The following is a 57,671-nucleotide window of genomic DNA, read 5'->3' on the forward strand; positions in this document are numbered from 1 at the left end:
TGAAGGAGAGCATCGCGGTGTCAGGCGTCGAGGCGGGCGAGCGAGGCGTCGAGGTACTGCTCGACGCATTTCTGCCTACGGATCTTTCCGCTGGTGGTGATCGGCAGGGAACCTCGCTCGACGAGGACGAGTTCGGTGAGGGTGAGGCCGTGCGTAGTGGCCACGGCGGCCGTCACGTCATCGACGATGTCGCGGTCGCTCTTGGCTTCTGCGACGACGACCAGGTGTTCCGTGCCGTCCTGATCGACGGAGATCGCCGCGCTCCTGCCGCCGGAGATGGCGCTGACGGTGGCCTCGATGTCGTCCGGATAGTGGTTGCGGCCCCGCACGATCAGCAGGTCTTTGAGTCGGCCGACGATGAACAGTTCACCCTCAGAGAGGAACCCGAGATCGCCTGTGCGCAACCACTTCTGGTCGGGCTCACCGTCCAGCGTGGCGCCGAAGGTGGAGGTGGTCTCGTCGGGCTTGTTCCAGTAGCCGTGGCACACGTTGTCGCCGCGGGTCCAGATCTCGCCGATCCTGCCAGGTTCGACCTCGCGCCGGGATTCCGGATCGACGATGCGTACGGCGGGGGAGGCGGGATTCCCGTAGCTGACGAGAGGTGTGCCGACTGAACCGCGCTCGGCAACGCCCTGCGACAACTTCTCGGCGTCGAACGGGACGACCGTCGGCGCAGTGCCCGGCAGGCGGGTGGCCACGTAGAGGGTGGCCTCCGCCAGGCCGTAGGAGGGGCGGATCACGTTGTCCGACAGATTGAATGGGGCGAATCGTTTGGCGAACCGGTCGACGGTCGCCGGCTGCACCCTTTCGGCCCCGCTCATGATCGCCAGGATGTTCCCGAGGTCGGTGCCGGCGATGTCGGCGTCCGCGGTCCGCGCCGCGGTCAGATCGAAGGCGAAGTTGGGGGCGGCGGTCAGACCCCACTCGTGGCTGCCCAGCAGCTGTATCCAGCGGGCCGGTTTCGTCAGGAACGCCATCGGGCTGGTGAAGACGGTTTTCCAGCCGCCCAGGATCGGTGTGCAGATTCCCAGCAGCAGGCCCATGTCGTGGTAGAAGGGCAGCCACGACACCACGGTGGTGCCAGGGGGAGCGACCTTGCCGTGGTCGGCGAAGAAGTTCGCCGTCATCTGTTCGAAGTTCGCCGACAGGTTGCGGTGCGACACCATCACGCCCGCCGGGGTGCGGGTGGAGCCTGAGGTGTACTGCAGGTAGGCCACCTCGGGACGCGCCTCGCGCCTGCGCTGGGGGCGGCGCTGGGCGTCGAGGTCGAGGCGGTCGATTTCGACGATGGCCGGCGGCTGGCGGCGGTCGGCCACACACCGCACCACGTCGTCGACGAGCGCCGATGTGGTGAGGATCACCGAGGGTGCGGCGTCGTGGAGGACTGCCATGATGCGCTCGTCGCCCGAGGGGTGCGTGGGTGCCGCCAACGGCACCGCGATCAGGTTCGCCTCCAGCGACCCCAGATAGCCCACCACATAGTCCATGCCCTGGGGGGCCAGGATCAGCGCCCGGTCGCCGCGGTGCGCGTGGCCCCGCAGTTCGTCGGCGAGGTTGACGACGCGCCGGTGAAGCTCGGACCAGGTCAGAGCTTCATAGCCACCAGCGGCGTCCGCGTCGTAGTCGACATACGTGAACGCGGCATCGTGCGGCTGCAAGCTGGCGCGCTCCCGCAGGATCGCCGGAATGGACGACTCGATCACTTCTGCCTCTCACCACCTAACGTCCGGAGTAGCTTAGGCTAACCTCGCTAAAAATATGCGCCCGCGTTATCGGTTGGCGCCGGGCGGGTGGCGCGCACTAGCCTTTGAGGGCCCAAGCCCACCTTTTCGTCATCGGGAGCATCAGCGTGATCACCGCAACGGACCTCGAGGTCCGCGCTGGAGCGCGCACGCTTCTGTCGATCGAGGGTTCCGCGCTGCGCGTGCAACCCGGCGACCGCATCGGCCTGGTGGGCCGCAACGGAGCGGGCAAGACCACGACGATGCGCATCCTCGCGGGCGAGGGTGAACCCTACGCGGGCACCATCACGCGATCTGGCGAAATCGGTTATCTGCCACAAGATCCCAAAGAGGGCGATCTCGACATGCTCGCTCGCGACCGGGTGCTCTCGGCGCGGGGCCTCGACACGCTGCTCGCCGACCTGGAGAAGCAGCAGGCGCTGATGGCCGAGGTCGCCGACGACGACGCCCGCGACAAGGCCATCCGCCGCTACGGGCAGCTGGAGGAGCGTTTCGCCGCCCTCGGCGGGTACGCCGCCGAGAGCGACGCCGGCCGGATCTGTGCGAGCCTCGGGCTGCCCGACCGCGTCCTGACCCAGCCGTTGCGCACCCTGTCGGGTGGTCAACGTCGCCGCGTGGAGTTGGCCCGGATCCTGTTCGCCGCCAGCGATGCGGGCTCGGGATCGGCGACCACGCTGCTTCTCGACGAGCCCACCAACCACCTCGACGCCGACTCGATCGGCTGGCTGCGCACCTTCCTGCAGAACCACGCCGGGGGGCTCGTCGTCATCAGCCACGACGTAGAGCTGCTCGCCGACGTCGTGAACCGGGTGTGGTTCCTCGATGCGGTGCGCGGTGAGGCCGACATCTACAACATGGGGTGGCAGAAGTACCTCGACGCGCGCGCCACCGACGAGCAGCGCCGCCGCCGCGAGCGCGCCAACGCCGAGAAGAAGGCGGGCGCGTTGCGGGCCCAGGCCGCCAAGATGGGCGCGAAAGCTACGAAAGCTGTTGCCGCACAAAATATGTTGCGACGCGCCGAACGCATGATGGCCGAGCTCGATGCCGAGCGGGTGGCCGACAAGGTCGCACGCATCAAGTTCCCGACGCCGGCGCCATGCGGCAAGACACCGCTGATCGCCAAAGGCCTGACCAAGACCTACGGTTCGCTGGAGATCTTCACCGGCCTGGATCTGGCGATCGACCGGGGTTCGCGCGTCGTCGTGCTCGGACTCAACGGCGCGGGCAAGACAACGCTGCTGCGGTTGCTCGCCGGTGTGGAGTCGGCCGACGCCGGCGGTCTCGAACCGGGCTACGGGCTCAAAATCGGCTACTTCGCCCAGGAGCACGACACCCTCGACAACATGGCGACGGTGTGGGAGAACATCCGCCACGCCGCGCCCGACACCGGGGAGCAGGACCTCCGTGGCCTGCTGGGCGCCTTCATGTTCAGCGGACCGCAGCTCGAACAGCCTGCGGGCACGCTGTCCGGCGGCGAGAAGACCCGACTCGCGCTCGCGGGTCTGGTCGCATCGACGGCCAACGTGCTATTGCTCGACGAGCCCACGAACAACCTCGATCCGGCCTCGCGCGAACAGGTGCTCGACGCTCTGCGCAGTTACGCCGGCGCGGTGGTCCTCGTGACGCACGACCCCGGCGCAGCCGAGGCGCTCGACCCTCAGCGGGTCCTGTTGCTGCCCGACGGCACTGAGGACTTCTGGTCCAACGATTACCGCGATCTGATCGAATTGGCGTAATTGTTTTTTCGCTGAGCGGCTGTGTTAACCCCTCCGCCGTTGGGTATGCGGACGTCTACATCCGTGCAACACCCTGCGGGGAGGCGTCCCATATGAAGAACGACGGCAAGTCGAGAGATCAGTTGCTGACAGAGCTGCGCAGCGCCTACGAGGACGGTGCCAGCATCAGGGCACTGGTCGCGACGACAGGCCACTCGTACGGCTCGATCCACACCATGCTGCGGGAGTCGGGCGCGACGATGCGTAGCCGCGGCGGCCCGAACCACCGCGGCAGACGCTCCGCCTGACTGTTTCCGCCTAGGTGTGCCGCACCGACGCCTCGACGAGGTCCAGTACGGCACTGAGCTTTTCGGGATCGTCGCCCGACGCGAGCCGGGCCACCAAGCCGTCGAGAACGAGTTCCAGATACGTACGCAGCACGTCGTCGTCGACATCGTCGCGCAGCCGCCCCGCCTGTTTCTGACGCCGTAGACGTTCGGAGGTCGCGGCGGACACTTCCGCCGAACGCTCCGCCCAACCACTGCTGAACGCAGGATCGTTGCGCAGCTTGCGGGCGATCTCCAACCTGTTCGCAAGCCAGTCGAACTGGTCGGGCGCGGCGAGCATGTCGCGCATCACCTGGATGAGGCCTTCGCGCGCCGCGACGTCGGCCATGCGCTCGGCGTCCTCGCGAGCGAGTTCGAAGAACAGCGTGTCCTTGTCGCGGAAATGGTGGAAGATCGCGCCGCGCGACAGCCCGATTGTCTGTTCGAGCCGTCGCACGGTCGCGCTCTCGTACCCGTACTGTGCGAAACACCGACGAGCACCGTCGAGGATCTGACGACGGCGCGCCGCCAGATGATCGTCGGTCACCCGGGGCATGTGAAGCGTTACGACTTCAGCATGTTGCGCAGCACGTACTGCAGGATGCCGCCGTTGCGGTAGTAGTCAGCCTCACCGGGGGTGTCGATGCGGACGACCGCGTCGAAGTCGACTTTCGAGCCGTCCTCTTTGGTGGCGGTCACTTTGACCGTCTTCGGTGTCTTGCCCTCGTTGAGTTCCTCGATGCCCGTGATGTCGTAGGTCTCGGTGCCGTCGAGCTTCAGTGACGCCGCCGATTCGCCCTTCGGGAACTGCAGCGGGATGACGCCCATACCGATCAGGTTCGACCGGTGGATGCGCTCGAACGACTCGGTGATCACCGCGCGCACGCCCAGCAGCGTGGTGCCCTTGGCGGCCCAGTCACGCGACGATCCTGAGCCATACTCCTTGCCGCCCAACACAACCAGCGGAATGCCTTCCTTCTGGTAGTTCTGCGACGCGTCGTAGATGAACGCCTGCGGTCCGCCATCCTGGGTGAAGTCGCGGGTGTAGCCGCCCGAGACGTCGTCGAGGAGCTGGTTCTTGAGCCGGATGTTGGCGAACGTGCCGCGGATCATCACCTCGTGGTTGCCGCGCCGCGACCCCAGCGAGTTGAAGTCCTTCGGCTCGACGCCGTGTTCTTCGAGGTACTGCGCTGCCGGGGTGCCCTTCTTGATGCTGCCCGCGGGGGAGATGTGATCGGTGGTGACCGAATCGCCCAAGAGGGCAAGCACTCTGGCGCCCTTGATGTCGAAGACGGGCTCCGGCTCGGCCGGCATGCCATCGAAGTAGGGTGCCTTGCGGACGTAGGTCGAATTCTCGTCCCACTCGAAGGTGTTGCCCTCCGGAGTCGGCAGCGAACGCCACCGATCGTCGCCCTTGAACACGTCGGCATAGGAGTCGGCGAACATCTCGCGGTTGATCGAGCTCGCGATGGTCTCCTGGATCTCCTGCGCGGACGGCCAGATGTCTTTCAGGAACACGTCATTGCCGTCGGTGTCCTGGCCGAGTGGGTCGGACTCGAAGTCGAAGTCCATCGTGCCCGCCAGGCCGTAGGCGATGACCAGCGGCGGGGACGCGAGGTAGTTCATCTTCACGTCGGGGGAGATGCGACCCTCGAAGTTGCGGTTACCCGACAGGACCGCCGTCACCGACAGGTCGTTGTCGTTGATGGCCGCCGAGATCTCGTCGGGCAGTGGGCCGGTGTTGCCGATGCACGTCGTGCATCCGTAACCGCCGAGGAAGTAACCCAGCTTCTCCAGGTAGGGCCACAGGCCGGCCTTGTTGTAGTAGTCGGTCACGACCTGGCTGCCCGGCGCCATGTTGGTCTTGACCCACGGCTTGGTGGTCAGGCCCTTCTCGACGGCCTTCTTGGCGAGCAGCGCCGCGCCGAGCATCACCGACGGGTTGGACGTGTTGGTGCATGACGTGATGCCGGCGACCACGACGGCGCCGTGGTCGAGCACGAACTCGCCGCGCTCCTCCGACTTCACGGTGATGGGCTTGCTCGGCCTGCCCTCGGATCCGTTTGCCGCAGAGGGGCGCATGTCCTCGGCGCCGTCATCGGCGAAGGACAGCGACACCGAATCGCTGGCCGGGAAGGACTCGTCGACGGCCTCGTCGAGCTTGGTCTCCGGCGCCGGATGGTTCTCTTCGACGTAGTTGTGGATGTCCTTGCGGAACGCGGTCTTGGCGTCGGAGAGCTCGATGCGGTCCTGCGGGCGCTTCGGGCCCGAGATCGACGGCACGACGGTCGACAGGTCCAACTCCAGGTATTCGGAGAAGACCGGCTCCTTCTTCGGGTCGTGCCACATGCCCTGTTCCTTGGCGTAGGCCTCGACCAGCGCAAGCTGCTCGTCGGTGCGGCCCGTCAGGCGTAGGTAGTTGATCGTCTCTTCGTCGATCGGGAACATCGCTGCGGTGGAACCGAATTCGGGGCTCATGTTGCCGAGCGTGGCGCGGTTGGCCAGCGGAACCTCGGCGACGCCCTCGCCGTAGAACTCGACGAACTTCCCGACCACGCCGTGCTTGCGCAGCATGTCGGTGACGGTGAGCACGACGTCGGTCGCGGTGACGCCGGGCTTGATCTCGCCGGTCAGCTTGAAGCCGACGACGCGGGGGATGAGCATCGAGACGGGCTGGCCCAGCATGGCCGCCTCGGCCTCGATGCCGCCGACCCCCCAGCCGAGCACGCCGAGGCCGTTCTCCATCGTGGTGTGGCTGTCGGTGCCCACGCAGGTATCGGGGTATGCCACGCCGTCCCGGGTCATCACGACGCGGGCGAGGTACTCGATGTTCACCTGGTGCACGATGCCGGTGCCCGGAGGGACGACCTTGAAGTCGTCGAACGCACCCTGGCCCCAGCGCAGGAACTGGTAGCGCTCGCCGTTGCGCTCGTATTCGAGCTCGACGTTGCGCTCGAACGCGTCGGCTCGGCCGAACACGTCGAGGATCACCGAGTGGTCGATGACCATCTCGGCGGGTGAGAGCGGGTTGACCTTGTCCGGGTCGCCGCCGAGCGAGGCGACGGCTTCACGCATGGTGGCCAGGTCGACGATGCACGGCACGCCGGTGAAGTCCTGCATCAGCACGCGTGCCGGCGTGAACTGGATCTCGATGCTGGGCTCGGCCTCGGGGTCCCAGTTCGCGATCGCCTCGATGTGTTCCTTGGTGATGTTGGCGCCGTCCTCGGTGCGGAGGAGGTTCTCGGCGAGCACTTTGAGGCTGTAGGGAAGTTTCTCGTTACCGGGGACCGCGTCGAGGCGGTAGATCTCGTAGCTGTTGTCTCCGACCTTCAGCGTGTCCTTCGCCCCGAACGAGTTCAGGGATGAATTCTTGCTGCTCACATCAACTCCCGGCTGTAGACCATCGCCGCGACGGGCTGTGTCGACGGCGTTCGTAACTCTAACAGTACGCTTGTCCTGTAAGAACTCCCAGGGTGTCTTCCAGTCTTGTCCCTGGGACGGCGTGCTGCCACCCGTGCCGGGTACCCGTCGCGTACGGTGCTGATGTGTCTGGACTGCAGTTCGTGCCTTTCGTGCCGACCTATATCCCGGTGCAGCTGTGCCAATCCGTCGGTATCGAGGTCAAGCCGGGCGATCCCATCCCCGACTCCTGCATGGACATCGTCCGCGCCAACGTGGCCGATTCCGGGGTGAGCGTGCCCGTCGGCACCCCCTCGGAGGTTCAGACGCAGCTGCGCGAGGTGGTCGAGGAGGCTGCGAGCCAAGGCATCGATCTGAAGATCGTCGTCATCGGCGCCAACCCTCCGATTCACACCCCGCTGCGCGACATCGCGTCAGAGGTGGGCGAGGCCAACCCCGGCGCAACGGTGCTCGCGCTCAGCCCGGGCTACGCGGGCACCTACAGTCCCGAATTCGATCGGGTGACGCTGGAAGCCGGCGAGGATCAGGCCAAGACGGGCGATCCCGTCCTGTCCTCGCAGAATTTCGTCGCCGAGTTGACGACCTCTCATTTCCCATGGACGCCATTCACGGTTGTGCTTGTTTTGGCCGTAGCTCTGGCGGCTGTTGCGACCCGTGTCCTGCAGAAATGGGGCAAACGGGCAACCGATTCGCGGGCAGCGTCGACCAGCGTCGATTAAAGAATTGCCGCGCGCAGCGCAAATACAAACATCACCATTCGATAACGCCGTTCGCAATTACATTCTTGTAATTCGTGACTAAAGTTTCTTTAGCGTCAGATGTGACGTACGGTGCAATCGGTGCCTGATGTTGCAGCTGTGATTTCTGTGACTCTGGGCTCGGGCGCCAGACCCTGTGCCGACACGTTCCGCGTGGAGCCTGAGGAGATTGAGTCGAATGAGACGCACCCCTGGCGGCGCCTCCGCTTCGCGGCTGTGCGCCGCGTCCCTGGCCTTCGGCATGGTGCTCACCACGCCGGCGCTCGCGCAGGCGCAGCCCGCCCGGACGGACGGCATCGCGCAGCTGGTCACGGACGTCGCCAACGTCAACCAACAACTTCAGGACCTCGGCGCTGCGATCCAGATGCAACAGGAGAGCGTGAACAAGGCAATCCTGGACGTCCAGACCGCCCGTGACGACGCCGCGGCCGCCCAACTCGACGTGGATGCCAGCGCACAGCGCGTCAAGGATGCCAATGCCGCGATCGCGGCCGCTCAGGACCGTTTCGACGATTTCGCCGCGGCGATGTACGTCAACGGCCCGTCCAACTCCTATCTGACGGCGACCGACCCGTCCGACATCCTGCACACCGCGGCAGCGGGGCAAACCCTCTCGCTCAGCTCGCAGAAGGTGATGGCCGACCTGCAGCGTGCGCGCACCGAGCAGGTCAACAAGGAGTCGGCGGCGCGGCTGGCCAAGCAGAAAGCCGACGACGCCGTCACCGCGGCCGAGACCAGCCAGCAGGATGCGGTGACCGCGCTGACCAAGGCGCAGGAGACGTTCAAGGCCCAGCAGGTCGAACTCGACCGGTTGACGGCCGAACGGGCCGACGCGCAAGCGAAGTTGGAAGAAGCCCGGACCCAGGCCGCGCCATCCGGCAGCGGTCCAGCGGCGGCGCCGGCCGGGGCCGCGACCTCCCCGGCCGGTGCCGGTGCCGGTGGGAAAGCCGACTGGGACGTCGACCCCGCCACGGGAAATCGCGAAACCGCCTGGGACATGACGCTGCCCCAGATCCCGAGCGCGTTCGTCAGCGGCGATCCCATCCAGATCATCAACGCGGTCCTGAAGATCATCACCACGTCGGTCGAGATCACCCAGAACCTGGGGCGCAAGTTCCTGCAGAGCATCGGTCTGCTGCCCACCCCGACCGGGATCACCAACGGCGCGATCCCGACGGTGGCCGGCCCGCAGGCCACCGAGTTCGTGATCAGGCGCGGAATGTCCCAGATGGGTGTGCCGTACTCGTGGGGCGGCGGCAACGCCGCGGGCCCGAGCCGCGGAATCGACTCCGGCGCAGGCACTGTCGGGTTCGACTGCTCGGGCCTGATGCTCTACATGTTCGCCGGCGTCGGCATCAAACTCGACCACTACTCAGGTTCGCAGTACAACGCCGGACGCAAGATCCCGTCGGCGCAGATGCGCCGCGGCGACATGATCTTCTACGGCCCCAATGCCAGCCAGCACGTCGCCATGTACCTCGGTGACGGGCAGATGCTCGAGGCCCCCTACACGGGCTCGGTCGTCAAGATCTCGCCGGTGCGAACCAGCGGTATGACCCCGTACGTGACCCGAATGATCGAGTGGTGATCCCCCTGCGTCGCTTCATCGTTGCGCTGGCCGCCGCGGCCGTTCTACTGGCCGGGGCCGTCGCGCCCGCGAACGCTCAGCCCGGCGGTGGTCAGTGGGATCCTCTGCTGCCCATGCGCCCGAGCGCCGGGGCACCCGGAGACGCGCTCGCGATCGCGAACGCGTCGTTGGCCGTCACCGCACAGGCCACCCAGGCCACCATGGGGATGGGCCGCAAGTTCCTGCAGAGTCTCGGGCTGGTCCCGCCGGACGCCCCCAGCGTCGCCCCGGGCAGCGTGCGCGGCTCCGCCGCCGTCGAGCACGTCATCAAACGCGGCGCCGCCCGGCTGGGCACCCCGTACTCGTGGGGCGGCGGCAAGCCGACCGGCCCCAGCCTCGGCGTCGAGCGCGGCGCCAACACCGTCGGCTTCGACTGCTCCGGCTTCACCCAGTACTCGTTCGCCGGTGTCGGTGTCCTGATCCCGAAGTACTCCGGCGACCAGTTCAACACCGGCAGGCGGGTCCCGATCCAGCAAGCCAAACGCGGAGACCTCTTGTTCTGGGGCCCCGGGGGCAGCCAGCACGTCGCCATCTATCTGGGCAACGGGCAGATGCTGGAATCCGGCGGCACCGCCGACAAGGTCGTCGTCAGCAAGGTCCGCATGTCAGGCCTGCAGCCGACCGTGCAGCGCATCATCGAATCCTGAGTGTGGCCTGAGTTAAAGCTGAGCAGCCCGGGCGACGTCGACGGATCTCCAACCGCCTGGAATAGTTGACGGCGGGCGCGTGGCCCAGCACGTACGGCGCATGTGGAAGGAACTTTTTGATGACCTCACCGAGTGGACCGCCGCAGGGCGCTGGAGGATATCCCGGACAGGCCCCCGCACCGGGCTACTCCGCCGGAGCCCACGCCGCCCCGTCGTCGAACGGCGGTCTGCAGAACGAGGTGCACACCCTCGAGCGCGCCATCTTCGAGGTGAAACGGATCATCGTCGGCCAGGACCAACTGGTCGAGCGCATGCTCGTCGGCCTGCTGGCCAAGGGCCACGTCCTGCTCGAAGGTGTGCCCGGTGTCGCCAAGACGCTGGCGGTCGAGACCTTCGCCAAGGTGGTCGGCGGCACGTTCGCACGCATCCAGTTCACCCCTGACCTGGTGCCCACCGACATCGTCGGTACCCGTATCTACCGGCAGGGCAAAGAGGAGTTCGACATCGAACTCGGCCCCGTCGTGGTGAACTTCCTTCTCGCCGACGAGATCAACCGCGCGCCCGCCAAGGTGCAGTCCGCACTCCTGGAGGTCATGGCCGAGCGCAAGATCTCCATCGGCGGTAAGACTTTCCCGCTGCCCAGCCCCTTCCTGGTCATGGCCACGCAGAACCCGATCGAGCAGGAGGGCGTCTACCAACTGCCGGAAGCCCAGCGTGACCGCTTCCTGTTCAAGTTGAACGTCGACTACCCCTCGCCCGAAGAAGAGCGCGAGATCATCTACCGGATGGGCGTGAAGCCGCCCGAGCCCAAAGGCATCCTCACCACCGGCGACCTGCTTCGCCTCCAAGACGTCGCCGCGAACAACTTCGTGCACCACGCGCTGGTCGACTATGTGGTGCGCATCGTCACCGCCACGCGCGAGCCCGAGAAGTTCGGCATGCCCGACGCGAAGGCGTGGATCGCCTACGGCGCCTCGCCGCGTGCCTCGCTGGGCATCATCGCCGCCTCGCGCGCGCTGGCCCTGGTGCGTGGCCGCGACTACGTGATCCCGCAGGACGTCGTCGAGATCATCCCCGACGTGCTGCGCCACCGGCTGGTGCTCACCTACGATGCGCTGGCCGACGAGATCTCCGCCGAGACCGTGGTCAACCGGATCCTGCAGACGGTCGCCTTGCCCCAGGTGAATGCGATTCCCCAGCAAGGACATTCGGTGCCGCCCGTCGTCCCGGCTGCCGCAGCCGCGGCGAGCGGTCGCTGACCTTTGACACGGTCAAGCCGCGCTGTCGACCTCCCGTCGATGAAGCGGGGGGAGATCCGTGACCCCGCGCTGACGGCGGCGCTGCGCAAGCTCGAGCTCACGGTGCGCCGCAAGCTCGACGGTGTGTTGCACGGCGATCACCTCGGGCTGCTGCCGGGGCCCGGCTCCGAACCGGGAGAGTCGAGGGTGTACCAACCCGGCGACGACGTGCGGAGGATGGACTGGTCGGTGACCGCGCGGACGACCCATCCGCACGTGCGTCAGATGATCGCCGACCGCGAGTTGGAGACCTGGTTGGTGGTCGACGTGTCGGCCAGCCTGGACTTCGGCACCGCAGGCTGTGAGAAGCGGGACCTCGCGGTGGCCGCGGCGGCGTCGATCGCGTTCCTGAACAGCGGCGGAGGCAACCGGATCGGCGCGATCGTCGCCAACGGCGAGACGGTGCGACGGGTGCCTGCGCTGTCCGGGCGGATGCACGAGCAGGAGCTGCTGCGCACCATCGCCACGATGCCCAAGGCGCCCCCCGGTGTCCGCGGAGACCTCGCCGCCGCCATCGACTCCCTGCGCAGGCCCGAACGGCGGCGCGGGATGGCCGTCATCATCAGCGACTTCCTGGGGCCGATCAACTGGATGCGTCCCCTGCGAGCCATCGCAGGCAGGCACGAGGTGCTCGGTATCGAGATCCTCGATCCGCGTGACGTCGAACTGCCGGTGGTCGGCGATGTCATCCTGCAGGACACCGAGACCGGCCGCACCCGGGAGTTCACGATCGACGAGCGCCTGCGCACCGACTTCGAGCAGGCCGCCGCTGCCCACCGGGCCGATGTCGCGCGCACCCTGCGCCGCTGCGACGCGCCGCTCCTGACACTGAGGACGGATCGTGACTGGATCGCCGATGTGGTGCGGTTCGTGGCGAGCAGACGCCGTGGCGCCCTCGCCCGCTAGAAACGACAACGAAATGGCAAGTAACGCATGACTTTACCGTTGCTCGGACCCATGTCGCTCTCGGGTTTCGAACACCCCTGGTTCTTTCTGTTCTTCCTCGTCGTCATCGGGCTGATCGCGCTCTACGTCATCGTCTCGCTGTCGCGGCACAAGCGGATGCTGCGCTTTGCGAACATGGAGCTGCTGGAAAGCGTCGCGCCGAAGCGGCCCAGCCGGTTGCGCCACCTCCCGGCGGTGCTGCTGATCCTGTCGCTCGTGTCGTTCACGATCGCGATGGCGGGACCCACCCACGACGTGCGCATCCCGCGCAACCGTGCCGTCGTGATGCTCGTGATCGACGTGTCCCAGTCGATGCGTGCCACCGACGTCGCGCCCAACCGCCTCGTCGCGGCGCAAGAAGCCGCCAAGCAGTTCGCCGACCAGCTGACACCGGGAATCAACCTGGGCCTGATCGCCTACGCGGGCACCGCAACGGTGCTCGTCTCGCCGACCACCAATCGCGAGTCCACCAAGACGGCGATCGACAAGCTCCAGCTCGCCGACCGCACCGCGACCGGTGAGGGCATCTTCACCGCGCTGCAGGCCGTCGCCACCGTCGGTGCGGTGATCGGCGGTGGTGACGAGCCCCCGCCCGCGCGCGTCGTGCTGATGTCCGACGGCAAGGAGACGGTGCCGTCCAACCCCGACAACCCGAAGGGCGCCTACACCGCCGCGCGCACGGCCAAGGATCAGGGAGTGCCGATCTCCACGGTGTCGTTCGGCACACCGTACGGCTATGTCGAGATCAACGACCAGCGTCAGCCTGTTCCCGTCGATGACGAGATGCTCAAGAGGATCGCCGACCTCTCCGGCGGCGAGGCCTTCACAGCGTCGAGTCTCGAACAGCTCAAGGAAGTCTTCACCAACCTCCAGGAACAGATCGGCTACGAGACGATCAAGGGCGACGCCAGCGTCGGCTGGCTGCGTCTGGGCGCCCTCGTCCTCGCCGCGGCGGCGCTCGGTGCGCTGTTGATCAACCGCCGACTGCCCAACTGAGCTGTGTAAGGCGATTTCTTAAGAATGAGGCGCACCGACTAAGTTGACGGGCATGACTTCTCCCGCTTTCGTCTCCCGTTCGGTGCTCGTCACCGGCGGCAACAGGGGCATCGGCCTGGCCATCGCGCAGCGGTTGGCCGCCGACGGCCACAAGGTCGCCGTCACCCACCGTGGCTCGGGTGCGCCGGAGGGACTGTTCGGCGTCGTGTGCGACGTCACCGACAAGGAAGCCGTCGATCGCGCCTTCACGGAGGTCGAGGAACACCAGGGCCCTGTCGAGGTGCTGGTGTCCAACGCGGGCATCTCCAAGGACGCGTTTCTGATGCGCATGACCGAAGAGCGCTTCGAAGAGGTCATCGACGCCAACCTCACCGGAGCGTTCCGCGTCGCTCAGCGAGCCTGCCGCAGCATGCAGCGTGCCAGGTTCGGGCGGATCATCTTCATCGGTTCGGTATCCGGCATGTGGGGCATCGGCAACCAGGCCAACTACGCGGCCGCCAAGGCCGGCCTGATCGGCATGGCGCGGTCCATCTCGCGCGAACTGTCCAAGGCCGGAGTCACCGCGAACGTCGTCGCGCCCGGCTACATCGACACCGAGATGACGCGCGCGCTGGACGAGCGGATCCAGGCGGCCGCACTGGAGTTCATCCCGGCCAAGCGCGTCGGCACCGCCGACGAGGTGGCCGGGGCCGTCAGCTTCCTGGCGTCGGAGGACGCGAGCTACATCGCCGGCGCGGTCATCCCCGTCGACGGCGGCATGGGCATGGGCCACTAGAAAGGGCATGGCAAAAGCAATGACTGGATTTCTCGAAGGTAAGCGGATCCTCGTCACGGGGATCATCACCGACAGCTCGATCGCGTTCTACATCGCCAAGGTCGCCCAGGAGGCCGGCGCCGAGGTGATCTGCACGGGCTTCAACCGGATGAGGCTCATCGAGCGCATCCTCGACCGCCTTCCGTCCAAGCCGCCGCTGCTCGAACTCGACGTCCAGGACGACAAGCACCTCGACACCCTGGCCGACCGCATCACCGAGGTGATCGGAGAAGGCAACAAGCTCGACGGCGTCGTGCACTCGATCGGCTTCATGCCGCAGACCGGCATGGGCATCAACCCGTTCTTCGACGCCCCGTACGAGGACGTCGCCAAAGGCATTCACATCTCGGCGTATTCGTATGCCTCGCTGGCCAAGGCGGTGCTGCCGATCATGAATCCTGGCGGTGGCATCGTCGGGATGGACTTCGACCCCACCCGTGCCATGCCTGCCTACAACTGGATGACGGTCGCCAAGAGTGCGCTCGAATCGGTCAACCGCTTCGTCGCCCGTGAGGCAGGCAAGGTCGGCGTGCGTTCCAATCTGGTTGCCGCAGGCCCCATCCGGACGCTGGCGATGAGTGCGATCGTCGGTGGAGCGCTGGGTGACGAGGCGGGCGCGCAGATGCAGTTGCTCGAAGAAGGCTGGGATCAACGTGCCCCGCTGGGCTGGAACATGAAGGACCCGACTCCGGTCGCAAAGACCGTGTGCGCCTTGCTGTCCGACTGGCTTCCGGCGACCACCGGCACCGTCATCTACGCCGACGGCGGCGCCAGCACCCAGCTGCTGTAGATGGAGTTTGACGCGCTGCTGCTCCTGTCCTTCGGAGGCCCCGAGGGACCCGAGCAGGTCATGCCATTCCTGGAGAATGTCACGAGGGGCCGTGGAATTCCCAGGGAGCGCCTGGAATCGGTGGCCGAGCACTATCTGCATTTCGGGGGAGTGTCGCCGATCAACGGCATCAACCGCGAGCTCATCACGTCGATCGAGGCGGAGCTGGCGCGCCGGGGCTGGGAGCTGCCGGTCTACTTCGGCAACCGCAATTGGGAACCCTACGTCGAGGACGCCGTGAAGGCGATGCGCGACAACGGGGTTCGCCGGGCGGCGGTGTTCGCGACGTCGGCATGGGGCGGGTACTCCGGGTGCACTCAGTACCAGGAGGACATCGCGCGCGGGCGCGAAGCGGCCGGCCCCGAAGCGCCCGAACTGGTCAAACTGCGACAGTATTTCGACCACCCGCTGTTGATCCAGATGTTCGCCGACGCGATCGGCGAGGCGGCGGCGACGCTGCCCGAAGAGCTCAGGGCGCAGGCGCGGCTGGTGTTCACCGCGCACTCCATCCCGTTGCGTGCCGCGTCCCGTTGCGGGACAGACCTTTACGAGCGTCAGGTCGGCTATGCCGCGGGATTGGTGGCCGCCGCTGCCGGTTTCGACGACTACGACCAGGTGTGGCAGTCACGTTCGGGTCCGCCGCAGGTGCCGTGGCTGGAACCCGATGTCGGTGACCACCTCGACGTACTTGCGGCCAACGGCACGAAAGCGGTGATCGTCTGCCCTGTCGGCTTCGTCGCCGACCACATCGAGGTCGTCTGGGACCTCGACAACGAACTGGCCGAACAGGCCGCGGCCCGGGGAATCGCGTTCGCGCGCGCCTTCACACCCAACGCACAGCCCCGATTCGCGCAACTCGTCGTCGATCTCATCGACGAACTGCGCCTCGGCCAGGAGCCTGTTCGCGTCGAAACCCCCGCTGCGGTGCCCGGTTACGGCACCAGCGTCAACGGCGCCCCGTGCACGTCAGCGTGTGGTGTCTAGCGCTGCCACGCCGAATGCAGGATCGCGTCGACCGCCGCCAACCGGGCCGAGCGCACCACCGACGTGAGGGGTCGCAGCGCGTCGCTGGCCAGTTGGACCTCCGATGAACTCTGCAAGCCGATCGGGATGAGCCCCGAGCTGACCGTGATGATCGCGTCGACGTGGGCGGCGTTCTCCAGTACCCGCACCGCGCGCGTGGGGGCATGGTCGGGCACCCGGTGGGCCCTGGTGGAATCCAGCACCTGCTCGACGAGCCTGCGCGGATCGCCGACGTCGCCGGCGGATGCGCCTGCCCGCAGCGCGCCGAGCGCATCTGCGGCCGAGCGCACGGCGTCGCGCAGTTGATATTCGGCCTCGCCCAGATCGAAATGGCCCGCGAGGGGTGCCGAGGAGAACGAGTACACCGTCCAGGACAGCCCGGTGAGCTCGGCTTCGTATTCGTAATCGTCGTCGGGATCCAGCGTGTCGGGATAGCTGTCCTGATACTCGAAATCGGGGACGAGACCGATGGCCCCGTTCGTTCCGGTCACGATGACCGCCTCGCCCGCGGCGATGGCGTCGCGGCCGAACTGTGTGCCCGGCGGCAGCCCTCGCACGTCACCCGGGACAGGAAGGGCCAGCGCGATCGCGGGCTGAGATCCCGCGTGGGCGGCGGCGGTGCGCACCGTCTGCAACAACGACACCGATGCCGCGTCGTCGAGGTCCGGCCACGACAAGCCCGTGCGCTCGGCAGCCACCGAATCGTAGGCCGTCACCGAATGCTTTGGCGTCCAGAGGGATAACGCGTCCAGGACATCGTCGGGAGCGGCGGCGCCTGCCAGCCAGGCATTCGTCCACACGGTCAGCGAAACACTCGGGCACCACATGATGGCTGCAGTGTAGTTGTTACCGGCTCATCCAGTCGGCTGCGCGATAGGCTGGCCACATGCCTGTCGCATTGATCTGGCTGATCGCAGCGCTCGCGCTCGCGGGCGCCGAGGCGCTGACCGGGGACCTGTTCCTGCTGATGCTCAGCGGTGGCGCCCTCGCCGCCGCGGGTTCCAGCTTCCTTCTGGACTGGCCCATCTGGGCCGACGGCGTCGTGTTTCTGCTGGTGTCGGTGCTGCTTCTGGTCGGCGTCCGCCCCGCACTGCGCCGCCGGATGCACTCGGGCAAGGGACTTCCCGAGCCGGCGAAAGCCCTTGAGGGGAAGAGCGCGCTGGTTCTCGACCGGGTGGGCCGGCACGCCGGCCAGGTCAAACTCGACGGCGAGGTGTGGACGGCGCGTCCCTACAACGAGAGCGACGTCTACGAAGTCGGCGACCAGGTGACCGTCGTGCACATCGACGGGGCCACCGCGGTCGTATCCAAAGTCATCTAGAGAAGGAGTCCTGTCGTGGATGGTGCCATCGCAGGCTTGATCCTGCTGGCCGTGCTCGTCCTGTTCGCCGTCGTCGTCGTCGCGAAGTCGGTGGCATTGATCCCGCAAGCCGAGGCGGCGGTCATCGAACGCCTCGGCCGCTACAGCAAGACGGTGTCCGGCCAGCTCACACTGCTGCTGCCGTTCGTCGACAAGATCCGCGCGCGCGTCGACCTGCGCGAGCGCGTCGTCTCGTTCCCGCCGCAGCCGGTGATCACCGAGGACAACCTGACGGTCAACATCGACACCGTCGTCTACTTCCAGGTCACCAACCCGCAGGCCGCGGTCTACCAGATCAGCAACTACATCGTAGGCGTCGAACAGCTGACCACCACCACGCTGCGCAACGTCGTCGGCGGCATGACCCTGGAGCAGACCCTGACCTCGCGCGACTCCATCAACGGCCAGCTGCGCGGAGTGCTCGACGAGGCCACCGGCCGCTGGGGGCTGCGCGTCGCCCGCGTCGAGCTCCGCAGCATCGATCCACCTCCGTCGATCCAGGATTCGATGGAGAAGCAGATGCGTGCCGATCGCGAGAAGCGCGCGATGATCCTGACTGCGGAGGGCAACCGCGAGGCGTCGATCAAACAGGCCGAGGGCCAGAAGCAGGCGCAGATCCTGGCGGCCGAGGGCGCCAAGCAGGCCGCGATCCTCGCCGCAGAAGCCGACCGGCAGTCCCGAATGCTGCGGGCACAGGGTGAGCGTGCCGCCGCCTACCTGCAGGCCCAGGGTCAGGCCAAGGCCATCGAGAAGACGTTCGCCGCGATCAAGAACGGCAGGCCGACCCCCGAGATGCTGGCCTACCAGTACCTGCAGACCCTGCCGCAGATGGCCAAGGGCGAAGCGAACAAGGTGTGGCTGGTGCCCAGCGACTTCGGTTCTGCGCTGCAGGGATTCACGAAGCTGCTCGGCGCGCCGGGTGAGGACGGGGTGTTCCGCTACACGCCGTCTCCGGTGGACGACACGCCGCCGAAGGCCGACGCCGACGAGGAAGCCGAGATCGCCGACTGGTTCTCCACCGAGACGGATCCGGCGATTGCGCAGGCCGTCGCCAAGGCCGAGGCTGACGCCCGCACTCCGGTCGACGGACCCGGGCTGCTGCCGCCGTCGGTACCCCCTGCGCCGCGTCACGGGGCGCTGGAGCAGTGAGCGCCCTGACCTCGCCCCGGACCTATTCGGCGCTGGCGGCGCTACAGGCCGCCGACGCGGTCGCGTGTGCGAAGCAGATCCCGCCCATCAAGAAGGCGTTCGACGACGTCGGACTTCCCGAGGACTTGCGGCCGCTGATCCCGATCGTGAAAGCGGCCAGCGCGGTCGGCCTGCTGTCGGTGTTCAGGTTCCCTGCGTTGGCGCGGCTGACGACATTCATGCTGACCATCTATTTCGTGCTGGCGGTCGGTTCGCATGTTCGCGCCAAGGATTGGAGCCCCGGTCTTGTCGCGGCGTCGTCGTTTCTGGCCCTGTTCGGCGCGATGACGGTGAAGGGTCCCCAGCTCACGACGCGGTGACGGGGTCGCGCCGGCGGTGCGACCGGATTTCGACGATGAGTCCCAGCACACCGATCGCGGCGGTGCACAACGACACGACCAGCAGCGCGGGGCTGACCCTGCCGGTCAGCGCATCGCCGAGGATCACGATGGCGGCGGTGCCGGGCAGCACGCCGAAAAAGGTCGCCAGCGTGTAGGGGAGCACCCGCACCGCGGACGCGCCGGCGGCGTAGTTGAGGACCGAGAAGGGCACCGCGGGGATCAGCCGCGTCGCAAGCACCACGGGCCAGCCGCGTTCGCTCATGCGCCGGTCGATCGCGTCGACACGCGGATGGCTCACCAGCCGGCTGACCTGCCAGCCCGCGGTGCGGATCAGCAGCAGTGCGATGAGCGCGCTGACGGTGCTGGCGGCCACCGCGATGGGAATGCCGAGCACCGGCCCGAACAGCAGGCCGGCCGCGAGTGTGAACGCGGTGCGCGGGAAGGGAAGCACCGTCATCACGACGTGCGCGACGAAAAAGGCGAGGGGGAACCACGGTCCCGCCGAGGTGGCCCAGTCGCGAAGCTCGAGTGCCGTCGGCAACGGAACGAGCAGTGCGATTGCGACGAGAATCACAATCGCCGTCAGGACGGCGGCCAGGCGGGTGCGCGGCACCGTCTTCAGCGTGGCGACGACCGCGGCCCTCACGGTACGAAGCGTGCTGACGACGGATTTCACGATTATTCAGAGTACGGGGGAGGCCGGGGCCGTGAGCAAAACCGCCGAGTGCACAGGCTGTGGAATCTGCACACCGGCGCACGCTGATGTGAGCGTCATCATTTAGCCTGATGGCTGTGCAGAAACCCAGCGACGGCGCTGCCGCAGGTGTAGTCGACTCCGATCTGGACCGATGGCGATCCGCCGTGGCGGGCGTTCTGGCGAAGACAACGAAGAAAGACCCCGCCGATCTGGGCTCTGAGCCTGAACGTCTGCTCGACTCGCCCACCTACGACGGGTTCCCGATCCGGCCGCTCTACACCAGTCGGGACGAGCTCACCGAGCCTGCGCTGCCGGGTCGGTGGCCCTTCGTACGCGGTGGCGACGCGCTTCGCGACGTCAAAGCAGGCTGGAAAGTGGCCGACGTCTACCCGGTGGACGGGGCCCCGGCGGCGGAGGCCAACGGCTCGATTCTGCTCGGGCTCACCGAAGGCATCAGCGCGTTGGTGGTGCGCACCGGGGACGGCGGCGTGCCGCCCTCCGATCTGGGCCAGCTGCTCGACGGCGTCTACCTCGACCTGGTGCCCGTCGTGGTGGAGACCGACGGCGCAGCCTACGGCGCGACGGTGCAGGCGCTGGTCGCACTGTTGGACGGCCTGGACGACGACCAACGGTCACGGCTGTCCCTCGACTTCGGGGCCGACCCGCTGAGCGCGCCACTTGCCGGTCGCGCCGCGCCGTGTCTCGACGAGGTCGTCGGCACCGCCGCCCAGGTGGTCGGCTTCGACGGCCACGTGCGGACGATCACCGTCGACGGGCCGACGTTCCACAATCTGGGTGCCAATGCGACGTGGGAGCTGGCCGCCGCCATCGCGGCGGGCGTGGCCTACCTCAGACACCTGGTGGATGCGGGTCTGAGCACCTCCGCGGCGCTCGGCCAGATCAGTTTCCGGTTTGCCGCCGACGACGACCAGTTCCAGTCCATCGCCAAACTGCGTGCCGCGCGCCAACTCTGGGCCCGGGTGGCCGAGGTGGTCGGCGAACCCGAGTCCGGTGCTGCGACCGTCATCGCGACGACGTCGCTGCCGATGATGTCGCAGCGCGATCCCTGGGTGAACATGTTGCGCACGACGGTGGCGGCGTTCGCAGCCGGCGTCGGTGGCGCCGACATCGTTGCGGTGCACCCGTTCGACGTCGCGGTCGACGGCGGATTCCCCGGCACCGCACGCAGTTTCTCGCGACGGATCGCGCGCAACACGCAACTGCTTCTCCTGGAGGAATCCCACATCGGCCGCGTGCTCGACCCGGCAGGCGGTTCGTGGTTCGTCGAGGATCTCACCCGCCAGCTGGCCGAGCAGGCGTGGGCGCACTTCCAGGACATCGAAGCCAGGGGCGGTTTCGAGGCGGCCCACGAGCACATCGGAGCGCAGATCGCCGAGGTCGCACGACGCCGGGCCGACGACATCGCACACCGAAGGACTGCCCTGACCGGTGTCAACGAGTTCCCAAATCTCGCCGAAGTGCCTTTGCCGCAAGGTAATCCGTTGCCGTCAGTGCATCGTTACGGCGCGGACTTCGAAGACCTGCGCAACCGCTCCGACCACTATCTGGAGAAGCGGGGCGCCCGCCCGAAGGCCCTGCTGCTGCCACTCGGGCCTCTCGCCGAGCACAACATCCGCACCACGTTCACCTCGAACCTGTTGGCGTCCGGCGGAATCGAGGCCGTCAACCCGGGCCCCCTGGACGCCTCGGGAATCGCCGCGGCGGTCTCGGAGGCGGGGGTCACCGAGGTGGCCGTCGTGTGCGGTACCGACAAGCGTTACGCCGACGAGGCCTCCGCCGCCGTGGAGGCGGCCAAGGCGGCCGGCGTCGAGTACGTTCTGCTGGCCGGTCCCGAAAAGGCCGTCGCCGAGGCGGCGTCCAAGCCCGACGGCCACGTGACCGCGAAAATCGATGCGGTGCAGACCTTGTCAGACCTGCTGACGCGATTGGGGGCGTGACATGACTGCCACGGAACCGAAGAAGAAGATCGACAGTTTCGCCGGTGTGCCGCTGACCGCTGACGCGGCGACGGCCCCGCCGACGCAGGCCGATGTCACCGAGCAGGTCACAGCGGCCGCGGCCGCCCACGGCTACACCGCAGATCAGCTCGACTGGACCACGCCCGAGGGCATCGACGTCAAGCCTGTGTACATCGCCGCCGACCGCGACGACGTGGTCGCCGCGGGCTACCCGCTAGGCAGCCTTCCGGGCGAGCCGCCGTTCGTGCGCGGCCCGTACCCCACGATGTACGTCAATCAGCCGTGGACCATCCGTCAGTACGCCGGTTTCTCCACCGCCGCGGAATCGAATGCGTTCTACCGCCGCAACCTCGCCGCGGGGCAGAAGGGCCTGTCGGTTGCCTTCGACCTGGCCACCCACCGCGGCTATGACTCCGACCATCCGCGGGTGGCGGGCGACGTCGGCATGGCCGGTGTGGCGATCGACTCGATCCTCGACATGCGCCAGCTCTTCGACGGCATCGACCTGTCCACGGTGTCGGTGTCGATGACGATGAACGGCGCCGTGCTGCCGATCCTGGCGCTCTACGTGGTGGCCGCCGAGGAGCAGGGGGTGCCTCCGGAGAAGCTGGCCGGGACCATCCAGAACGACATCCTCAAAGAGTTCATGGTCCGCAACACCTACATCTATCCGCCGAAGCCGTCCATGCGGATCATCTCCGACATCTTCGGCTACACCAGTGCCAAGATGCCGAAGTTCAACAGCATCTCGATCTCCGGCTACCACATCCAGGAAGCGGGCGCGACCGCCGACCTGGAGCTGGGCTACACGCTGGCCGACGGCGTCGAGTACATCAAGGCGGGCCTGGACGCCGGCCTCGACATCGACAAGTTCGCGCCCCGGCTGTCCTTCTTCTGGGGCATCGGCATGAACTTCTTCATGGAGGTCGCCAAGCTGCGCGCCGGCCGGCTGCTCTGGAGCGAGCTCGTCGCGCAATTCGATCCCAAAAGCCCCAAATCGCTGTCGCTGCGCACACATTCGCAGACCTCGGGCTGGTCGCTGACCGCGCAGGACGCGTTCAACAACGTCGCCCGAACGTGCATCGAGGCGATGGCCGCGACCCAGGGGCACACGCAGTCGTTGCACACGAACGCCCTCGACGAGGCGCTGGCGCTGCCCACCGACTTCTCTGCTCGCATCGCCCGCAACACCCAGCTGCTCCTGCAGCAGGAGTCGGGTACCACCCGGCCGATCGACCCGTGGGGCGGCTCGTACTACGTCGAATGGCTGACCTACCAGCTGGCGGAAAAGGCGCGCGCCCACATCCGCGAGATCGCCGAGCACGGCGGTATGGCTCAGGCCATCAACGAGGGCATCCCGAAGCTTCGCATCGAAGAGGCTGCCGCCCGTACGCAGGCCCGCATCGACTCGGGCGCCCAGACCGTGATCGGCATCAACAAGTACCAGGTCGACGAGGACCACGAGATCGAGGTCCTCAAGGTCGAGAACAGCCGGGTGCGCGCCGAGCAGATCGCCAAGCTCGAACGCTTGCGCGGTGAAAGGGATGAGAACGCCACGCAGGCCGCGCTCGCGGAATTGACCCGTGCCGCGCAGGCATCCGGGCCGGCGGGGGAGGACGGCCTCGGCAACAACCTGCTGGCACTGGCCATCGACGCGGCCCGCGCGAAGGCGACCGTCGGCGAGATCTCCGATGCCCTGGAGAAGGTCTACGGCAGGCATCAAGCCGAGATCCGGACCATCGCCGGCGTGTACCGAGACGAGGTGGGCATGGCGAGCAATGTCAGTGGCGCAACGGAACTGGTCGAGAAGTTCGCCGAGGCAGACGGCCGTCGACCCAGGATCCTGGTCGCGAAGATGGGCCAGGACGGCCACGACCGCGGGCAGAAGGTCATCGCAACGGCGTTCGCCGACATCGGCTTCGACGTCGACGTGGGCTCGCTGTTCTCCACGCCCGAGGAGGTCGCGCGGCAGGCCGCCGACAACGACGTCCATGTGGTCGGGGTGTCGTCGCTGGCTGCCGGGCACCTGACGTTGGTGCCCGCGCTGCGCGATGCGCTCGCCGAGGTGGGCAGGCCCGACATCATGGTCGTCGTCGGCGGTGTCATCCCGCCGGGTGATTTCGACGAGCTCTACGCCGCCGGGGCGACGGCGATCTTCCCGCCGGGCACCGTCATCGCCGACGCCGCGATCGGGCTGCTGAACAAGCTCGCCGAACGACTGGGATATGACCTCACCTGAGCTGGCCGAAGCGATCCGCAGCGGCGACCGCTCTGCGCTCGCGAGGGCGATCACGCTCGTCGAGTCGACGCGTGCAGATCACCGGCAGCAGGCACAGGAGCTGCTCCTGGAGCTCATGCCCGAAGCCGGCTCGGCCATGCATGTCGGCATCACCGGCGTCCCGGGGGTCGGGAAGTCGACGACGATCGAGGCGCTCGGCGTCCATCTGATCGAGCAGGGGCACCGCGTGGCCGTGCTCGCCGTCGACCCGTCGTCGACCAGGACCGGTGGCTCGATCCTCGGCGACAAGACGAGGATGGCGAAGCTGGCCGTCCATCCCGATGCCTACATCCGGCCGTCACCGACCTCGGGAACCCTGGGCGGAGTCGCCAAGGCGACGCGCGAGACCATCGTGTTGCTGGAGGCCGCAGGCTACGACGTGGTCCTGGTGGAGACGGTGGGCGTCGGTCAGTCCGAGGTCACCGTTGCCAACATGGTCGACACCTTCGTTTTTCTGACACTGGCCCGCACCGGTGATCAGCTGCAGGGCATCAAAAAAGGCGTTCTCGAGCTCGCCGACATCGTGGTGGTCAACAAGGCCGACGGCGAGCACGCGGTCGAGGCGAAGTCGGCCGCACGGGAACTGGCCGGCGCCATCCGCTTGCTCTATCCGCGCGAAACGCTTTGGCGTCCACCGGTTCTCACTATGAGTGCGCTCACCGGCGACGGGCTCTCGGAGTTGTGGGACACCGTGTTGAAGCACCGGGGCGTGCTCACCGAAGCCGGTGAGTTCGAAGCGAGGAGACGCACGCAACTGGTGGAGTGGACCTGGTCGATGGTCCGCGACACGGTGCTGGACCGGGTGCTCTCCAGTCCCGGGGTGCGCGCTATCCGTGGCGATGTCGAACGTCAGGTGCGCGAGGGTGAACTCACGCCGGCGCTTGCTGCCCAACGCCTTCTGGACGCCGTCGAGCACCCATCGAAAGCGAGCGGCTAACAAATCGGTAACTCCGGGATTGTTTGCCGTGCCGCGGGGTAAATTCATCTTGTGACGGGTGTCAAAGGTGACCTTCCGCGCGGCGTGCAGGGCGAGGCCGATCCCAACTTCACGTGCGCGGTGCGCACGTTCGCCCAGATGTTTCCTCACCGCCGATTCGGCGGTGGCGCGTTGGCGGTGTACCTCGACGGTGAACCCGTCGTCGACGTGTGGACCGGGTGGTCGGATCGCAGGGGTAAGCGACGGTGGACCGCCGACACCGCCCCGATGGTCTTCTCGGCGACGAAGGGCGTGGCGGCCACCGTCATCCACCGCCTCCACGATCGCGGGCTGATCGACTACGACGCCCCCGTTGCCGAGTACTGGCGCGAGTTCGGCGTCAACGGTAAATCGCAAATCACCGTGCGAGACCTGATGCGGCACCGGGCAGGCCTGTCGCAGCTGAACGGCGTGGCCAAGGTCGACCTGATGAACCACATCGTCATGGAGGAGCGACTCGCCGCGGCTCCCATGAGTTGGCTGCACGGCAAGCCTGCCTACCATGCGTTCACCTTCGGTTGGCTGCTGTCCGGTTTGGCCCGATCGGTCACCGGAATCGGGATGCGCGAACTGATCCGCACCGAAGTCGCCGCGCCACTGAACACCGATGGCATTCACCTCGGCCGTCCGCCCGTGCAGGCGCCGACCCAGCCGGCGCGCATCATCGGTCCGCAGACCCGGCTGCAGAACCCGATCTTCAACGTCGTCGCCCCGCACATCGCTGCGCTGCCGTTCTCGGCGGCGTTCGGCGCGATGTACTTCCCGGGGGTCAAGTCTTTCGTGCAGGGCGACATCCCGCTGCTCGACGGGGAAATCCCGGCGGCCAACGGCGTGGCGACAGCCCGTGCCCTTGCCCGCATGTACGGCGCGATCGCCAACGGCGGCCGGATCGACGGCATGCAGTACCTCTCCGGCGAGACCACCGCAGCGCTCGTGGGGCGCCGCAGCCTGCGCCTGGATCACAGCATGGTCATGCCGCTGTCGTTCCACCTCGGTTATCACGGGCTGCCGATCCCTGGACTGCTTCCCGGCTTCGGGCACGTCGGCCTCGGCGGGTCGCTCGGCTGGGCTGACCCGGAGACCGGACTGGCGTTCGGCTTCGTCCACAACCGTCTGCTGACCCCGATGGTCGTCAGTGACCAGGCCGGCTTCGTCGCCACCGCGGCGCTGATCCGGCGCGGCGCATCGCAGGCCCGTAAGAATGGATACCGGCGGGTCCGCGAGTTCGGCGCGCCCTTCGCCGACACCACCGCGACCGCGGTCTGACTTCCGACATCGCCGTCGCGGAGGTCAGGTGTTCGCGCGGGTGAACCACCTCGTCTTTATGCGCCAGGAGTGGGCGGAGGTGAGCGCGAAACCCGCGCCGCACGCACACGCGAAGATCCACACCAGCGTGCTGCCCTGCACGGTCTGGAAGGCCGGGACGAACGCGGTGATGATGCGCACGATGCACGCGAGAATGCCCATACCGCAGGCGAACAGGTAGACGTTGGCGATCGGCCGCGACCGCGGGTCCGAGCGCAGGATGAGCAGCGCCCGGCCGCCGTAGCCCAGCAGGTAGATGAGCATGCTGCACAGCAGCAGCCAGTACAGATTGAGCCACAGATCGGTCGGCACGTCGAAGAAGTCGGCCCGGTAGATCGAGGCCCCGTTACCGAGCCAGAAGGCGCCGAGCAGAAGCGGGATGCACAGTGTGGCAGGCAGCTCGATGTGCCGTCGGAAGCGTTGCTGCAGCGCGTGGTCCTGCTCCAGCCGCCCCAGCGCGTTGTAGACGACCGCCGATGCCGCGACGATGTAGCAATCGTGGCCGAGGTAGTCCTCGAGGTTCCACTTGCCGGTGAGGGAATACAGGAACGGGCCCAGGGTCTCCGAGGCCAGCGGCGACATCAACAGCACGGCGGCGCCCTGGAGCGCGATGTTGAGGGTGGCGGCCACTTCCCACCGGCACGACCACGTGACGCGACGAATCCACAGGCTCCACGCGATACACGAAAGTGTGATCACGATGAGGGATGCGAGAGCCATGGGATATCGCTTTCGGGCGGAACGGGTTCAGCAAATTGTATCCGCTAATCCCACTAAAGGGGAGGCGCATCCAGTCTGGGTGTCAGATCCGAGAGCTTCGTACGGCGCTTCGTCCCAGTATTTACCGTGGTGTCAGCCAGTGTTGCGACGGAACGGGATGCCGGTCCGAGGGCCTCGACGTACTGCAGAACTTCCTGTCGAGACATCAACCCGAACTGGATCTGAAGATCCGGGTAGCTAAGCGCGAACCGGTCTGCTACGCGCCGGAGTTCTTCTGCATTCGGATAGTCGGCCTCTTTGATTCGGCGGTAATAGGTGCTGCTCGAAATGCCGAGTGCGTCAAAAATATCTTTGGCGTCGATCTCTCCGTCGAGGAGATAGTCGAGCAGGGCTTTGAGCTGTCTGCCGTTCTCGTCCGTGCGAGGCATCTCAACACCATAACGCCTGATCCCGGCTTTGGGCAGCCCCTCCCGGCAAATAGATAACACGTTCTTTATTGACATAGCCGTCACAGTTTTGGGAGCAGTCTCCCAAAGTTGGGACATTCGCTGTACGGTAAGTCCATGGTCGCTCCATACATCGCAGACGAGGTCAAACAAGGGCCTGTCTTCACCGCACCGGTAACCCTGGAGGTGTTCGATCACCCCACGGTCGACACGCTGCCCACTCAGCTGGACAAGTTCGGCACTGCGCCTTCGCGCGAATTGACCGAGGAGCTCGACGCGGCGGCGGAGTGGCTCGGCGTGCAGGTCGAGGAGATTCTCCTCGCCGCTCTCGGCCGCACCCTGGGTCGCACCCGTGGCGAGGGAACCGTGACGGTCGACGTCACCGGTGGCCATCGCTGGCTGAGTCACCCCGTGACCTTGATCTGCTCGGATGCGCAGCCCATGGGCCCGACCGAGATGCTGCAGGGCGCCCACAGCGCACTGGCCGGAGCCCCCGGCCGCGCGAGCGCGCAGTCGGAGCTGCTTCTGAACGTCGCCATGGCCGAACTGCTCGATGTGCCCGCCGGCCGTGCCCTCGAACTGCGGGTGCAGCGCGTCGACGGTCTGCTGCAGATCGACTGGTGGTATGACGCGCTGCGCTTCGACGCGTACTCCATCGAGGAGATGGCCGAGCAGTTCCCGCTCGCCGTCATCGAGATCACCTCGGACGCCGCTGCGCCCCTGTGATGAACAGCGGCATCCGCCGCTAGAATCTGGTCCAACGGCGTCGATCCGGCCATCACCGGGGAGCCTTCGGAAGAACAGCTGCGAGCGGTCCGCTCGCGCCCAGTAGAACCGAACGGTTGGGCTCGTCATCGCCCTGACTTGAGTGGCGCACGTCTACGTGCGCAAGCGGGGTGGTACCGCGGCGCTCGCGCACCGGCGCGACGTTCGTCCCCGTGCCTGAGGCAACGGCACAGGAGACGTAGCACGTGACCGCATATCCCAAGCCCGCTTCCGGCGCGCCGAAGTTTCCGGCGTTGGAAGCCGAGGTGCTGACGTTCTGGGACAGCGACGACACTTTCCGGTCCAGCATCGAACAGCGCGATGGCGCCCCGGAGTACGTCTTCTACGACGGTCCGCCGTTCGCCAACGGCCTGCCGCACTACGGGCATCTTCTGACGGGCTACGTCAAGGACATCGTTCCGCGCTACCGGACGATGCGCGGATACAAGGTGGAACGTCGCTTCGGATGGGACACCCACGGGCTTCCCGCCGAACTGGAGGTGCAACGCCAACTCGGCATCACCGACAAGGCCCAGATCGAAGAGATGGGCATCGAAAAGTTCAACGACGCATGTCGCGAGTCGGTCCTCAAATACACCGGCGAGTGGCGCGAGTACGTGACCCGGCAGGCCCGCTGGGTCGACTTCGACAACGACTACAAGACGCTCGACATCGGCTTCATGGAGTCGGTGATCTGGGTCTTCAAACAGCTGTGGGACAAGGGTCTGGCCTATGAGGGCAACCGCGTGTTGCCCTACTGCTGGAACGACGAAACCCCGCTGTCGAGCCACGAGCTCCGGATGGACGACGACGTCTATCAGAATCGGCAGGATCCGGCGCTGACCGTCGGTTTCCGGATCACCACACCGGGTGAGCTCGAGGGAGCGTATCTCCTGATCTGGACCACGACGCCATGGACGCTGCCGTCGAACCAAGCCGTCGCGGTCAACCCCGATGTCACCTACGCCGTGGTCGAGACCGACGGTGAGCGATTCGTGCTCGCCGAGGCCCGGCTCGGTGCCTACGCGCGCGAGCTCGGCGAAGAGCCCGCGGTCGTCGGCACCTACGCAGGGCGGGACCTTCTCGACGTGCACTACGCGCCGCCGTTCCCATATTTCATGGATTCGCCGAACGCTTTCCGGGTGCTTCCCGCAGAATTCGTCAGCACCGAGGACGGCACCGGGCTGGTGCACATGTCGCCGGCCTACGGCGAAGACGACATGGCCACCGCGCAGGCCGGCGGCATCGACGCCGTCACCCCCGTCGACGCCAAGGGCCGCTTCGACTCGACCGTCCCCGACTACGCGGGCCAACACGTGTTCGAGGCGAACCCTCAGATCATCCGCGACCTCAAGAACGGCACCGGTGCTGCGGCCGTCAACGGCGCGGTGCTGCTGCGCCACGACACCTACGAGCACTCCTACCCGCACTGCTGGCGGTGCCGGAACCCGCTGATCTACCGCGCGGTCTCGTCGTGGTTTGTCAAAGTGACCCAATTCCGTGATCGCATGGTCGAACTCAACCAGGAGATCACGTGGTATCCCGAACACGTCAAGGACGGACAGTTCGGTAAGTGGCTGCAAGGCGCTCGGGACTGGTCGATTTCGCGAAACCGCTACTGGGGCACCCCGATCCCGGTGTGGAAATCCGATGATCCGGCATACCCCCGGATCGACGTCTACGGCAGCCTCGATGAGCTCGAACGCGACTTCGGGGTGCGGCCGGACAATCTGCACCGGCCGTTCATCGACGAGCTGACGCGCCCTAATCCCGACGATCCGACCGGCAACTCCACGATGCGCCGCATCGAGGACGTCCTGGACGTCTGGTTCGACTCGGGTTCGATGCCCTACGGGCAGGTCCACTATCCGTTCGAGAACGAGGACTGGTTCCACTCCCACTTCCCGGGTGACTTCATCGTCGAGTACATCGGCCAGACCCGCGGTTGGTTCTACACGCTGCACGTCCTGGCGACAGCACTGTTCGACCGGCCGGCCTTCCGCACCTGCGTCTCGCACGGCATCGTGCTGGGCAACGACGGCCAGAAGATGAGCAAGTCGCTGCGCAACTACCCGGACGTGTCCGAGGTTTTCGACCGCGACGGCTCCGACGCGATGCGGTGGTTCCTGATGGCCTCACCGATCCTGCGCGGCGGCAACCTGGTCGTCACCGAGCAGGGAATCCGTGAGGGCGTCCGGCAGGTGCTGCTCCCGCTGTGGAACGCGTACACGTTCCTCGCGCTCTACGCGCCGGAGAAGGGTACGTGGCGCACCGATTCCACCAATGTGCTCGACCGGTACATCCTCGCCAAGCTCGCCGTGCTGCGCGACGACCTGACGGCGTCGCTGGACGTCTGCGACATCTCCCAGGCCTGCGATCAACTGCGGCAGTTCACCGAGGCGCTCACGAATTGGTATGTGCGGCGGTCGCGTTCGCGGTTCTGGGAGGAGGACACCGACGCCATCGACACCCTGCACACCGTGCTGGAGGTGACCTGCCGGCTGGCCGCCCCGCTGCTCCCGCTGGCCACCGAGCGGATCTGGCGCGACCTCACGGGGCAGCGGTCGGTCCACCTGACCGACTGGCCCGATGCCGAGTCGCTGCCCGCCGATCCGCAACTGGTCGCCGACATGGACCTGGTGCGCGAGGTCGCCTCGACCGGTTCGTCGCTGCGCAAGGCCAAGAAGCTGCGGGTTCGCCTACCGCTTTTGAAATTGACTGTCGCCGTTGAGGATCCGAGCCGGCTTGAGCCGTACCGGGATCTGATCGCCGACGAGCTGAACGTCAAGGCGGTCGAGCTCACCGACGACATCGCCGCACACGGCAAGTTCGAGTTGGCGGTCAATGCCCGCGTTGCGGGACCGCGGATCGGCAAGGACGTGCAGGCGGCGATCAAGGCAGTCAAGGCAGGGGAGGCGGTCGTCAACGAGGACGGCACGCTGACGGCCGGACCCGCCGTGCTGCAGCCCGAGGAGTACAGCTCACGGCTGGTGGCAGCAGATCCGGAGTTCACCGCGGCGCTGGGTGACGGCGCGGGCCTGGTCGTGCTCGACGGCACCGTCACCCCCGAGCTCGAAGCGGAGGGCTGGGCCAAGGACCGCATCCGCGAACTGCAGGAGTTGCGCAAGTCCTCCGGACTCGACGTCTCCGATCGCATCTCGGTGGTCGTCTCGGTGCCAGGGCCTCATCAGGAGTGGGCGCTGACCCATCGGGATCTGATCGCCGGCGAGATCCTTGCGACCAGCTTCGAGTTCGGCGATCCCACCGATGGTGTCGAGATCGGCGACGGCGTGCGGGTGGCCATCGTCAAGGCGTGACCGCGACGCGGGCAGCACGTCCGCCCAGCTCGACGACGTCGCCGGGGCGCAGTTGCCTGCCGCGCCGCAGCTCGACCTCGGCGTTGACCGTGACCAGCCCGTCCGCGATCACGGATTTGGCGTCTGCGCCCGAATCGATCAACCCGGCGAGCTTGAGGAACTGTCCGAGCCGGATCGTCTCGTCCCGGATCGCGATGTCTGCGGGTTCGCTCGGGTGTGCCACGGGCCCACGCTAACCGGCACGCCCTAGCATCGGCATCTGTGGCCGCTCGATGGGTCCTGCACCTGGACATGGACGCGTTCTTCGCATCCGTGGAGCAGCTGACCCGGCCCACCTTGCGCGGCAGGCCGGTGCTGGTCGGCGGCGTCGGCGGCCGCGGTGTGGTGGCGGGGGCCAGCTATGAGTCCCGCGTGTTCGGCGCCCGCTCGGCCATGCCGATGCTGCAGGCCAGACGTCTGGTTGGGCCAGCGGCGGTCGTGTTGCCGCCGCGCGGCGTCGTGTACGGCACCGCCAGCAGGCGGGTCTTCGACACCGTCCGCTCAATGGTTGCGGTGCTGGAGCAGCTGTCGTTCGACGAGGCGTTCGGCGAGCCGCCCGAACTGGCGGGCGCCTGGGAATCCGATGTCGAGGCGTTCTGCACCGAGCTGCGGGCCCGCGTGCGCTCGGAGACCGGGCTCGTGGCATCCGTCGGCGCAGGCTCGGGCAAGCAGATCGCCAAGATCGCGTCGGGGTTGGCCAAGCCCGACGGCATCCGGGTGGTCGGGCGCGACGTCGAGCTCACGCTCCTGTCGGGCCTGCCGGTGCGTCGGCTGTGGGGGATCGGGCCTGTCGCGGAGGACAAACTGCACCGACTGGGCATCGACACCGTCGGCGCGTTCGCCGCCCTCACCGAGACCGAGGTCGCCGACATCCTGGGCGCGACGGTGGGTCCTGCGCTGCACCGGCTGGCGCGCGGAATCGACGACCGCCCCGTCACCGAGAACGCCCCCGCCAAACAGATCAGCGCCGAGTCCACGTTCGCCGAGGACCTCACGACGCTCCCGCAGTTGCGGGAGGCGCTGGGCCCGATCGGCGACCACGCCCACCGCAGGCTGGAGAAGGACGGCAGGGGGGCACGCACCGTCACCGTCAAACTCAAGCGGTCCGACATGAGCACACTGACGCGGTCGGCCACGCTGCCCTACGCGACGACAGACGCGCCGACGCTGATCGGCACCGCGCGGCGGTTGCTGCTCGACCCTGTCGAGATCGGCCCCGTTCGCCTTGTGGGCGTTGGCTTTTCGGGGCTGTCCGACGTTCAGCAGGAGCCGCTGTTCAGCGACGCCGGACTGATCGAGGAGACGTCGGACGACAGCAGCCTGCCCGCGACGCCGGCCGATGTCGCCGCGGCCGCGCCCGCCTGGCGTGTCGGGGACGACGTCCGGCACACCGAGTTCGGGCACGGCTGGGTGCAGGGTGCGGGGCACGGGGTGATGACGGTGCGGTTCGAGACCCGCAGCAGCGGCCCGGGGCATGCGCGCACGCTTCCCGACACCGATCCCGCGATCAGCCGAGCGAACCCGGTGGACAGCCTCGACTGGCCGGAGTTTGTCGACGAGATGGCCCGTAAGCAGAACTGACTCAGCCCCACCGCTCGAAAGCGTCCCGGGCCGGTTGACCCGCGGCCAGTGCGGCCATGAGGAGCACACGCGCCTGCGGCGGCCGCAGCTGCGGGGCGACGATCGCTCCAGCGTCGACCAGGTCACGCCCCGGCCCGTATCCGGGGCTGACCCGGCCGCCGGGGACGCGCGTCGACACCACGACCGTCACGCCGTCGCCGCTGTGTCTGCGTACGCCGTCGATGAGTGCGGATCCGGCGTTGCCGGACCCGAGAGCCTGCACCACGATGCCGCGCGCACCCGCCGCGACGCACGCATCCAGTGCGGCGGTGTCGGCCCCCGGGTACGCGGCGACGATGTCGACGCGCGGAGCCGTGGCGGCCGAGAGGGGGCCGAAATGCGGGCGAGCGTTTCCCGGGCCGGCGTAGCTGCCGGCGAAGCTCTGCAGGTCGGTGGTCGCGACCTTGTGCACGCCGAGCGCCTCGAAGACCGACCCGGCGAAGCTCACCAGGACCCCGTGGCCCCGCCACCGGGAGTCCTTCGCGACGGCAACCGCGTCTCGCAGGTTGGCGGGTCCGTCGGCGTCCGCGGCGTCGGCGCTACGTTGAGCACCGGTCAGGACCACCGGCGGCGCACCGTCGTAGGTGAGCTCTAGCCACAGCGCCGTCTCTTCCAGCGTGTCCGTGCCGTGGGTGACGACGATGCCGTCGGTGGTGTCGTCGGCGGCGGCCTGCCGGACCGCCGCGCCGATCGAGTCCCAGTCGGCAGGCGTCAGCTGCGAGCTGTCCACCGCCAACACGTCGCGCACTTCGACATCGAGTCCGGTGGTCAGGTCCGCGCCGGAGCGGGTCGGACGCTTCACGCCCGCGGCATCGGAGACGGTCGAGATGGTGCCGCCGGTGGCGATGACGACGAGGTGACCCATGGGTGGAATTCTCACCCACCGGCACTTTGCGATGATGGGGGCGTGACAGATGAATCGTCGAGCCAGGCCGAGCGCGCCACCGGCGCGGACCCGGTGGCTACGGGGGAGTCCGAGCAACCGCCGGTGCGGCGCCGGTTGCGCCTGCTCCTCACGATCGCCGCGGTCGTGCTGGTGCTCGACATCGTCACCAAGGTCCTCGCGGTCAGACTGCTGACGCCGGGCCAGCCCGTCTCGATAATCGGCGACACCGTGACCTGGACCCTGGTGCGCAATTCGGGGGCTGCGTTCTCGATGGCCACCGGCTACACCTGGGTGCTGACCCTGGTGGCGACCGGTGTCGTGATCGGCATCATCTGGATGGGCCGCAGGCTCGTCTCGCCGTGGTGGGCGCTGGGCCTCGGGATGATCCTCGGCGGCGCGCTGGGCAATCTGGTGGACCGGTTCTTCCGCTCACCCGGGCCGCTGCGCGGCCACGTCGTCGACTTCCTGTCGATCGGCTGGTGGCCGGTTTTCAACGTCGCCGACCCTGCGGTCGTGGGCGGGGCGATCCTGCTGGTGGCGCTGTCGTTGTTCGGCTTCGATTTTGACACCGTCGGGAGGCGCCAGCCGGACGACGCAGAAGACCCCGTCGGGAGGCGCCAGCCGGACGACGCAGAAGACCCCGTCGGGAGGCGCCGGCCGGACGCCGAACCCGGGGAAGGATGACGACCCGTTCGATGCCGGTGCCCGAGGGGCTCGCAGGTATGCGAGTCGACGCCGGCCTTGCCCGGTTGCTCGGGCTTTCGCGGACCGCGGCCGCCGCGATCGCCGAGGACGGCGGTGTCGAGCTCGACGGGGTTCGTGCGGCCAAGTCCGACAAGCTGATCGCGGGTGCGTGGCTGGAGGTGCAGCTCCCGGAAGCGCCTGCGCCGGTGGAGAACACACCCGTCGACATCGAGGGCATGGACGTCCTCTATTCGGATGACGACATCGTCGCGATCGACAAGCCGCCGGGGGTGGCCGCGCATGCGACGGTCGGCTGGCACGGGCCCACGGTTCTCGGCGGCTTGGCCGCGGCGGGGTTCCGGATCAGCACGTCGGGCATCCACGAGCGTCAGGGCATCGTCCACCGTCTCGATGTCGGAACGTCCGGCGTCATGGTCGTGGCGCTGTCGGAGCGGGCCTACACCGCGCTGAAACGGGCGTTCAAGCAGCGCACCGTCGAAAAGCGTTATCACGCGCTGGTGCAGGGGCATCCGGATCCGTCGAGTGGGACGATCGACGCTCCGATCGGCAGGCATCGCGGGCACGACTGGAAATTCGCGGTCGTCGAGGGCGGCAGGCACAGCATCACGCACTACGACACGCTGGAGGCGCATCAGGCGGCCAGCCTTCTCGACATCCATCTCGAGACGGGCCGCACACATCAGATCCGGGTGCACTTCGCGGCGTTGCATCACCCGTGCGCCGGTGACCTGACCTACGGCGCCGACCCGACGCTGGCGAAACGCCTCGGACTGGACCGTCAGTGGCTGCATGCGCGGTCGCTGGCGTTCGCGCATCCCGCGGATGGCCGCCGGGTCGAGATCACCAGCCCGTACCCGGCCGATCTGCAGCACGCGTTGGACGTTCTGCGGCAGCACGACTTGTGAGGTCCGGCCTGCTCTACGGCGCCGGCGCCTATGTGATGTGGGGGCTGTTCCCCGCGTTTTTCCCGTTGCTCAAACCGGCCGGCGCTGTCGAGGTGCTCGCCCACCGGGTCATCTGGAGCTTCGCGTTGATGGGCGTCGTGGTCACAGCGGTGCGGCGGCTCGGGGACATCAGGGCGATCAGCGGCCGCATCTGGCTGCTGCTCGTCGCGGCCTCCGGCCTCATCTCCGCCAACTGGCTCATCTACGTGTACGCGGTGAACAACGGTCACGTCGTCGACGCCGCGCTCGGTTACTTCATCAATCCATTGGTGTCGATTGCCCTGGGCCTGTTGATCTTTCGTGAGAAATTGAACCGTTGGCAGTTCAGTGCGCTGGCCATCGCCGTCGTCGCGGTGGTGATTCTCACGGTTCAGCTCGGCGAGCCGCCGCTTGTCGGGCTCGGCCTGGCGCTGTCCTTTGGTCTCTACGGTGCGGTGAAGAAGCTGGTGCCGACGGACCCCCGGGTCAGCGTCGGCATCGAAGCGGCGATCGCGACCCCGTTCGCGCTCGCGTATGTGGCCGTGCTGCAGCTCACCGGCGGCGGCACCCTGACCGGTCACGGAGGCGGCCACGTCGCGCTGCTGGTTCTCTCCGGTGTGCTCACGGCGTTGCCGCTGCTGCTCTTCGCCGCAGCCGCACAGCGGCTCCCGATGGTCACGTTGGGCCTGCTGTTCTACGTGACTCCGGCGATGCAGCTGTCCTGGGGAGTGTTCGTGGGCCACGAGGCGATGCCTCCGATGCGGTGGCTCGGCTTCGTTCTGATCTGGGTTGCGCTGCTGGTCTTCACGGTCGACGCGGTGCGACGCGCACGGGCCGAGCGTCGGCTTTCCGCACCTCCCGTCGCGTGACCTTTGCGCGCGATTTCATTGACCCGCCAGTAGCTATGCCCTAACGTTTGCTCGTGGAGAACGAGACCCTCGCGGTGCCGTCGGTTCGCAAACGTGGTCGTCCGGTGGGGGCGGACTCCGAGCGGACACGGCTGACGATTATGCGGGCGGCCCGCGACATCATCGCCGAACGCGGCTACCAGGCGGCGACGTTCCAGCAGATCGCGCAGCGGGCCGGGGTCAGCCGTCCGACGCTGCACTACTACTTCGCCACCCGGGAAGAGTTGTACGACAAGCTGCTCGCCGACGTCTGCGAGCGGATGGAGAACTGCGCCACCACGGCACTGTGCGAGGGGTCGCTGCTCGCGCAACTAGCAGCATTCACGAGGGAGTTGCACCGGCTCGGCGAGGCCGAACCGGCGCTGATGAAGTTGGTCATGACGGCGCGGATAGACCACCACCGGGCGGTGCACAGGCACCAGGCGGCAGCCGCGATCGTGGCAGCGGTGCACGCGTTCTACGACGGCGCGGTGGCCCATGCGGTGCGCCGCGGCGAGCTGGATGCGGGCAACGATCCCCGTGCGGTGGCCGACATGCTGGCGGCGCTCTTCTGGGGGTTCGGGTTCCATACGGGTTTTCTCGCCGAGGACTCAAGTGCCGAACTGACTTCCGAGGTAGCCAGGCAATTGATGCGAATGGTTCGTAGCGGATTGCTGAACGGTGCGGTTGCGGCCGCGATCGACGCCTGATCCGAAGTTCGCGAGACACGCACCACGACACGCCGAGCGGTGTCGGTGGTCGGTCCTAAACTGGCGTCCCTATGAGCGGTTCTTTCGTGCATCTGCACAACCACACCGAGTACTCGATGCTCGACGGCGCCGCCAAGGTCAAACCGATGCTGGCCGAGGCGCTGCGGCTGGAGATGCCCGCGATCGGGATGACCGACCACGGGAACATGTTCGGCGCCAGCGAGTTCTACAACGCCGCCACCGATGCGGGCATCAAGCCGATCATCGGGGTCGAGGCGTACATCGCCCCTGCGTCGCGGTTCGAGACCAAGCGCGTGCTGTGGGGCGATCCGAGCCAGAAGAGCGACGACGTCTCCGGTAGCGGCTCCTACACCCACATGACGATGGTGGCCGAGAACGCCACCGGGCTCCGGAACCTGTTCAAGCTCTCGTCGCTCGCCTCGTTCGAGGGGCAGCTCGGCAAGTGGTCGCGCATGGACGCCGAGATCATCGCCGAGCATGCCAAGGGCATCATCGCGACCACCGGTTGCCCGTCCGGCGAGGTGCAGACCCGGCTGAGGCTGGGACACTATGACGAGGCGGTGGCCGCGGCCGCCAAGTGGCGCGAGATCTTCGGGCCGGAGAACTTCTTCCTGGAATTGATGGACCACGGCCTCGACATCGAGCGCCGCGTCCGCGAAGGCCTGATCGAGATCGGGCAGAAGCTCGGCATCCCACCCCTGGCCACGAATGACTGCCACTACGTCACCAAAGAGGCGTCGCGGAACCACGAGGCGCTGCTGTGCGTGCAGACCGGAAAAACGCTGTCGGATCCGACGCGCTTCAAGTTCGACGGCGACGGCTACTACCTCAAGTCTGCCGCCGACATGCGCGCGCTGTGGGACGACGAGGTGCCTGGCGCGTGTGATTCCACGCTCCTCATCGCCGAGCGCGTGCAGCCCTACACCGACGTGTGGGCACCGCAGGATCGCATGCCGGTTTTCCCGGTGCCCGAAGGGCATGACCAGGCGTCCTGGCTGCACCACGAGGTCATGGCGGGACTGGAACGCCGGTTCGGTGTTTCTCCCGGGGGGCCGGTGCCCAGTGATTACATCGAGCGCGCCGAGTACGAGATCAAGGTCATCTGCGACAAGGGTTTCCCGTCGTACTTCCTCATCGTCGCCGACCTGATCAACTACGCGAAGTCCGTCGACATCCGGGTCGGCCCCGGCCGCGGCTCGGCAGCAGGCTCCCTCGTGGCCTACGCGATGGGCATCACCAACATCGATCCGATCCCACACGGCCTGCTGTTCGAGCGCTTCCTCAACCCGGAACGTCCGTCGGCCCCCGACATCGACATCGACTTCGACGACCGTCGTCGCGGCGAGATGCTGCGGTATGCGGCCAACAAGTGGGGCAGCGATCGCGTCGCCCAGGTCATCACCTTCGGCACCATCAAAACCAAAGCTGCGCTGAAGGATTCGGCGCGCGTCAACTACGGCCAGCCGGGCTTCGCCATCGCCGACCGGATCACCAAGGCGCTGCCGCCGCCGATCATGGCCAAGGACATCCCGCTGTCGGGCATCACCGATCCGACCCATGAGCGGTACAAGGAAGCCGCCGAGGTGCGCAGCCTCATCGACACCGATCCCGACGTGCGCACGATCTACGAGACCGCCAGGGGCCTCGAGGGTCTGGTGCGCAACGCCGGTGTGCACGCGTGCGCGGTGATCATGAGCTCCGAGCCCCTCATCGATGCGATCCCGCTGTGGAAGCGCCCGCAGGACGGCGCAGTCATCACGGGCTGGGACTACCCGTCGTGCGAGGCCATCGGCCTGCTGAAGATGGACTTCCTCGGGCTGCGCAACCTGACCATCATCGGCGACTGCATCGAGAACATCAAAGCCAATCGCGGCATCGACCTCGACCTGGAGTCGCTCGCGCTCGACGACCCGAAAGCCTACGAACTTCTCGGCCGCGGTGACACGCTGGGCGTGTTCCAGCTCGACGGCGGTCCGATGCGAGATCTGCTGCGCCGCATGCAGCCCACCGAGTTCAACGACATCGTGGCCGTGCTCGCGCTGTACCGGCCGGGTCCGATGGGCATGAACGCCCACAACGACTACGCCGATCGCAAGAACAACCGCCAGGCGATCAAGCCGATCCACCCCGAGCTCGAGGAACCGCTCAAGGAGATCCTCGCCGAGACCTACGGCCTGATCGTCTACCAAGAGCAGATCATGTTCATCGCCCAGAAGGTCGCGTCCTACACGATGGGCAAGGCCGACGCGCTGCGAAAGGCGATGGGCAAGAAGAAGCTCGAGGTCCTCGAGGCCGAGTACAAGGGCTTCCATGAAGGCATGACCGCGAACGGGTTCTCCGAGGGTGCGGTGAAGGCCCTGTGGGACACCATCCTTCCGTTCGCCGGGTACGCGTTCAACAAGTCGCACGCGGCCGGTTACGGGCTGGTGTCGTACTGGACGGCGTATCTGAAGGCCAACTATCCGGCCGAGTACATGGCGGGCCTGCTCACCTCGGTCGGGGACGACAAGGACAAGGCGGCGGTGTATCTGGCGGACTGCCGCCGGCTCGGTATTACGGTGCTGCCGCCCGACGTCAACGAGTCCGTGCAGAACTTTGCCTCCGTCGGCAACGACATCCGCTTCGGTCTGGGCGCCGTTCGCAACGTCGGCGCGAATGTCGTTGCCTCGTTGGTGAACACGCGTGCGGAGAAGGGTAAGTACACCGACTTCTCCGACTATTTGAACAAGATCGACATTGCTGCCTGCAACAAGAAGGTGACGGAGTCGCTGGTCAAGGCAGGCGCGTTCGACTCGCTCGGCCACCCCCGCAAGGGTCTGTTCCTCGTGCACACCGACGCCGTCGACTCGGTGCTGGGCACCAAGAAGGCCGAGGCGATGGGGCAGTTCGACCTCTTCGGTGGGGCAGACGCCGGGGGAGACAGCGGGGACTCCGCGTTCACCATCAAGGTGCCCGACGAGGAGTGGGAGGACAAGCACAAGCTCGCACTCGAACGCGAGATGCTCGGCCTCTACGTGTCGGGCCATCCCCTCAACGGCATCGCCCATCTGTTGACCGCCCAGGTGGACACCCAGATCCCGGCGATCCTCGAAGGCGACATCGCCAACGACACCCAGGTGCGGGTCGGCGGGATTTTGGCGTCGGTGAACCGTCGCGTCAACAAGAACGGCCTGCCCTGGGCGTCTGCGCAGATCGAAGACCTCTCGGGCGGCATCGAGGTGCTGTTCTTTCCGCAGACCTATTCGATGTTCGGCGCGGAGATCGCAGACGACGTCGTCGTGTTGATCGGGGCCAAGGTGGCCAAGCGAGACGACAGGATCTCACTGATCGTCAACGAGTTGATCGTGCCCGACTTCTCGAGCGCCCAGGCGAACCGGCCGGTCGCGGTGAGCCTGCCCACGCGGCAGTGCACCGTGGACAAGGTCACCGCGCTGAAGCAGGTGCTGGCCCGCCACCCCGGGACCTCGCAGGTTCATCTTCGGCTGATCAACGGCGAGCGCATCACGACGCTGGAGCTGGATCAGTCGCTGCGTGTGACGCCGTCATCGGCGCTGATGGGAGATCTGAAAGAACTGCTGGGCCCGGGCTGCCTGGGCGGCTGACGAAAGCGGGCCCCGCGGAATCAGGTGCGCGAGGAGGTGAGGAGGCCGATGCTGAGCCAGGCAAGAGCGGCGGCGCCGGCCCCGCTCAGAACCGCCGGGCCCGCGGAGGCTGTCGCCACTCCGACGACCACGAAAACCAGCAGCCCCACGATCAGCGCCACCACTTTGTAGGTGGGCCAGGCGACGCCCGCAATCGACACCGTCGAGGCCGGACGGGACACGGCGTCGCTGAGATGTTCGGCAGTCGTCACGAATTCACGATAGCTCGTAGGAAAGTTTTCGGTCAACCGAAACGCTGATTGCGGCGCATCGATTTTTCTAGCCTGCCTACATGTTCATCCGCGGCATTTCTCCGGCGGCGGGGTGCGGTGGCACCATTGTCCGGTGTCCGCTGAGCTGAGCCATAGCCCCCGAATCGATCCCGGTGCGCCGCTGCGTGCCCGGGACATCGACGAGGCCGCTCAGCGAATTTCGGGGGTGGTGGCCAAGACGCCGCTGCAGTTCAGTGACCGCCTGTCGGCGATCACCGGCGCACAGGTGTACCTGAAGCGCGAGGATCTCCAGGCCGTCCGCTCCTACAAGCTGCGCGGGGCCTACAACCTGCTGATGCAGCTGAGCCCTGAGGAGAAGGCCGCCGGGGTGGTCTGCTCATCGGCAGGAAACCACGCTCAGGGCTTCGCGCTGGCTTGCCGCTCCATGGGTATCCACGGTCGGGTTTACGTCCCCGCCAAGACGCCCAAACAGAAGCGCAACCGCATCCTTTATCACGGCGGTGACTTCATCGAGCTCATCGTCGGCGGGAAGACCTACGACATGGCCGCACAGGCTGCGCTCGACGACGTCGCCCGTACCGGCGCCACGCTGGTTCCGCCCTACGACGACCTGCGCACGATGGCAGGGCAGGGCACCATCGGTGTCGAAATTCTCGACCAGCTGGGTGCAGAACCCGACTTGATGATCGTGCCGGTCGGTGGCGGCGGCTGCATCAGCGGGATCACCACCTACCTCGCAGAACGTACCGCCACGACGTCGGTGCTCGGCGTCGAACCCGCGGGAGCCGCGGCGCTGGTGGCCGCGTTGGCCCACGGCAAACCCGTGACCCTCGAAGACGTCGACCAGTTTGTCGACGGCGCGGCCGTCGCGCGGGTGGGCGCGAAGCCGTTCGCAGCGCTGTCGGCCGCAGGCGACATGGTGTCGATCACCACGATCGACGAAGGTGCGGTGTGCACCGCGATGCTCGATCTGTATCAGAACGAGGGGATCATCGCCGAGCCCGCGGGTGCGCTGTCGGTGGCTGCACTCTTCGATGCCGACATCGAGCCCGGCTCGACAGTGGTGTGCCTGATCTCGGGCGGCAACAATGACGTGTCCCGCTACGGTGAGGTCCTCGAGCGGTCCCTGGTGCACCTCGGGCTCAAGCACTATTTCCTCGTCGACTTCCCCCAGGAACCCGGCGCATTGCGCAAGTTCCTCGACGAGGTGCTCGGCCCGAACGACGACATCACGCTGTTCGAATACGTCAAGCGCAACAATCGCGAGACCGGTGAGGCGCTGGTCGGCATCGAGATGAACTCCGCGGCCGACCTCGAAGGCCTGCTCGCACGTATGCACGGCTCAGAGTGCCATGTCGAGCTGCTGGAGCCGGGCTCGCCGACGTATCGCTACCTGACCTGACGCCCCAGGCGGCTACTGTGCGCGCAGAACCGCGACGGAGTGCCCGTCGATACGGGTAGACTCCGTTCCCGCCGCCGGCTCGCCCCACGCCAGCACGACCTCGCCGGTCACCGGTATCTCGACGGGCTGGGCACCGAGGTTGCACGCGATCGAGAGCGCGCCGCGGCGCATGACGAACCAGCGGCCGTCTTCGTCGTAGTCGACGCGCAGGTTGTCCAGCCACGGGTCGGCCATGTCGGGTTCGTTGTGGCGCAACGCGATCAGGCCGCGGTAGAACTCGAGCAGCTGTGCGTGTTCGCCGTCGGTGATCTCGTCCCACTTCAGCTTCGAGCGTGTGAACGTCTCCGGATCCTGCGGATCGGGGATTTCGTCGGCATCCCAGCCGTGCTCGGCGAACTCCTTCTTGCGGCCCTCCGCCGTCGCCCGGGCCAGCTCGGGTTCTGGGTGCGAGCTGAAGAACTGGAACGGCGACGACGACGCCCACTCCTCACCCATGAAAAGCATTGCCGTGTAGGGCGACCCGAGTGCCAGCGCGGCCTTGATGGCCTGCTGGCCTGCCGTCAGGTTCTGCGACGGGCGGTCACCGATGGCGCGGTTGCCGACCTGATCATGAGTCAGGGTGTAGGCCAGCAGCCTCGTGGCCGGGATCGTCGCGGTGTCCAGCGGACGGCCGTGCCGGCGCCCGCGGAACGACGAAAACGTACCGGCGTGGAAGTACCCGTGCCGCAGCGTCTCCGCCAGTGTGGCCAGCGTTCCGAAATCGCCGTAATACCCCTGCTGTTCGCCGGAGACGGCCGAGTGGATGGCGTGGTGGATGTCGTCGTCCCACTGCGCGGTCATGCCCAGGCCGCCCTGGTCGCGAGGTGTGATCAACCGTGGGTCGTTCATGTCGCTTTCGGCGACCAGCGACAGCGGACGGCCGACTTCGCCTGCGAGCGCCTCGGTTTCGGCAGACATCTCTTCGAGGATGTGAACGGCGGTGGTGTCGACCAGGGCGTGCACAGCGTCGAGCCGTAACCCGTCGGCATGGAAATCGCGCATCCAGCGCAGCGCACAGTCCAGGATATAGCGGCGCACCTGATCGGACCCCGCGTCGGCGATGTTGATCGATTCGCCCCACGGATTGGAACCGCTCGACATATACGGCCCGAATTTCGGCAGATAGTTGCCGGACGGGCCGAGATGGTTGAACACCGCGTCGATGAGGACGCCGAGTCCGCGGTGGTGGCAGGCGTCGACGAAACGCACCAGCCCGTCAGGCCCGCCATACGGCTCGTGCACCGCGTACCAGAGCACACCGTCGTAACCCCAACCGTGCGTGCCGCTGAAGGCGTTGACAGGCATGACCTCGACGAAGTCCACACCGAGATCCACGAGATAGTCCAGCTTCTCGATCGCGGAGTCGAACGTCCCGTCGGGCGTGAAGGTGCCGACGTGCAGTTCGTAGATCACGCCGCCCTCGATCGAACGGCCCTGCCAACCGGCATCGGTCCACGCGTCCGGGGACGGACTCCACAGCTGCGACCGTTCGTGGACACCCTCGGGCTGTCGTGGCGAACGAGGGTCGGGGATCACCGTCGCGTCGTCGTCGAGCACGAAGCCGTACCGGGCGTCGGCGGCGGTGTCGACGACCGCGCGCCACCAGCCGTCCGGGGTGCGGGTCATCGGGTGCAGCGTGCCCCCGACATCGAGGCGTACCTGCTCGGGCTGTGGCGCCCATACGGCGAACTCGTGATCAGCCATCGGTCCGCACCATCAACGCGACGGGCAGGTCGGCGAACAGGTCGGTCGCTGCGACGCTTCCGCGATGGTCCGTCCCGGTGAGTCGGTCGGTCCACGAGCCGTCAGGCAGTGCCAAGGACGTTTCCCCCCAACCGTTGTCGGTCAACCGCACGGTCCATCGGCTGACCGCGACGAGAACGTCCTCACCGCGAAGGTAGGCGACGAGGTGCTCGGCTGCTTCACCGTCTGCAAGCAACGGACGATGCCCGCCCGACAGAAAGCTGCCGGGTCGTTCGCGACGGAGTTTCAATGCTTCCCGCACCACACGAATCTTGGGATGCTCAAGCGTCGTCAACGCCTCGCGCCGAAGGGCGTAGTCCACCGCCCGTCGGTTGTCCGGGTCGACCAGGCTGTCCTCCCACAGCTCGGTGCCCTGATAGATGTCCGGAACGCCGGGTGCCGTCAGCGCGATGAGCTTCTGCCCCAACGCATCACTGTGGCCGTGCGGCGCGAGCCGGGTGACCAGCGCTGTCAGCTCCACGCCGACAGGACCGTCGATGATCGCGTCCAGCCACCCGTGGACGGCGCCTTCGAACTCTTCGTCGGGATCGTTCCACGTCGTGTGAAGTGCGGCCTCACGGATCGCCTTTTCGGCATAACCATGCAGGCGCTGACGCAGCTCGTCGCTCACCTCACCGCTGACCGGCCACACGCCGAAAACGTTCTGCCACAAGAACAATCCGGTCACCGGATCGGGTGGTGAGAGACTCCGTTCCCAGCCCTGCACCAGTTCGGACCACAGGGAAGGCACCTGCGACAGCACCCCGATACGGGCCCGCACGTCCTCGCCGCGTTTGGTGTCATGGGTGCTCAGCGTCGTCATCGCGTGCGGCCACAGACCTGCCCGGACCGAGGCGCGCTGATGGAACTCCGCGGCGCTGACCCCGAAATACTCCGGCTCGCCGCCGACTTCGTTGAGTGAAACCAGGCGGGGATCCCGGTAGAAAAGGCAGTCCTCCATCGACTTCGCGGTCGCCGCACCGCACAGCTGCTGCAGCCGGACCGTGACCTCGTCGCTGACGTCGAGGGCAGCTGCGAGCAGCGCGAGCGGTTCGGTCAGTTCCGGGCGTTCCGAACTGGTTTCGGCAATGGCGACGGGCAGGACCACGGCGAGGGCGGGATAGTCGGACCGGTAGACGCCGACGTGGCTGAGCAACAGGGCGACGGCGTCGCCCAGCAGCGCGTGATCGCGCCCGGTGGCCGCAACGACCGCACGACGCACCCTGGCGAGTTCGCTGGCGAGCGTGACGGTGACGGCCTCGACCTTGAGCTCGCGGCCCTGGTCCCTCATCGTCGAGTAGTCGACGCCGGCCGATTCGACCAGCGCGGTCAGCGACTTGGCGCCGGTCGGATCGATGAACAGTCCGCCGGTCTCGCGCAACGCGTCGTAGCCGGTGGTGCCGGCGACCGGCAGGCTGATGTCCAATGCTTCGTCGACCGCGAGGATCTTCTCGATGACGATCCACGCATCCGGCCCGGTCAGCTCCCGCAGCCACCCCAGATAGCCTGCGGGATCCGACAATCCGTCCGGATGATCGATGCGGATGCCGTCGACCAGGCCTTCGGTGAACCAGCGCTTGACCTCGGCGTGGGTGGCATCGAAGACGGCCTTGTCTTCCTGGCGCAGCCCCGCCAGGGAGGTGATCGAGAAGAACCGGCGGTATCCGCAGATGTTGTTCCGCCAGCCGATGAGTTTGTAGTGCTGCCGGTCATGGACCTCGGGCCCGCTGCCGTCACCGGTACCGGGCGCGATCGGCCACTGTCGGTCGCCGAGCCGCAGCAGGTCGCCGTCGACGGTCAGGTCCGTCACGTCGTCGTCGGAACCCAGGACGGGCAGCACGATCCGTCCCTGCGGGTCCACGTTCCAGTCGATGTCGAAGTAGGACGCGTACGCCGACTCCCGCCCGTGGGTGAGCAGATCCCACCACCATCGGTTCTCCGAGGGGACGTCGACCCCGACGTGGTTGGGCACGATATCGACGACCACGCCGAGGCCGGCTGCCCGGGCCTTCTCGGAGAGCCGCCGGAACCCTTCGGGCCCACCGAGTTCCGCCGAGATGGTGGTGGGGTCGGTGACGTCGTAGCCGTGGGTGGACCCCTCACCGGCGGTGAGAATGGGGGACAGGTAGAGGTGGGACACCCCGAGGTCGGCGAGATAGCCCACCAAGTTCTCGGCGTCGGCGAAGGTGAACGCCTCGCCGCTGGACGGTCCGCGCATCTGCAGCCTGTACGTGGAGATCACTGACATGTCAGGCGACCTTGCGCAGAACCAGAACGGACCGGGGCGAAAGCGTAATCGTCTCGCCGGCAACTACTTCCAGCGTGCTCACCCCTTGTGGGTCGGCGGTGTCGACGGCGCCCGCCCACTCCTTGGCGTAGTCACCGTCGGGGGCCACGAAGTCGACCGCCTTGTCGTGAGCGTTGAAGCACAGCAGGAAGGAGTCGTCGACGACTTTCTCCCCGCGGATGTCCGGTGCGGGGATGGCATCACCGTTGACGAACACCGAGACGCACTTGAAGCCCGAGCCCCAGTCCTCCGGTGTCATCTCTGTCCCCGACTGGGTGAGCCATTCGATGTCCCGGATCTGGTCTTCGGTGTGGACGACGTTGCCGTCGAAGAACCTCCGGCGCCGGAACGCCGGGTGGTCCTTGCGGAATTTCACCATCCTGCGCGTGAACTCGACGAGGTCGGCGTTGGTCTCGCACAGCGACCAGTCCATCCAGGACAGCTCGGAGTCCTGGCAGTAGACGTTGTTGTTGCCCCGCTGGGTCCTGCCCATCTCGTCGCCGTGGGCGATCATCGGGGTGCCCTGGGACAGCATCAGCGTGGCCAAGATGTTGCGCATCTGCTTCTCGCGCAGCTCCAAGATCTCGGCGTCATCGGTCGGCCCCTCGACGCCGCAGTTCCACGATCTGTTGTGGCTCTCACCGTCGCGGTTGTCTTCGCCGTTGGCCTCGTTGTGCTTCTCGTTGTAGGACACGAGGTCGTTGAGGGTGAAACCGTCGTGGCACGTGACGAAGTTGATGCTGGCGCTCGGCCGTCTGCCGGTCGCCTCGTACAGATCTGAGGAGCCGGTCAGCCGGGAGGCGAACTCACCTAGGGTTGCGGGCTCGCCCCGCCAGAAATCACGCACAGTGTCGCGATACTTCCCATTCCATTCGGTCCACAAACCTGGGAAATTCCCGACCTGATAACCGCCCTCGCCGACGTCCCACGGTTCGGCGATCAGCTTGACCTGACTGATGACGGGATCCTGCTGGATGATGTCGAAGAACGCCGACAGCCGGTCCACGTCGTAGAACTCGCGGGCCAGCGTCGATGCCAGATCGAAGCGGAAGCCGTCCACATGCATGTCTAGCACCCAGTAGCGCAGCGAGTCCATGATCAGCTGCAGCGTGTGGGGGTGTCGGGCGCTGAGGCTGTTGCCGGTGCCGGTGAAGTCCTTGTAGTAGCGCAGGTCCCCGTCGAGCAGACGGTAGTAGGCGGCGTTGTCGATGCCACGGAAGTTGATCGTCGGGCCGAGGTGGTTGCCTTCGGCGGTGTGGTTGTAGACCACGTCGAGGATGACCTCGATCCCGGCCTCGTGGAACGCGCGCACCATCGTCTTGAACTCGGCGACGGCTCCGCCGGCATTGCGGGTCGCGGCGTACTGGTTGTGGGGCGCGAAGAACCCGAATGTGTTGTAGCCCCAGTAGTTCCGCAGACCGAGATCGATCAGCCGGTGGTCATGCATGAACTGGTGCACCGGCATCAGCTCGATCGCGGTGACGTTGAGCGACCTCAGATGGTCGATGACCGCGGGATGGCCCAGGCCGGCGTAGGTGCCGCGTAACTCCTCGGGCACACCGGGATGGGTTTGCGTCATGCCCTTGACGTGCGCCTCGTAGATCACCGTTTCGTGGTAGGGAGTCCGCGGCGGGCGATCGGACCCCCATTGGAAGAACGGGTTGATGACGACGCTGGTCATCGTGTGGCCGAGAGAGTCGACCCGCGGTGGGACTCCGCCCGTGGCCAGGTCGTCGGCCTGCAGATCGTACGAGTAGAGCGCCTGGGTGAATTCGAAATCCCCATCGAACGACTTGCCGTAGGGATCGAGGAGGAGCTTGCTGGGATCGCACCGGTGCCCGGCGACCGGATCCCACGGCCCGTGCACGCGGAAGCCGTACCGCTGGCCGGGGGTGATCGTCGGCAGATAGCAGTGCCAGACGTAACCGTCGACCTCGTCGAGATCGATCCGTTGCTCGCGGCCGTCCTTGCCGATCAGGCACAGCTCGACACGCTCGGCCACTTCGGAGAACAGCGAAAAGTTCGTTCCCGCACCGTCGTAGGTGGCACCCAGGGGATACGGCGTCCCCGGCCACACGGCAGGGATCGTTCGTTCGCCCGACGGCATCAGTCGGTCCACCATCGGGTGGCCGCGCCGACCTGGCGACCCAGTTCGTCGACCATCGTGCGCATGTACGTCGCCGAGATGTGATGTGCGTCGTGATACATCAACACATTTCCCTCCACGGCTCGGCAGTAGTCGGAACGACAGACCGCGTCGCTCATGTCGAGCGGCTTGAGCAACGGGAACCGGGCGAGGTAGTCCAGCGTCGGGTTGTGGTCCGACAGTACTTCGGAACGTTCGATCCCGCAGGAGATGGCGTCGCCGCCGCCGGCGAGACAGTCGGCGGGGAAGAACGGTTCTCCGTCGCGCACCATCCACGGGGTGTCGCGCATCGCGAGCACCGGAATGTCGTTGTCGGAGAACTCCTGCCAGATTCCCAGGTAGCTCGACGGCATCACGTCGCCGGCCCTGATGTTCCAGGGCCGGGTCGACGTGGTGAACACGTAGTCCGGCTTGTCGGCGATGATGCGCGGCATCACCCGTTCGTTCCACTCCCGGCATTTGGGGTAAGGGCGGTTATCGCCCATCACCAACGGGTTCCGCTCCGTTGTCAGCGGGCAGCCCATCTTCAGATAGGTGACCACCTTGAAGTTGTGCATCCGGCCCAGCAGGTCCAGCGCGGTGATCCAGTGTTCGGCGTGTGAACCGCCGGCCAGCGCGATCGTCCGCGTCGCTGCTTTGTCGCCGTAGGTGCAGTTGATGATGCCGACATTGTCGAAGTCGCTGATGCAACCGTCGGTGGTGGATTCGGGCAGATCGTCCTTGGCCTCCAGGACGGTGGGGCGCATCGGCAGCTTCGGCACCTTGGCGTTGTTGACGAGTGCCTGAGCGCCCGGATAGTCACGGATCGACAGGGTGGCGAGTTCCTTGCCGTTGGCGCGAAGCACGGTGACGTGTTCGCGCCACGTGAACGACGTCGCGGTCAGGGCGACACCGAGAAGCGCGACCGTTGATCCGAGCACGATCGTCGGCCTGCGCAGCCGGGTGCGCAGCGGGGCCTTGCTGACGGCTGCCGAGGCGGCCGGGGCGCCGCGGGCGCGCAACGGTTCCTCGACGAAACGCGTTGTCAGCCACGCCAGCACGCCGGAAACCAGCAGCACGCCCGCGCCTTCGACGAAGTTGACCCGCGACCCGCCGGTGTAGGCGAGGTAGAAGATCAGCAACGGCCAGTGCCACAGGTACAGGGCGTAGGCCATCGCGCCGAGCGCTACGAAAGGCTTCGACGCCAGGAGTCGATTCGGGGCGGGGATGCGGCCATCGGTGTGCGGATCGGCATAGCGGTTGGCCGCCGAGAGTATGAACAGCAGTGTCGCGCCGACGGGCACCAGCGCCCACGGCCCGGGGAACTCGTGCACGCCGTCGATCAAGGCCCCGCACGACAGGATGGCGGCGAGCCCGACGACCGCGAGCACGGTGCGCAGCCACATCGGCCACCGCACATACGGGACGACCGCGCCGACGAGTACGCCGACCAGCAGTTCCCAGGCGCGGGCGAAGCTGTTGTAGTACGCCGTGGCCTGGTCGGCGTTGTGGGCGATGATCGCGTATACGAACGACGCGATCGTCAGCGCACTGAGCAACGTCACGAACGCCGCTCGGGCGTACCTGCCGAAGATGCGGCGGAAAAGCCACGCACACAACACGATCAGCGCGAGGAAGGCGATGTAGAACTGCCCCTGCACCGACATCGACCAGATGTGCTGCAGCGGGCTGACGGATTCTCCCGCGCGCAGATAATCGGCTGCCGAGCTGGCCAACTCCCAGTTCTGGTAATACCCGAGGCTCGCGAGGCTCTGGTCGGCGAAGGCCTCCCAACGCGTCTCGGGCTGAATCAGGATGGTCAGCACCGCTGACGCGGCCAGGACGACCACGAGCGCGGGCAGCAGCCGCCGGACGAGCCGCGTCACTTCGGGCACCGGCCGCAGCGACGCTCCCGGGGTGAGGGCATTGCGCAGCAACCGGCCGCCGAAGAAGAAACCGGACAGCACCAAGAAGACGTCCACGCCGCCCGACACCCGCCCGAACCACACGTGGAACACCGCCACCAGAGCGATTGCGATGCCGCGCAGCCCGTCGAGATCGTGCCGGTAGAACCCTGACGTGCGCGTTCCCATGCCGGAACCGGGTTTCACCGGGACGCGTGGGGACGAGCCCGGGGCGGTGGTCTGTGCCGGCCGGGCAGGGGCGAGGGTCATCATGGTCGACGGCTAATCTACCGAAGGTGTCTGCGTTGAGGCCGAATGAGATCAGCGCCATCGACGCCGCTCACATCTGGCACCCGTACAGCCCCATCGGCGACGATGCGTTGGCGCCCGTCGTGGCGGTCGGTGCTCGCGGCGCGTGGCTCACCGTCGTGCACGACGGCCGTGAGGTGGAGGTGCTCGACGCGATGGCGTCGTGGTGGACGGCCGTGCACGGCCACGGCCACCCTGAGTTGGACGCGGCGATCACAAAACAGCTCGCGACGATGAACCACGTCATGTTCGGCGGACTCACCCACGAGCCGGCCGCCCGGCTCGCCCGCCTTCTGGTCGACCTGACGCCGGAGGGGCTCGAGACGGTGTTCTTCAGCGACTCCGGGTCGGTGTCGGTGGAGGTCGCGGTCAAGATGGTGCTGCAGTACTGGCGCAGCAGCGGACACCCTGCCAAGAGCCGCCTGATGACGTGGCGCGGCGGCTACCACGGCGACACCTTCACCCCGATGAGCGTCTGCGATCCGCAGGGCGGCATGCACGAGCTGTGGAGTGGCGCCAACTCGCTGCTCGCCGACCAGGTGTTCGCCCCGCCCGTGCCGACCGAATACGACCCCGCCTACACCGCAGCGTTCGCCGAGCAGCTCGACCGGCACGCGCACGAACTCGCCGCGGTGATCGTCGAGCCGGTCGTGCAGGGCGCAGGCGGCATGCGGTTCCACGACCCCCGGTATCTGGTGGACCTGCGCAGGCTCTGCGACCAGCACGGCGTGCTGCTGATCTTCGACGAGATCGCGACCGGTTTCGGCAGGACGGGCGCCATGTTCGCCGCCGACCACGCGGGGGTGTGCCCGGATGTCATGTGCGTCGGCAAGGCGCTCACCGGCGGCTACCTGACGTTGGCGGCGACGCTGTGCACCCGCGAGGTTGCCCGCACCATCAGCGCGAATCCGCCGGGGGCGCTGATGCACGGGCCCACCTTCATGGCCAACGCGCTGGCCTGTGCGGTGAGCGTGGCGTCGGTCGAACTGCTGCTCGCGACGGACTGGCAGTCCCGGGTCGGCGCGATCGAGGCCGGCCTGCGGACCGGACTGGCGCCCGCAGCCGAGCTGCCCAACGTCGTCGACGTGCGGGTATTGGGAGCGATCGGCGTGATCGAGGTGGACCGGCCGGTCGATCTTCGGGTCGCCACACCGGTGGCCATCGAGCACGGCGTCTGGTTGCGACCATTCCGCAACCTCATCTATGTGATGCCACCCTTCATCTGCACACCCGCCGAGGTCGCCCAGATCACCTCGGCGATGGTCGAGGTCGCGCGTGCACTAACCTGAACGGTGTTCAAGAGACAAAGGAGCCAACCGTGACCCGCGTCGGTCTGTCGCCGCTGTCCTGGCTTGACGAGGTCGAGACGCAGCGCCGCGCGGCGGGACTGCGCCGGTCGTTGCGCACCCGGCCGCCGGTGGGCGCAGAGCTCGACCTGGCCTCCAACGACTACCTCGGCCTGTCCCAGCACCCCCGCGTGATCGAGGGCGGGGTCGCCGCCCTTCGCACGTGGGGCGCTGGTTCGACCGGGTCTCGTCTGGTCACCGGAAACACCGAGTTGCACGAAGAGTTCGAGGATGCACTGGCGTCCTTCGTCGGCGCCGGCTCCGCACTGGTGTTCTCGTCGGGATATACCGCCAACCTCGGCGCCGTCGTCGCGCTGTCGGGCCCTGGATCTCTTCTGGTTTCCGACGCGCTGACCCACGCCTCGCTCGTCGATGCGTGCCGGCTGTCCCGCGCGCGGGTGGTCGTCACGCCTCACAACGACGCGGCGGCTGTCGAGGACGCGCTGGCCACCCGCTCCGAGGAACGCGCCGTCGTGGTCACCGACTCGGTGTTCTCCGCTGACGGAGACCTCGCACCCCTGCGCGAACTGCACGACGCGTGTCGCCGACACGGAGCCCTGCTGATCGTCGACGAGGCCCACGGGCTCGGCGTCCGCGGCGACCGGGGGCGCGGTCTACTCGACGAGGTGGGCCTGGCCGGGGCGCCGGACGTGGTGATGACCACGACGCTGTCCAAGGCACTCGGCAGCCAGGGCGGGGTGGTGTTGGGGCCTGCAGCGGTGCGCGCACACCTGATCGACGCGGCGCGGCCGTTCATCTTCGACACGGGTCTGGCGCCCGCCGCGGTCGGTGCCGCCCACGCGGCGCTGCAGGTGCTCATCGAAGAACCGTGGCGTGCGCAGCGTGTGCTCGACCATGCGGCGACGTTGGCGTCGATCTGCGACGTCGCGGACGTTCCGTCCTCGGCAGTGGTGTCGGTGATCCTGGGCGAGCCCGAGGTCGCCTTGGCCGCAGCAGTCTCCTGCCTCGAGCGGGGCGTGCGGGTGGGTTGCTTCCGTCCGCCCACCGTGCCCGCGGGAACCTCCCGCCTGCGGTTGACTGCGCGCGCCTCGCTGTCCGACGACGAGATGGCACTCGCCACCGAGGTGCTCACCGAGGTGTTGTCGCCCTCGTGAGCGTCCTCGTCGTCACCGGAACTGGAACCGGCATCGGGAAAACCGTCGCCACCGCGGCGTTGGCCTGCCATGCCCGGCTCGCCGGTCTCGACGTCGCGGTGTGCAAACCGGTGCAGACCGGAACGCTCGACGGAGACGACGACCTCGCCGAGGTGGCCCGGCTCGCCGGCATCACCCGATTACATTCCGTCGCAAAGTTTCCCGAGCCCCTCGCGCCGCTGGCAGCAGCACAACGGGCCGGCGGCCAGTTGCCGACCCGGCAGGCGCTTCGCGACCTGGTGACCGAAGCCGACAGCCCGGGCAGGCTCACCCTGGTCGAAGGCGCGGGCGGGCTGCTCGTCGAGATCGGGGCGGACGGGACCACCCTGCGCGACCTCGCGGTCGACCTCGGGGCGCCGGTGCTGACCGTCGTCGCCCCCGGTCTCGGTACGCTCAATCACACCGTGCTGACCCTGGAAGCGCTGGCGCACAAGAACGTCGACAGTGCGGGACTGGTGATCGGCGCATGGCCGGCACAACCCGGAGTCGCGGAGATCGACAACCGGGATGCTCTTGCCCGGCTGGCGCCGGTGCGTGCCGCGCTGCCCGCTGGGGCCGGGTCACTTGGCCCCTCGGACTTCGAGCGGCTCAGTGCGCAGGCATTCGACCGTTCCTGGGTCGAAGCCCTCGTCGGCTGATGGTCCATTCCGTCGAGTTGCTATTCGACCCCACCACCGACGCCGCTGTCCGGCAGGCGTGGAACGATCTGGCGCAGAACGGGATCCGCAGCCTCGCCGGTCACCAGTCGCCCACCAACCGCCCGCACGTCACCCTGACGGTGGCCGGTTCGATGGGAGACGGCGTCGACGACGCGCTCGCGCCGCTGTTGGCATGCCTGCCGTTTCACTGCGTTCTCGGAGCGCCGATGCTGTTCGGGCACGGGCGTTCCGTCACCTTGGTACGCCTCGTGGTGCCGACGGCCGAACTGCTGCAGCTGCAGCAGGAGGTGCACCGGACCTGCCTGCCACACATGACGGAAGAGCCCCTGCCGCACACGAATCCGGGGCATTGGACGCCGCACGTCACGCTGTCGAGGCGGGTCCCTGTCGGCCAGCTGTCCGCGGCGCTGGCGCTGCCGGGCGTGACGCAGGACGTCGTTGCCACCGCAGTCGGCTTGCGGCACTGGGACGGTAATGCCAAAGTCGAGCACCCGATCGGTTGACCGTCCCGGCCGGGCTTCTGATCTGGTCAATCCGCCTGCGCTACAGCACACTCGTCACTGGTTCGTCGCTGTGCGTGGCAATGCCGTCGGTGAGCAGCCGCAGGCCGAAGGTGAATCGCGCGCTCGGGTCCTCGGTCCACACGGTGTGCTCGACATCGGCGCCCGCGGCATCCCACTGCAGGCGCGATTGCTCGTCGGCGGTGAATCCGAGCACGTAGTAGATGACGGTGCGGGCCGCAAGCTCGGCGTGTCCGGATGCCACACCCGCCTCGCGGGCTGCCGATGCCAGTCGATCCAGCACGGCGGTCATCGACTCGGATTGGCCGGCCGCGAAACTCGCGGACACCAGCTCGGCGCCGTCGGTGTGCGACAGCAGTGCGTCGCGCAGCTGTGCGCACGTCGCGCTGACGCGCATGCGCCACTCGCCGTCGACCTCACCGAGCGGTTGCAGGATGCGATCGGCCACCGCGCCGAGGAGCTGCTGCTTGTTGGCGAAATGCCAGTACAGCGCGCCGGGGGAGACGTTGAGCTCGCGCGCGAGGCGGCGCATCGACAGGTCGGCGATCCCGTAGTTGTCCAGCAGGGACGTCGCCATGTCGACCACGTCGCGTTTGTGGAGCTGCACGGCAATACCCTAACCTGAACACCGTTCAAGACGCAGGAGGGCGACTAGGTGACCGACATTCTGGTGCAAGCGCGCGAGCAGGTGCTGGAGCGTGGCGAGGGACTCGATCAGGACCAGACACTTCAGGTGCTGCAGCTGCCCGACGATCAGCTCGACGCCCTGCTTGAGCTCGCCCACGAGGTCCGGATGAAGTGGTGCGGACCGGATGTCGAGGTCGAGGGCATCATCAGCCTCAAGACCGGCGGGTGCCCCGAGGACTGCCATTTCTGTTCGCAGTCAGGCCTTTTCGCCTCGCCCGTGCGCAGCGCCTGGCTCGACATCCCGAGCCTGGTGGAAGCGGCCAAGCAGACCGCCAAGACCGGCGCCACCGAGTTCTGCATCGTCGCCGCAGTCCGTGGTCCCGATGAGCGCCTCCTCGCGCAGGTCGCCGCCAGTATCGAGGCCATCCGCAACGAGGTCGACATCCAGATCGCATGCTCGCTGGGCATGCTCACCCAGGATCAGGTCGAGCAGCTCTCGGCGATGGGCGTGCACCGCTACAACCACAACCTCGAGACCGCCCGCTCCTTCTTCACCAATGTCGTGACCACCCACTCCTGGGAAGAGCGTTGGGACACACTGCAAATGGTTCGCGACGCCGGCATGGAGGTCTGCTGCGGCGGCATCCTCGGCATGGGGGAGACACTGGAGCAGCGCGCCGAATTCGCCGCGAACCTCGCCGAGCTCGACCCGCACGAGGTCCCGCTGAACTTCCTCAACCCGCGGCCGGGCACACCCTTCGGCGACCTCGAGGTGTTGCCGGCCTCCGAGGCGCTCAAGGCGGTGGCGGCGTTCCGGCTCGCGCTGCCGCGCACCATGCTCCGCTTCGCCGGGGGTCGGGAGATCACCCTCGGCGACCTCGGGGCCAAGCAGGGCATCCTCGGCGGCATCAACGCCGTCATCGTCGGCAATTACCTGACCACGCTCGGCCGGCCTGCCGAGGCCGACCTGCAGCTCCTCGATGATCTGCAGATGCCGATCAAAGCCCTCAATGCCACGCTGTAGTTCGGCGTCACGGTAGAACCAGAAGGGTGATGGTCACCGACAGCCCAGAGCTGCCCGCCCCCGTCGGCGCAGGCGCCTACAACGTCTACACCGGCGTCGACACGGTCGATGCAGCGGGCGCCGACACGCCCACCGCCGCCCAGCTCGGACTGGAACCTCCGCGGTTCTGCGCCGCCTGTGGGCGCCGGATGATCGTTCAGGTCCGCCCTGACGGCTGGTGGGCCAAGTGCTCGCGGCATGGGATCGTGGACTCCACCGATCTGGATCGCTACCGGTGACCGCACCTGCCCAGCCGCCCGCCGTGCCCCGCGCGAAGGCGTTGTCCAGCGTCGTAGTCGGGCTGGCCGCGGCGGGAGCCGCCGTCGGTGCACTGTGGGCATGGCTTGCCCCGCCGATCCACGGCATCATCGCGTTGACCCGCAGCGGCGACCGGGTCAAGGCCTATCTCGGCGCCGAATCCGACAACTGGTTCACGTCCGCCTTCCTCGTCGTCGGCATGCTGTCGGTGCTCGCGGCGGTCGCGGCAGTCGCGGTGTGGCAGTGGAGATCACACCGCGGGCCGGCGATGGCGGCGGCGTTGAGCATCGGCTCGGTGGCCGCAGCTGCGACCGCCGCGGGCGTGGGCGTACTGCTCGCGCATCTGCGGTACGGCGCGGTCGACCTCGCTGCCGCGCCGGTGACAGAGGATCGCCGGGTGTACTACATCACCGAGGCGCCGTCGGTGTTCTTCGGGCATTCCGCCGCCCAGATCGCCGCCACGTTGCTTTTTCCAGCTGCGGTGGCGGCCACCGTGTATCTGTTTGCTGCCGTGGCGAGTTCACGTGACGATCTCGGCGCATGGCCGCCGGTCGAGTATGCCTATCCGCCTACTGGTCGAATCGAGACAACGGCTGGCGTTCCACCTGCCGGCCCAGGATCACCTTCGCCGTGATTTTGCCGAGGGTGAGCATCCCCCGGTAGGTCGACGGGTTGAGCAGCGTCGGCCATTTGGTCCGCGCGATATGGGCGGCCACCGGCCGACCGGCGAAACGATCCCGCAGCCAGCGCAGCGTCATCGGCGCGGACATCGGATGCAGCAGCAGATGCTCGCTGAACATGTCGCGGTGATAGGTGACGCTCGCACCGCCGCTGGTGTAGGTGTCGGTGAGTTCGTCGATGTCGTCGACGGAGATGATGCGGTCGTGCACCGCCTGCACGATCAGCACCGGCATCGTCGGCGCGCAGGTGCCCAGCTTGATGCTGTCGAAGACGTGCTGCACCTCGGGGGTCAGCAGGATCTCCTCCAGGGGCCGGTCCACCATGTGGGCCATGTCCTTGCCGACGAGGGTGAGCATCGCGTGTGCGGTGGTCATCT

51 protein-coding genes (2 of these 51 running past the window's edge) are annotated in these 57,671 nt (G+C 67.2%); 34 read left to right on the top strand and 17 right to left on the bottom strand.

The window, feature by feature from the left end:
* Positions 1 to 13, bottom strand: the 5' end (the start) of a protein-coding gene (locus tag ACAG24_RS18150) for a glycosyltransferase (protein ID WP_370474068.1). Its footprint begins 707 nt before the window's first position; the window shows 13 of its 720 coding nt (coding positions 1-13); it begins with the start codon at positions 11 to 13; its stop codon lies beyond the left edge, outside the window.
* Between the two features lie 7 nt (positions 14 to 20).
* The gene (locus ACAG24_RS18155) at positions 21 to 1,703 is read right to left on the bottom strand and encodes a fatty-acid--AMP ligase (RefSeq protein ID WP_370474069.1); all 1,683 of its coding nucleotides are present in this window, start codon (positions 1,701 to 1,703) and stop codon (positions 21 to 23) included.
* A 146-nt stretch (positions 1,704 to 1,849) separates the two neighbouring features.
* Between ACAG24_RS18155 and ACAG24_RS18160 the strand changes: the two genes are divergently transcribed.
* Complete coding sequence (locus tag ACAG24_RS18160) at positions 1,850 to 3,478, top strand: ABC-F family ATP-binding cassette domain-containing protein (RefSeq protein ID WP_370474070.1); 1,629 nt, start codon at positions 1,850 to 1,852, stop codon at positions 3,476 to 3,478.
* A 92-nt stretch (positions 3,479 to 3,570) separates the two neighbouring features.
* The gene (locus tag ACAG24_RS18165; protein ID WP_370474071.1) at positions 3,571 to 3,765 is read left to right on the top strand and encodes a helix-turn-helix domain-containing protein; all 195 of its coding nucleotides are present in this window, start codon (positions 3,571 to 3,573) and stop codon (positions 3,763 to 3,765) included.
* Between the two features lie 10 nt (positions 3,766 to 3,775).
* Here ACAG24_RS18165 and ACAG24_RS18170 read toward each other — a convergent pair whose 3' ends face one another.
* Together ACAG24_RS18170 and acnA are read right to left on the bottom strand one after the other, a co-directional pair.
* Entirely contained in the window at positions 3,776 to 4,339 is a 564-nt protein-coding gene (locus ACAG24_RS18170) for a TetR/AcrR family transcriptional regulator (RefSeq protein WP_370474072.1), read from the bottom strand.
* 8 nt (positions 4,340 to 4,347) lie between these two features.
* A complete protein-coding gene (gene acnA, locus ACAG24_RS18175) occupies positions 4,348 to 7,164 on the bottom strand; it encodes an aconitate hydratase AcnA (protein ID WP_370474073.1) in 2,817 nt (938 codons plus the stop codon).
* A gap of 164 nt (positions 7,165 to 7,328) precedes the next feature.
* On the opposite strand from acnA, the gene ACAG24_RS18180 reads away from it, so the two are divergent.
* The 9 genes from ACAG24_RS18180 to ACAG24_RS18220 all read left to right on the top strand — a co-directional run bounded on the left by ACAG24_RS18180 (position 7,329) and on the right by ACAG24_RS18220 (position 16,101).
* Positions 7,329 to 7,922, top strand: coding sequence for an Rv1476 family membrane protein (locus tag ACAG24_RS18180; RefSeq protein WP_370474074.1), 594 nt, complete (start codon positions 7,329 to 7,331; stop codon positions 7,920 to 7,922).
* Between the two features lie 217 nt (positions 7,923 to 8,139).
* On the top strand, positions 8,140 to 9,549 hold the full coding sequence (gene ripA, locus ACAG24_RS18185) for an NlpC/P60 family peptidoglycan endopeptidase RipA (protein ID WP_370474075.1): 1,410 nt from the start codon (positions 8,140 to 8,142) through the stop codon (positions 9,547 to 9,549).
* Complete coding sequence (gene ripB / locus ACAG24_RS18190) at positions 9,549 to 10,235, top strand: NlpC/P60 family peptidoglycan endopeptidase RipB (protein ID WP_370474187.1); 687 nt, start codon at positions 9,549 to 9,551, stop codon at positions 10,233 to 10,235. The genes ripA and ripB overlap by 1 nt, the downstream gene beginning before the upstream one ends.
* 119 nt (positions 10,236 to 10,354) lie before the next feature.
* Positions 10,355 to 11,494 carry a chaperone MoxR1 gene (moxR1, locus tag ACAG24_RS18195; protein ID WP_370474076.1) on the top strand — a complete coding sequence of 380 codons (1,140 nt, stop codon included), beginning with the start codon at positions 10,355 to 10,357 and terminating at the stop codon, positions 11,492 to 11,494.
* A 39-nt stretch (positions 11,495 to 11,533) separates the two neighbouring features.
* Positions 11,534 to 12,439: a DUF58 domain-containing protein gene (locus ACAG24_RS18200; protein WP_370474077.1), complete on the top strand. Its 906-nt coding sequence runs from the start codon at positions 11,534 to 11,536 to the stop codon at positions 12,437 to 12,439.
* Between the two features lie 27 nt (positions 12,440 to 12,466).
* Positions 12,467 to 13,474 carry a VWA domain-containing protein gene (locus ACAG24_RS18205; RefSeq protein WP_370474078.1) on the top strand — a complete coding sequence of 336 codons (1,008 nt, stop codon included), beginning with the start codon at positions 12,467 to 12,469 and terminating at the stop codon, positions 13,472 to 13,474.
* A 52-nt stretch (positions 13,475 to 13,526) separates the two neighbouring features.
* Positions 13,527 to 14,249, top strand: coding sequence for a 3-oxoacyl-ACP reductase FabG1 (gene fabG1 / locus ACAG24_RS18210; protein ID WP_370474079.1), 723 nt, complete (start codon positions 13,527 to 13,529; stop codon positions 14,247 to 14,249).
* 19 nt (positions 14,250 to 14,268) lie between these two features.
* Positions 14,269 to 15,078 (top strand): NADH-dependent enoyl-ACP reductase InhA, encoded by an 810-nt coding sequence (inhA, locus tag ACAG24_RS18215; RefSeq protein ID WP_370474080.1) that lies wholly within the window; start codon positions 14,269 to 14,271, stop codon positions 15,076 to 15,078.
* Positions 15,079 to 16,101, top strand: coding sequence for a ferrochelatase (locus ACAG24_RS18220; RefSeq protein WP_370474081.1), 1,023 nt, complete (start codon positions 15,079 to 15,081; stop codon positions 16,099 to 16,101).
* Here ACAG24_RS18220 and ACAG24_RS18225 read toward each other — a convergent pair.
* Entirely contained in the window at positions 16,098 to 16,967 is an 870-nt protein-coding gene (locus ACAG24_RS18225) for an Rv1486c family protein (protein ID WP_370474082.1), read from the bottom strand. The two genes, ACAG24_RS18220 and ACAG24_RS18225, sit on opposite strands and share 4 nt — an antisense overlap.
* A 59-nt stretch (positions 16,968 to 17,026) precedes the next feature.
* Here ACAG24_RS18225 and ACAG24_RS18230 point away from each other — a divergent pair, with 59 nt between their 5' ends.
* The 3 genes from ACAG24_RS18230 to ACAG24_RS18240 are packed head-to-tail and all read left to right on the top strand — an operon-like array spanning position 17,027 to position 19,008.
* Positions 17,027 to 17,461, top strand: coding sequence for an NfeD family protein (locus ACAG24_RS18230; RefSeq protein ID WP_370474083.1), 435 nt, complete (start codon positions 17,027 to 17,029; stop codon positions 17,459 to 17,461).
* Positions 17,462 to 17,476: 15 nt separating this feature from the next.
* Positions 17,477 to 18,649 (top strand): SPFH domain-containing protein, encoded by a 1,173-nt coding sequence (locus ACAG24_RS18235; protein ID WP_370474084.1) that lies wholly within the window; start codon positions 17,477 to 17,479, stop codon positions 18,647 to 18,649.
* Positions 18,646 to 19,008, top strand: a complete 363-nt coding sequence (locus ACAG24_RS18240; RefSeq protein WP_370474085.1) for a DoxX family protein — start codon at positions 18,646 to 18,648, stop codon at positions 19,006 to 19,008. The genes ACAG24_RS18235 and ACAG24_RS18240 overlap by 4 nt, the downstream gene beginning before the upstream one ends.
* Here ACAG24_RS18240 and ACAG24_RS18245 read toward each other — a convergent pair.
* Positions 18,995 to 19,705 carry a TVP38/TMEM64 family protein gene (locus ACAG24_RS18245; RefSeq protein WP_370474086.1) on the bottom strand — a complete coding sequence of 237 codons (711 nt, stop codon included), beginning with the start codon at positions 19,703 to 19,705 and terminating at the stop codon, positions 18,995 to 18,997. The genes ACAG24_RS18240 and ACAG24_RS18245 overlap by 14 nt on opposite strands.
* Positions 19,706 to 19,815: 110 nt before the next feature.
* Here ACAG24_RS18245 and mutA point away from each other — a divergent pair, with 110 nt between their 5' ends.
* The 4 genes from mutA to lipL are packed head-to-tail and all read left to right on the top strand — an operon-like array spanning position 19,816 to position 26,225.
* The gene (mutA, locus tag ACAG24_RS18250; RefSeq protein WP_370474087.1) at positions 19,816 to 21,684 is read left to right on the top strand and encodes a methylmalonyl-CoA mutase small subunit; all 1,869 of its coding nucleotides are present in this window, start codon (positions 19,816 to 19,818) and stop codon (positions 21,682 to 21,684) included.
* 1 nt (position 21,685) lies between these two features.
* On the top strand, positions 21,686 to 23,944 hold the full coding sequence (gene scpA, locus ACAG24_RS18255) for a methylmalonyl-CoA mutase (RefSeq protein ID WP_370474088.1): 2,259 nt from the start codon (positions 21,686 to 21,688) through the stop codon (positions 23,942 to 23,944).
* On the top strand, positions 23,931 to 24,920 hold the full coding sequence (meaB, locus tag ACAG24_RS18260; RefSeq protein WP_370474089.1) for a methylmalonyl Co-A mutase-associated GTPase MeaB: 990 nt from the start codon (positions 23,931 to 23,933) through the stop codon (positions 24,918 to 24,920). The genes scpA and meaB overlap by 14 nt, the downstream gene beginning before the upstream one ends.
* A 51-nt stretch (positions 24,921 to 24,971) precedes the next feature.
* Complete coding sequence (lipL, locus tag ACAG24_RS18265; protein ID WP_370474090.1) at positions 24,972 to 26,225, top strand: esterase/beta-lactamase LipL; 1,254 nt, start codon at positions 24,972 to 24,974, stop codon at positions 26,223 to 26,225.
* 24 nt (positions 26,226 to 26,249) lie between these two features.
* Here lipL and ACAG24_RS18270 read toward each other — a convergent pair whose 3' ends face one another.
* A complete protein-coding gene (locus ACAG24_RS18270) occupies positions 26,250 to 26,984 on the bottom strand; it encodes a hypothetical protein (protein WP_370474091.1) in 735 nt (244 codons plus the stop codon).
* A 53-nt stretch (positions 26,985 to 27,037) separates the two neighbouring features.
* The gene (locus ACAG24_RS18275; RefSeq protein WP_370474092.1) at positions 27,038 to 27,412 is read right to left on the bottom strand and encodes an XRE family transcriptional regulator; all 375 of its coding nucleotides are present in this window, start codon (positions 27,410 to 27,412) and stop codon (positions 27,038 to 27,040) included.
* Positions 27,413 to 27,547: 135 nt separating this feature from the next.
* Between ACAG24_RS18275 and ACAG24_RS18280 the strand changes: the two genes are divergently transcribed.
* Positions 27,548 to 28,156, top strand: a complete 609-nt coding sequence (locus ACAG24_RS18280; protein ID WP_370474093.1) for a hypothetical protein — start codon at positions 27,548 to 27,550, stop codon at positions 28,154 to 28,156.
* A 245-nt stretch (positions 28,157 to 28,401) separates the two neighbouring features.
* On the top strand, positions 28,402 to 31,512 hold the full coding sequence (ileS, locus tag ACAG24_RS18285; RefSeq protein ID WP_370474094.1) for an isoleucine--tRNA ligase: 3,111 nt from the start codon (positions 28,402 to 28,404) through the stop codon (positions 31,510 to 31,512).
* On the opposite strand, the gene ACAG24_RS18290 is transcribed toward ileS, so the two are convergent.
* Positions 31,502 to 31,735 (bottom strand): RNA-binding S4 domain-containing protein, encoded by a 234-nt coding sequence (locus ACAG24_RS18290; protein WP_370474095.1) that lies wholly within the window; start codon positions 31,733 to 31,735, stop codon positions 31,502 to 31,504. The genes ileS and ACAG24_RS18290 overlap by 11 nt on opposite strands.
* Positions 31,736 to 31,773: 38 nt before the next feature.
* Between ACAG24_RS18290 and ACAG24_RS18295 the strand changes: the two genes are divergently transcribed.
* Positions 31,774 to 33,132, top strand: coding sequence for a DNA polymerase IV (locus tag ACAG24_RS18295; protein ID WP_370474096.1), 1,359 nt, complete (start codon positions 31,774 to 31,776; stop codon positions 33,130 to 33,132).
* A 1-nt stretch (position 33,133) separates the two neighbouring features.
* On the opposite strand, the gene ACAG24_RS18300 is transcribed toward ACAG24_RS18295, so the two are convergent.
* On the bottom strand, positions 33,134 to 34,036 hold the full coding sequence (locus ACAG24_RS18300; RefSeq protein WP_370474097.1) for an asparaginase: 903 nt from the start codon (positions 34,034 to 34,036) through the stop codon (positions 33,134 to 33,136).
* A 42-nt stretch (positions 34,037 to 34,078) separates the two neighbouring features.
* Between ACAG24_RS18300 and lspA the strand changes: the two genes are divergently transcribed.
* The 5 genes from lspA to dnaE all read left to right on the top strand — a co-directional run bounded on the left by lspA (position 34,079) and on the right by dnaE (position 40,905).
* Positions 34,079 to 34,741, top strand: coding sequence for a signal peptidase II (gene lspA / locus ACAG24_RS18305; RefSeq protein ID WP_445206214.1), 663 nt, complete (start codon positions 34,079 to 34,081; stop codon positions 34,739 to 34,741).
* Entirely contained in the window at positions 34,738 to 35,667 is a 930-nt protein-coding gene (locus ACAG24_RS18310; RefSeq protein ID WP_370474098.1) for an RluA family pseudouridine synthase, read from the top strand. The genes lspA and ACAG24_RS18310 overlap by 4 nt, the downstream gene beginning before the upstream one ends.
* The gene (gene rarD / locus ACAG24_RS18315) at positions 35,664 to 36,554 is read left to right on the top strand and encodes an EamA family transporter RarD (protein WP_370474099.1); all 891 of its coding nucleotides are present in this window, start codon (positions 35,664 to 35,666) and stop codon (positions 36,552 to 36,554) included. The genes ACAG24_RS18310 and rarD overlap by 4 nt, the downstream gene beginning before the upstream one ends.
* 53 nt (positions 36,555 to 36,607) lie before the next feature.
* Entirely contained in the window at positions 36,608 to 37,282 is a 675-nt protein-coding gene (locus ACAG24_RS18320; protein WP_370474100.1) for a TetR/AcrR family transcriptional regulator, read from the top strand.
* A 71-nt stretch (positions 37,283 to 37,353) separates the two neighbouring features.
* Positions 37,354 to 40,905: a DNA polymerase III subunit alpha gene (dnaE, locus tag ACAG24_RS18325; protein WP_370474101.1), complete on the top strand. Its 3,552-nt coding sequence runs from the start codon at positions 37,354 to 37,356 to the stop codon at positions 40,903 to 40,905.
* 20 nt (positions 40,906 to 40,925) lie between these two features.
* Here the strand turns inward: dnaE and ACAG24_RS18330 are convergent, their stop codons facing one another.
* Entirely contained in the window at positions 40,926 to 41,156 is a 231-nt protein-coding gene (locus tag ACAG24_RS18330) for a hypothetical protein (protein ID WP_370474102.1), read from the bottom strand.
* A gap of 133 nt (positions 41,157 to 41,289) precedes the next feature.
* Here ACAG24_RS18330 and ilvA point away from each other — a divergent pair, with 133 nt between their 5' ends.
* A complete protein-coding gene (ilvA, locus tag ACAG24_RS18335) occupies positions 41,290 to 42,579 on the top strand; it encodes a threonine ammonia-lyase IlvA (RefSeq protein WP_370474103.1) in 1,290 nt (429 codons plus the stop codon).
* Between the two features lie 12 nt (positions 42,580 to 42,591).
* On the opposite strand, the gene treZ is transcribed toward ilvA, so the two are convergent.
* The 4 genes from treZ to sucT are packed head-to-tail and all read right to left on the bottom strand — an operon-like array spanning position 42,592 to position 50,950.
* Positions 42,592 to 44,322, bottom strand: a complete 1,731-nt coding sequence (gene treZ / locus ACAG24_RS18340; protein WP_370474104.1) for a malto-oligosyltrehalose trehalohydrolase — start codon at positions 44,320 to 44,322, stop codon at positions 42,592 to 42,594.
* On the bottom strand, positions 44,315 to 46,609 hold the full coding sequence (treY, locus tag ACAG24_RS18345; protein ID WP_370474105.1) for a malto-oligosyltrehalose synthase: 2,295 nt from the start codon (positions 46,607 to 46,609) through the stop codon (positions 44,315 to 44,317). The genes treZ and treY overlap by 8 nt, the downstream gene beginning before the upstream one ends.
* A gap of 1 nt (position 46,610) precedes the next feature.
* Positions 46,611 to 48,755 (bottom strand): glycogen debranching protein GlgX, encoded by a 2,145-nt coding sequence (glgX, locus tag ACAG24_RS18350; protein ID WP_445206215.1) that lies wholly within the window; start codon positions 48,753 to 48,755, stop codon positions 46,611 to 46,613.
* Positions 48,755 to 50,950: an acetyltransferase SucT gene (sucT, locus tag ACAG24_RS18355; protein WP_370474107.1), complete on the bottom strand. Its 2,196-nt coding sequence runs from the start codon at positions 50,948 to 50,950 to the stop codon at positions 48,755 to 48,757. Before sucT ends, glgX begins: the two co-directional genes overlap by 1 nt.
* A gap of 23 nt (positions 50,951 to 50,973) precedes the next feature.
* Between sucT and ACAG24_RS18360 the strand changes: the two genes are divergently transcribed.
* Genes ACAG24_RS18360 through ACAG24_RS18375 form a run of 4 tightly spaced genes read left to right on the top strand, consistent with a single transcriptional unit; the run spans position 50,974 to position 54,648 of the window.
* A complete protein-coding gene (locus tag ACAG24_RS18360) occupies positions 50,974 to 52,275 on the top strand; it encodes an adenosylmethionine--8-amino-7-oxononanoate transaminase (RefSeq protein ID WP_370474108.1) in 1,302 nt (433 codons plus the stop codon).
* Between the two features lie 29 nt (positions 52,276 to 52,304).
* Positions 52,305 to 53,447 (top strand): 8-amino-7-oxononanoate synthase, encoded by a 1,143-nt coding sequence (locus ACAG24_RS18365; protein ID WP_370474109.1) that lies wholly within the window; start codon positions 52,305 to 52,307, stop codon positions 53,445 to 53,447.
* Positions 53,444 to 54,124 carry a dethiobiotin synthase gene (gene bioD, locus ACAG24_RS18370; RefSeq protein ID WP_370474110.1) on the top strand — a complete coding sequence of 227 codons (681 nt, stop codon included), beginning with the start codon at positions 53,444 to 53,446 and terminating at the stop codon, positions 54,122 to 54,124. The genes ACAG24_RS18365 and bioD overlap by 4 nt, the downstream gene beginning before the upstream one ends.
* Complete coding sequence (locus ACAG24_RS18375; protein ID WP_370474111.1) at positions 54,124 to 54,648, top strand: 2'-5' RNA ligase family protein; 525 nt, start codon at positions 54,124 to 54,126, stop codon at positions 54,646 to 54,648. Before bioD ends, ACAG24_RS18375 begins: the two co-directional genes overlap by 1 nt.
* 40 nt (positions 54,649 to 54,688) lie before the next feature.
* Here the strand turns inward: ACAG24_RS18375 and ACAG24_RS18380 are convergent, their stop codons facing one another.
* Positions 54,689 to 55,273: a TetR/AcrR family transcriptional regulator C-terminal domain-containing protein gene (locus ACAG24_RS18380; RefSeq protein ID WP_370474112.1), complete on the bottom strand. Its 585-nt coding sequence runs from the start codon at positions 55,271 to 55,273 to the stop codon at positions 54,689 to 54,691.
* Between the two features lie 48 nt (positions 55,274 to 55,321).
* Between ACAG24_RS18380 and bioB the strand changes: the two genes are divergently transcribed.
* The 3 genes from bioB to ACAG24_RS18395 are packed head-to-tail and all read left to right on the top strand — an operon-like array spanning position 55,322 to position 57,248.
* On the top strand, positions 55,322 to 56,317 hold the full coding sequence (gene bioB / locus ACAG24_RS18385; RefSeq protein ID WP_370474113.1) for a biotin synthase BioB: 996 nt from the start codon (positions 55,322 to 55,324) through the stop codon (positions 56,315 to 56,317).
* Positions 56,318 to 56,346: 29 nt separating this feature from the next.
* Positions 56,347 to 56,595, top strand: a complete 249-nt coding sequence (gene bsaP, locus ACAG24_RS18390; protein ID WP_370474189.1) for a biotin synthase auxiliary protein BsaP — start codon at positions 56,347 to 56,349, stop codon at positions 56,593 to 56,595.
* Positions 56,592 to 57,248, top strand: coding sequence for a DUF2567 domain-containing protein (locus tag ACAG24_RS18395; RefSeq protein ID WP_370474114.1), 657 nt, complete (start codon positions 56,592 to 56,594; stop codon positions 57,246 to 57,248). The genes bsaP and ACAG24_RS18395 overlap by 4 nt, the downstream gene beginning before the upstream one ends.
* Here the strand turns inward: ACAG24_RS18395 and ACAG24_RS18400 are convergent.
* Positions 57,184 to 57,671, bottom strand: partial view of a lipase family protein gene (locus ACAG24_RS18400; RefSeq protein ID WP_370474115.1) — the 3' portion only. The gene runs 868 nt beyond the window's last position; only the last 488 of its 1,356 coding nucleotides appear in the window; the start codon falls outside the window, past its right edge; its stop codon occupies positions 57,184 to 57,186. The two genes, ACAG24_RS18395 and ACAG24_RS18400, sit on opposite strands and share 65 nt — an antisense overlap.

Origin of the sequence: Mycobacterium bulgaricum (assembly GCF_041287165.2) — a bacterium.
In the GTDB taxonomy this organism is placed as follows: domain Bacteria; phylum Actinomycetota; class Actinomycetes; order Mycobacteriales; family Mycobacteriaceae; genus Mycobacterium; species Mycobacterium bulgaricum.

What these genes read in the sequence shown, in the direction of transcription:
- mutA (WP_370474087.1), top strand. Translation starts at nt 19,816, where the DNA reads ATGGCTGTGCAGAAACCCAGCGACGGCGCTGCCGCAGGTGTAGTCGAC.
- bsaP (WP_370474189.1), top strand. Translation starts at nt 56,347, where the DNA reads ATGGTCACCGACAGCCCAGAGCTGCCCGCCCCCGTCGGCGCAGGCGCC.
- dnaE (WP_370474101.1), top strand. Translation starts at nt 37,354, where the DNA reads ATGAGCGGTTCTTTCGTGCATCTGCACAACCACACCGAGTACTCGATG.
- scpA (WP_370474088.1), top strand. Translation starts at nt 21,686, where the DNA reads ATGACTGCCACGGAACCGAAGAAGAAGATCGACAGTTTCGCCGGTGTG.
- inhA (WP_370474080.1), top strand. Translation starts at nt 14,269, where the DNA reads ATGACTGGATTTCTCGAAGGTAAGCGGATCCTCGTCACGGGGATCATC.
- ACAG24_RS18170 (WP_370474072.1), bottom strand. Translation starts at nt 4,339, where the DNA reads ATGCCCCGGGTGACCGACGATCATCTGGCGGCGCGCCGTCGTCAGATC.
- treZ (WP_370474104.1), bottom strand. Translation starts at nt 44,322, where the DNA reads ATGGCTGATCACGAGTTCGCCGTATGGGCGCCACAGCCCGAGCAGGTA.
- ACAG24_RS18310 (WP_370474098.1), top strand. Translation starts at nt 34,738, where the DNA reads ATGACGACCCGTTCGATGCCGGTGCCCGAGGGGCTCGCAGGTATGCGA.
- ACAG24_RS18275 (WP_370474092.1), bottom strand. Translation starts at nt 27,412, where the DNA reads ATGCCTCGCACGGACGAGAACGGCAGACAGCTCAAAGCCCTGCTCGAC.
- ripA (WP_370474075.1), top strand. Translation starts at nt 8,140, where the DNA reads ATGAGACGCACCCCTGGCGGCGCCTCCGCTTCGCGGCTGTGCGCCGCG.
- moxR1 (WP_370474076.1), top strand. Translation starts at nt 10,355, where the DNA reads ATGACCTCACCGAGTGGACCGCCGCAGGGCGCTGGAGGATATCCCGGA.
- meaB (WP_370474089.1), top strand. Translation starts at nt 23,931, where the DNA reads ATGACCTCACCTGAGCTGGCCGAAGCGATCCGCAGCGGCGACCGCTCT.
- ACAG24_RS18230 (WP_370474083.1), top strand. Translation starts at nt 17,027, where the DNA reads ATGCCTGTCGCATTGATCTGGCTGATCGCAGCGCTCGCGCTCGCGGGC.
- sucT (WP_370474107.1), bottom strand. Translation starts at nt 50,950, where the DNA reads ATGATGACCCTCGCCCCTGCCCGGCCGGCACAGACCACCGCCCCGGGC.
- ACAG24_RS18165 (WP_370474071.1), top strand. Translation starts at nt 3,571, where the DNA reads ATGAAGAACGACGGCAAGTCGAGAGATCAGTTGCTGACAGAGCTGCGC.
- ACAG24_RS18205 (WP_370474078.1), top strand. Translation starts at nt 12,467, where the DNA reads ATGACTTTACCGTTGCTCGGACCCATGTCGCTCTCGGGTTTCGAACAC.
- ACAG24_RS18375 (WP_370474111.1), top strand. Translation starts at nt 54,124, where the DNA reads ATGGTCCATTCCGTCGAGTTGCTATTCGACCCCACCACCGACGCCGCT.
- ACAG24_RS18270 (WP_370474091.1), bottom strand. Translation starts at nt 26,984, where the DNA reads ATGGCTCTCGCATCCCTCATCGTGATCACACTTTCGTGTATCGCGTGG.
- glgX (WP_445206215.1), bottom strand. Translation starts at nt 48,755, where the DNA reads ATGCCGTCGGGCGAACGAACGATCCCTGCCGTGTGGCCGGGGACGCCG.
- ACAG24_RS18200 (WP_370474077.1), top strand. Translation starts at nt 11,534, where the DNA reads ATGAAGCGGGGGGAGATCCGTGACCCCGCGCTGACGGCGGCGCTGCGC.
- ACAG24_RS18280 (WP_370474093.1), top strand. Translation starts at nt 27,548, where the DNA reads ATGGTCGCTCCATACATCGCAGACGAGGTCAAACAAGGGCCTGTCTTC.
- fabG1 (WP_370474079.1), top strand. Translation starts at nt 13,527, where the DNA reads ATGACTTCTCCCGCTTTCGTCTCCCGTTCGGTGCTCGTCACCGGCGGC.
- ACAG24_RS18225 (WP_370474082.1), bottom strand. Translation starts at nt 16,967, where the DNA reads ATGTGGTGCCCGAGTGTTTCGCTGACCGTGTGGACGAATGCCTGGCTG.
- ACAG24_RS18220 (WP_370474081.1), top strand. Translation starts at nt 15,079, where the DNA reads ATGGAGTTTGACGCGCTGCTGCTCCTGTCCTTCGGAGGCCCCGAGGGA.
- treY (WP_370474105.1), bottom strand. Translation starts at nt 46,609, where the DNA reads ATGTCAGTGATCTCCACGTACAGGCTGCAGATGCGCGGACCGTCCAGC.
- ACAG24_RS18300 (WP_370474097.1), bottom strand. Translation starts at nt 34,036, where the DNA reads ATGGGTCACCTCGTCGTCATCGCCACCGGCGGCACCATCTCGACCGTC.